The organism is Hymenobacter bucti (assembly GCF_042681145.1).
Taxonomy (GTDB): domain Bacteria; phylum Bacteroidota; class Bacteroidia; order Cytophagales; family Hymenobacteraceae; genus Hymenobacter; species Hymenobacter bucti.
The window spans coordinates 330,202-387,872 of sequence record NZ_JBHUFD010000002.1; the positions used below are offsets into that span (position 1 = coordinate 330,202).

The 57,671-nt window shown below is 56.4% G+C and carries 45 protein-coding genes (2 of these 45 only partly in view); 4 read left to right on the forward strand and 41 right to left on the reverse strand.

What is annotated here, in order from left to right:
• From dnaJ to ACFSDX_RS07400, 9 genes are all read right to left on the reverse strand, one after another.
• Nucleotides 1-1,146, reverse strand: partial view of a molecular chaperone DnaJ gene (gene dnaJ / locus ACFSDX_RS07360; RefSeq protein ID WP_382312629.1) — the 5' portion only. Its footprint begins 3 nt before the window's first position; only the first 1,146 of its 1,149 coding nucleotides appear in the window; the start codon lies at nt 1,144-1,146; its stop codon lies off the left edge, out of view.
• Nucleotides 1,147-1,270: 124 nt separating this feature from the next.
• On the reverse strand, nt 1,271-1,840 hold the full coding sequence (locus ACFSDX_RS07365) for a nucleotide exchange factor GrpE (RefSeq protein ID WP_382312630.1): 570 nt from the start codon (nt 1,838-1,840) through the stop codon (nt 1,271-1,273).
• 120 nt (nt 1,841-1,960) lie between these two features.
• Nucleotides 1,961-2,956 carry a GTPase ObgE gene (gene obgE, locus ACFSDX_RS07370; RefSeq protein ID WP_382312631.1) on the reverse strand — a complete coding sequence of 332 codons (996 nt, stop codon included), beginning with the start codon at nt 2,954-2,956 and terminating at the stop codon, nt 1,961-1,963.
• 145 nt (nt 2,957-3,101) lie between these two features.
• Nucleotides 3,102-3,725: an adenylate kinase gene (locus ACFSDX_RS07375; RefSeq protein WP_382312632.1), complete on the reverse strand. Its 624-nt coding sequence runs from the start codon at nt 3,723-3,725 to the stop codon at nt 3,102-3,104.
• A 65-nt stretch (nt 3,726-3,790) separates the two neighbouring features.
• Nucleotides 3,791-4,330 (reverse strand): phosphoribosyltransferase, encoded by a 540-nt coding sequence (locus tag ACFSDX_RS07380; protein WP_382312633.1) that lies wholly within the window; start codon nt 4,328-4,330, stop codon nt 3,791-3,793.
• A 308-nt stretch (nt 4,331-4,638) separates the two neighbouring features.
• Nucleotides 4,639-6,735 (reverse strand): sodium-translocating pyrophosphatase, encoded by a 2,097-nt coding sequence (locus tag ACFSDX_RS07385; protein ID WP_382312634.1) that lies wholly within the window; start codon nt 6,733-6,735, stop codon nt 4,639-4,641.
• Nucleotides 6,736-6,835: 100 nt separating this feature from the next.
• The gene (locus ACFSDX_RS07390; RefSeq protein WP_382312635.1) at nt 6,836-8,341 is read right to left on the reverse strand and encodes a glycosyltransferase family 39 protein; all 1,506 of its coding nucleotides are present in this window, start codon (nt 8,339-8,341) and stop codon (nt 6,836-6,838) included.
• Between the two features lie 2 nt (nt 8,342-8,343).
• Nucleotides 8,344-9,300, reverse strand: a complete 957-nt coding sequence (locus tag ACFSDX_RS07395; RefSeq protein WP_382312636.1) for a glycosyltransferase family 2 protein — start codon at nt 9,298-9,300, stop codon at nt 8,344-8,346.
• A gap of 149 nt (nt 9,301-9,449) precedes the next feature.
• On the reverse strand, nt 9,450-10,367 hold the full coding sequence (locus ACFSDX_RS07400) for a M20/M25/M40 family metallo-hydrolase (RefSeq protein WP_382312710.1): 918 nt from the start codon (nt 10,365-10,367) through the stop codon (nt 9,450-9,452).
• Between the two features lie 115 nt (nt 10,368-10,482).
• Here ACFSDX_RS07400 and ACFSDX_RS07405 point away from each other — a divergent pair, with 115 nt between their 5' ends.
• Both ACFSDX_RS07405 and ACFSDX_RS07410 read left to right on the forward strand, forming a co-directional pair.
• Nucleotides 10,483-11,763, forward strand: coding sequence for a tetratricopeptide repeat protein (locus ACFSDX_RS07405; RefSeq protein WP_382312637.1), 1,281 nt, complete (start codon nt 10,483-10,485; stop codon nt 11,761-11,763).
• Nucleotides 11,764-11,769: 6 nt separating this feature from the next.
• Nucleotides 11,770-13,113 carry a hypothetical protein gene (locus ACFSDX_RS07410; protein ID WP_382312638.1) on the forward strand — a complete coding sequence of 448 codons (1,344 nt, stop codon included), beginning with the start codon at nt 11,770-11,772 and terminating at the stop codon, nt 13,111-13,113.
• Between the two features lie 60 nt (nt 13,114-13,173).
• Here the strand turns inward: ACFSDX_RS07410 and ACFSDX_RS07415 are convergent, their stop codons facing one another.
• From ACFSDX_RS07415 to ACFSDX_RS07465, 11 genes are all read right to left on the reverse strand, one after another.
• A complete protein-coding gene (locus ACFSDX_RS07415) occupies nt 13,174-14,247 on the reverse strand; it encodes a glycosyltransferase family 4 protein (RefSeq protein ID WP_382312639.1) in 1,074 nt (357 codons plus the stop codon).
• A complete protein-coding gene (locus tag ACFSDX_RS07420) occupies nt 14,244-15,470 on the reverse strand; it encodes a glycosyltransferase (RefSeq protein ID WP_382312640.1) in 1,227 nt (408 codons plus the stop codon). Before ACFSDX_RS07420 ends, ACFSDX_RS07415 begins: the two co-directional genes overlap by 4 nt.
• A 29-nt stretch (nt 15,471-15,499) precedes the next feature.
• Entirely contained in the window at nt 15,500-16,420 is a 921-nt protein-coding gene (locus tag ACFSDX_RS07425; RefSeq protein WP_382312641.1) for a glycosyltransferase family 2 protein, read from the reverse strand.
• Nucleotides 16,421-16,519: 99 nt separating this feature from the next.
• Nucleotides 16,520-17,632: a GDP-mannose 4,6-dehydratase gene (gmd, locus tag ACFSDX_RS07430; protein ID WP_382312642.1), complete on the reverse strand. Its 1,113-nt coding sequence runs from the start codon at nt 17,630-17,632 to the stop codon at nt 16,520-16,522.
• Between the two features lie 99 nt (nt 17,633-17,731).
• Nucleotides 17,732-18,790, reverse strand: a complete 1,059-nt coding sequence (locus ACFSDX_RS07435; RefSeq protein ID WP_382312643.1) for a glycosyltransferase family 2 protein — start codon at nt 18,788-18,790, stop codon at nt 17,732-17,734.
• Between the two features lie 50 nt (nt 18,791-18,840).
• Nucleotides 18,841-20,112, reverse strand: coding sequence for an acyltransferase family protein (locus ACFSDX_RS07440; protein ID WP_382312644.1), 1,272 nt, complete (start codon nt 20,110-20,112; stop codon nt 18,841-18,843).
• A 92-nt stretch (nt 20,113-20,204) separates the two neighbouring features.
• Nucleotides 20,205-21,296: an acyltransferase family protein gene (locus ACFSDX_RS07445; RefSeq protein WP_382312645.1), complete on the reverse strand. Its 1,092-nt coding sequence runs from the start codon at nt 21,294-21,296 to the stop codon at nt 20,205-20,207.
• Between the two features lie 61 nt (nt 21,297-21,357).
• The gene (locus ACFSDX_RS07450) at nt 21,358-22,287 is read right to left on the reverse strand and encodes a glycosyltransferase family 2 protein (protein WP_382312646.1); all 930 of its coding nucleotides are present in this window, start codon (nt 22,285-22,287) and stop codon (nt 21,358-21,360) included.
• Nucleotides 22,288-22,371: 84 nt separating this feature from the next.
• Entirely contained in the window at nt 22,372-23,388 is a 1,017-nt protein-coding gene (locus ACFSDX_RS07455; RefSeq protein ID WP_382312647.1) for a glycosyltransferase family 2 protein, read from the reverse strand.
• 19 nt (nt 23,389-23,407) lie between these two features.
• Nucleotides 23,408-24,361 carry an NAD-dependent epimerase/dehydratase family protein gene (locus ACFSDX_RS07460; protein ID WP_382312648.1) on the reverse strand — a complete coding sequence of 318 codons (954 nt, stop codon included), beginning with the start codon at nt 24,359-24,361 and terminating at the stop codon, nt 23,408-23,410.
• Between the two features lie 66 nt (nt 24,362-24,427).
• The gene (locus ACFSDX_RS07465; RefSeq protein WP_382312649.1) at nt 24,428-25,585 is read right to left on the reverse strand and encodes a glycosyltransferase family 4 protein; all 1,158 of its coding nucleotides are present in this window, start codon (nt 25,583-25,585) and stop codon (nt 24,428-24,430) included.
• Nucleotides 25,586-25,670: 85 nt separating this feature from the next.
• Between ACFSDX_RS07465 and ACFSDX_RS07470 the strand changes: the two genes are divergently transcribed.
• Nucleotides 25,671-26,570, forward strand: coding sequence for an alpha-1,2-fucosyltransferase (locus tag ACFSDX_RS07470; protein WP_382312650.1), 900 nt, complete (start codon nt 25,671-25,673; stop codon nt 26,568-26,570).
• On the opposite strand, the gene ACFSDX_RS07475 is transcribed toward ACFSDX_RS07470, so the two are convergent.
• The 11 genes from ACFSDX_RS07475 to asnB all read right to left on the reverse strand — a co-directional run bounded on the left by ACFSDX_RS07475 (nt 26,565) and on the right by asnB (nt 39,008).
• The gene (locus ACFSDX_RS07475; protein ID WP_382312651.1) at nt 26,565-27,197 is read right to left on the reverse strand and encodes an acyltransferase; all 633 of its coding nucleotides are present in this window, start codon (nt 27,195-27,197) and stop codon (nt 26,565-26,567) included. The genes ACFSDX_RS07470 and ACFSDX_RS07475 overlap by 6 nt on opposite strands.
• Before the next feature lie 7 nt (nt 27,198-27,204).
• Complete coding sequence (locus ACFSDX_RS07480; protein WP_382312652.1) at nt 27,205-28,479, reverse strand: ABC transporter ATP-binding protein; 1,275 nt, start codon at nt 28,477-28,479, stop codon at nt 27,205-27,207.
• Between the two features lie 69 nt (nt 28,480-28,548).
• Nucleotides 28,549-29,448, reverse strand: coding sequence for an ABC transporter permease (locus ACFSDX_RS07485; RefSeq protein ID WP_382312653.1), 900 nt, complete (start codon nt 29,446-29,448; stop codon nt 28,549-28,551).
• A 195-nt stretch (nt 29,449-29,643) separates the two neighbouring features.
• Nucleotides 29,644-30,591: a GDP-L-fucose synthase family protein gene (locus tag ACFSDX_RS07490; protein WP_382312654.1), complete on the reverse strand. Its 948-nt coding sequence runs from the start codon at nt 30,589-30,591 to the stop codon at nt 29,644-29,646.
• Nucleotides 30,592-30,685: 94 nt separating this feature from the next.
• Nucleotides 30,686-31,654: a glycosyltransferase gene (locus ACFSDX_RS07495; protein WP_382312655.1), complete on the reverse strand. Its 969-nt coding sequence runs from the start codon at nt 31,652-31,654 to the stop codon at nt 30,686-30,688.
• Nucleotides 31,655-31,663: 9 nt separating this feature from the next.
• The gene (locus tag ACFSDX_RS07500) at nt 31,664-32,662 is read right to left on the reverse strand and encodes an STELLO glycosyltransferase family protein (RefSeq protein WP_382312656.1); all 999 of its coding nucleotides are present in this window, start codon (nt 32,660-32,662) and stop codon (nt 31,664-31,666) included.
• A 206-nt stretch (nt 32,663-32,868) separates the two neighbouring features.
• A complete protein-coding gene (locus ACFSDX_RS07505) occupies nt 32,869-33,984 on the reverse strand; it encodes a DegT/DnrJ/EryC1/StrS family aminotransferase (protein ID WP_382312657.1) in 1,116 nt (371 codons plus the stop codon).
• A gap of 105 nt (nt 33,985-34,089) precedes the next feature.
• Nucleotides 34,090-34,503: a sugar 3,4-ketoisomerase gene (locus tag ACFSDX_RS07510; RefSeq protein WP_382312658.1), complete on the reverse strand. Its 414-nt coding sequence runs from the start codon at nt 34,501-34,503 to the stop codon at nt 34,090-34,092.
• A gap of 60 nt (nt 34,504-34,563) precedes the next feature.
• A complete protein-coding gene (locus ACFSDX_RS07515; RefSeq protein ID WP_382312659.1) occupies nt 34,564-35,517 on the reverse strand; it encodes a UDP-glucuronic acid decarboxylase family protein in 954 nt (317 codons plus the stop codon).
• A 127-nt stretch (nt 35,518-35,644) separates the two neighbouring features.
• Nucleotides 35,645-36,985, reverse strand: a complete 1,341-nt coding sequence (locus ACFSDX_RS07520; protein ID WP_382312660.1) for a UDP-glucose dehydrogenase family protein — start codon at nt 36,983-36,985, stop codon at nt 35,645-35,647.
• A gap of 118 nt (nt 36,986-37,103) precedes the next feature.
• Nucleotides 37,104-39,008 carry an asparagine synthase (glutamine-hydrolyzing) gene (asnB, locus tag ACFSDX_RS07525; protein ID WP_382312661.1) on the reverse strand — a complete coding sequence of 635 codons (1,905 nt, stop codon included), beginning with the start codon at nt 39,006-39,008 and terminating at the stop codon, nt 37,104-37,106.
• Between the two features lie 238 nt (nt 39,009-39,246).
• On the opposite strand from asnB, the gene ACFSDX_RS07530 reads away from it, so the two are divergent.
• Nucleotides 39,247-39,747 (forward strand): acyl-CoA-binding protein, encoded by a 501-nt coding sequence (locus ACFSDX_RS07530; protein WP_382312662.1) that lies wholly within the window; start codon nt 39,247-39,249, stop codon nt 39,745-39,747.
• A 70-nt stretch (nt 39,748-39,817) separates the two neighbouring features.
• Here the strand turns inward: ACFSDX_RS07530 and ACFSDX_RS07535 are convergent, their stop codons facing one another.
• The 10 genes from ACFSDX_RS07535 to pheT all read right to left on the reverse strand — a co-directional run.
• Nucleotides 39,818-40,672, reverse strand: coding sequence for an N-acetylmuramoyl-L-alanine amidase (locus ACFSDX_RS07535; RefSeq protein ID WP_382312663.1), 855 nt, complete (start codon nt 40,670-40,672; stop codon nt 39,818-39,820).
• A 141-nt stretch (nt 40,673-40,813) separates the two neighbouring features.
• Entirely contained in the window at nt 40,814-42,514 is a 1,701-nt protein-coding gene (gene rny / locus ACFSDX_RS07540; RefSeq protein WP_382312664.1) for a ribonuclease Y, read from the reverse strand.
• A 126-nt stretch (nt 42,515-42,640) separates the two neighbouring features.
• The gene (locus tag ACFSDX_RS07545) at nt 42,641-42,934 is read right to left on the reverse strand and encodes a cell division protein ZapA (RefSeq protein ID WP_382312665.1); all 294 of its coding nucleotides are present in this window, start codon (nt 42,932-42,934) and stop codon (nt 42,641-42,643) included.
• Nucleotides 42,935-42,971: 37 nt separating this feature from the next.
• Complete coding sequence (locus ACFSDX_RS07550; RefSeq protein ID WP_144850866.1) at nt 42,972-43,271, reverse strand: hypothetical protein; 300 nt, start codon at nt 43,269-43,271, stop codon at nt 42,972-42,974.
• Between the two features lie 227 nt (nt 43,272-43,498).
• Entirely contained in the window at nt 43,499-45,169 is a 1,671-nt protein-coding gene (locus ACFSDX_RS07555) for a peptidase dimerization domain-containing protein (protein WP_382312666.1), read from the reverse strand.
• Between the two features lie 239 nt (nt 45,170-45,408).
• Nucleotides 45,409-47,955, reverse strand: coding sequence for a zinc-dependent metalloprotease (locus tag ACFSDX_RS07560; RefSeq protein WP_382312667.1), 2,547 nt, complete (start codon nt 47,953-47,955; stop codon nt 45,409-45,411).
• 49 nt (nt 47,956-48,004) lie between these two features.
• Nucleotides 48,005-49,447, reverse strand: coding sequence for a RagB/SusD family nutrient uptake outer membrane protein (locus ACFSDX_RS07565; protein WP_382312668.1), 1,443 nt, complete (start codon nt 49,445-49,447; stop codon nt 48,005-48,007).
• A gap of 48 nt (nt 49,448-49,495) precedes the next feature.
• Nucleotides 49,496-52,651: a SusC/RagA family TonB-linked outer membrane protein gene (locus ACFSDX_RS07570; protein ID WP_382312669.1), complete on the reverse strand. Its 3,156-nt coding sequence runs from the start codon at nt 52,649-52,651 to the stop codon at nt 49,496-49,498.
• A gap of 828 nt (nt 52,652-53,479) precedes the next feature.
• Nucleotides 53,480-56,536, reverse strand: a complete 3,057-nt coding sequence (locus ACFSDX_RS07575) for a M16 family metallopeptidase (RefSeq protein WP_382312670.1) — start codon at nt 56,534-56,536, stop codon at nt 53,480-53,482.
• A 245-nt stretch (nt 56,537-56,781) separates the two neighbouring features.
• On the reverse strand, nt 56,782-57,671 hold the final stretch of the coding sequence (gene pheT, locus ACFSDX_RS07580) for a phenylalanine--tRNA ligase subunit beta (protein WP_382312672.1). Its footprint extends 1,528 nt past the window's final position; only the last 890 of its 2,418 coding nucleotides appear in the window; its start codon lies beyond the right edge, outside the window; the stop codon is at nt 56,782-56,784.

Genomic DNA, 57,671 nt, shown 5'->3' on the forward strand with positions numbered 1-57,671 from the left:
TGCGAAGTACTCTTTTACCTTCTCGAAGAAGCCCTTCTCGTTCTTGCCAGGGTGGGGCGTGAAGTTGTCCGAATCGCGCAGCTTTTCCAGCAGCTCGCGCTCCTGGTTGCTCACGTTTTTGGGCGTCCACACGTTTAGGTGAATGAGTTGGTCGCCGCGGCCGTAACCGTTCAGGTCCTTAATGCCCTTGCCGCGCAGGCGCAAAATCTTGCCGGGCTGAGTGCCGGCATCCACCTTGATTTTCACCTTGCCCTCAATGGTGGGCACCTCCAGGTTGGTACCTAGGGCCGCGTCCACGAAGCTGATGTACTGCTCAAACATGATGTTGTTGCCATCACGCTTGAGGAATTCGTGCGGCTCCTCCTCAATCTGAATGAGCAGGTCGCCGGGCACGCCGCCACGCTCCGGGAAGTTGCCTTTACCGCTCATGCTCAGCTGCATATCGTTGGCTACGCCGGCTGGAATGTTAATCGGAATCACTTCCTCATTCAACTGGCGGCCTTCGCCTTTACACACGTCGCAGGTAGCCGAAATGGTTTTGCCTTCGCCGTGGCAGGTGGGGCAAGTGCTGGCGCTCACCATCTGGCCGAGCATGGTATTCACCACTTTCTTGGTCTGGCCCTGGCCCTGGCAGGTGGGGCAGGTTTTGAGCTCGGTGCCGTTTTTAGCGCCGGTGCCGCTGCACGGCGGGCACGCCACATAGCGCTTCACCTTGATTTTTTTCTCCACGCCGTTAGCCACTTCCTCCAGGTCCAGCTTGAGCTTGATGCGCAGATTGGAGCCCTTCTTCACGCGGCGACCACCGCGCTGCCCGCCCCCGAAGAAGCCATCGAAGCCCCCGCCGCCGCCGCCGAAAATATCGCCGAACTGCGAGAAAATGTCCTCCATATTGGGCCCACCGCCGCTGGCGCCGCCGCCCACGCCCTGGTGGCCAAACCGGTCGTAGCGGGCGCGTTTGTCCGCGTCCGAAAGCACCTCGTAGGCTTCGGCGGCTTCCTTAAACTTGTCCTCGGCCGATGGGTCGTCGGGGTTTTTATCGGGGTGATATTTAATAGCCATCTTGCGGTAGGCCGACTTAATTACGTCGCCCTCCGCATTTTTCGCTATTCCTAATACTTCGTAATAATCGCGCTTTACCGTTGCCATTGCTGTATCAAAAAGCGTCTGTCATGCTGAGCGAAGCGAAGCATCTTGGCTGGTTCGGTGGATTACTAACCTCACCGAACCAGCCAGGATGCTTCGCTTCGCTCAGCATGACAAACTAAATAATTTACTGACCTAAAATCACTTTGGCGTGGCGAACCACTTTATCGCCAAGATAATAACCTTTCTCAATCTCCTCAACAATCTTGCCGCGCAAATCGTCGCTCGGCGCCGGAATTTGGGTGATGGCCTCGTGCAGCTCAGCGTCGAAGTCGCCACCCTTGGCGTTCATCGGGGCTAGGCCCTTCTGCTCCAGAGTTTTGGTGAGCTTATTATACGTAATATCGAGCGCATTTTGCAGCGCGGCCGGGTCGGCGGTGCCTTGCGTATGCTGACGCGCCCGGTCAAAGTCGTCGATAACCGGCAGCAGGGCCACCATCAGCTCCTGATTGGCGGTTTTAAATAGGTCGGAACGCTCCTTGGCGGTGCGGCGCTTGTAGTTTTCAAACTCAGCCGCTAGGCGCAAGTACTTGTCCTTGAGGTCAGCCAGCTCAGCTTCAGCGCGGCTAGCACCTTGCGAAGCACCAGCTTCGGGCGTGGCGGCGTCGGTGGCAAAGTCTTGCTCGCCAGCGGCGTGCTCGGCGGGGCTGTCAGTAAGGGGCTGGTCGTCGGGATTCATATGTTTATCGTCGGTCATTTTCTGGAAAAAATGGCGGAATCGGCTAGAGAAGGGAGTTGCCATAGGGCCAGCCGGTCAGGCGCAAGGAGTTTGCCAAAGCTAGGAAGGGTGACAAGTTGGCACAAAGCACCCAGTCGGCTACTCGTGCAACGCATTCCAAATCATGTCCTTCAGCGGCTGAATATTCTTATTCGTGAGGCTGGAAATGAAGATGGTGGGCGGCAAATCGGCAGGGAAAGACGCCAGCAGGTCAGCTTCCAACTCCTCGTCCAGCATGTCGGCTTTGGTGATGGCGAGCAGGCGCTTTTTGTCCAGCAGCTCGGGGTTGTACTGCTCCAGCTCGCCCAGCAAGATGGCGTACTCGGCGGCGATGTCCTTGCTGTCGCAGCTCACCATAAAGAGCAGCATAGAGTTGCGCTCGATGTGGCGCAGGAAACGGGTACCTAGGCCGCGTCCTTCGGCCGCGCCCTCGATGATGCCGGGGATGTCGGCCATCACAAACGACCTATAATCGCGGTACGCTACCACGCCTAGGTTCGGCACCAGCGTCGTAAAGGCGTAGTCCGCAATCTTGGGCTTGGCGGCCGAAACTACTGACAGCAAGGTGCTTTTGCCCGCGTTAGGGAAGCCCACCAGGCCCACATCGGCCAGCAGCTTCAGCTCCAGAATCACCTGCTCCTCAATGGCGGGCTCGCCGGGCTGGGCGTACTGCGGGGCCTGGTTGGTGGAGGTTTTGAAGTGGTCGTTGCCCAGCCCGCCGCGCCCGCCGGGCGTGAGGATGAGACGCTGGCCGTCCTCGGTAATTTCGAGCTTGACCTCGCCAGTTTCGGCATCGCGAGCCACGGTACCTAGGGGCACCTGAATCACGATATCCTCGCCCTGCGCACCAAAGCGCAGGTTGGGGCCGCCGCCCTCGCCGTCCTGGGCGAAGAGGTGCTTACGGTATTGCAGGTGCAGTAGCGTCCAGAGCTGCGAACTGCCTTCCAGAATAATGTGGCCGCCGCGGCCGCCGTCGCCGCCATCGGGGCCGCCGTTGGGCAGGCCCTTAGCCCGGAAGAAATGGTGCGAACCCGCGCCACCCTTGCCCGAGCGGCAGGTGATTTTGACGTAGTCGATGAAGTTGTTATTAGCCACTTGGTTGAGTTAAAAGTTATGAGTTAAAAGCTATGAGTTGGCAGCATTCGCGTACAAGCCGCTTAAAGCAAATGAGTTATGAGCCTCAGGCTATGCGCCCGAAACTCATAACTCATACCTTCTAACTCATAGCTGGCGCTAGCCTTTACGCTTTCACCTCGCGGATAGCCGCGGCGGGCGATTCGGTTTTGGCCGGCTGGTGCTGGTCAATAATGCCGCAGATTTGCGTGTAAATCTGCTCAATCTCGCCAATGCCGTTGAGCGAGTGAAATTTCTTTTGGGTGTCGTAGTAGCCAGCTACTTGCGCGGTCTCGGTGTTGTAAACCGTTACGCGGCGGCGGATTTTGGTTTCGTCCTGGTCATCGATGCGGCCGCTGGTTTTGCCGCGCTCAAGCAGGCGCTTCACGAGCTCCTCCTCCCCTACTTCGAGGGCTATCATGCAGGCCACGCTGGTGTTGTGCTGAGTTAGCAACTGGTCGAGGCTTTCGGCCTGGGCCACGGTGCGCGGAAAGCCATCGAAGATGAAGCCCGCGGCTTGCTGGTTTTTGCTCAGGGCATAGCCAATCATGCCGATTACTACTTCATCGGGCACGAGCAGGCCCTCGTCCATCAGCTTTTTGGCGGTCAGGCCGAGTTCGGTGCCTTCAGCAATTTGGGCCCGGAGCAGGTCGCCGGTGCTCAGGTGCACGAGGTGATACTGAGCGATGAGCTTTTGGCTTTGCGTGCCCTTGCCCGCGCCGGGAGGACCGAATAAAACGATGTTGAGCATACAGAACAAGAGTGAGGCTGGAGGCCGGGCGGGAAAAAAGTAAGGTTGGCTACGTAAAAATACGGCTACGCCGCCACGTACACATCAGGCAGGTTGCGCCCTAGGCCATCGTAGTCGAGGCCGTAGCCCACCACGAAGTCGTTGGGAATTTCCATGGCCATATAGTTTAGCGCCAAAGGATAGCGTAAGCTCGCGGGCTTGTAGAACATGGCTGCTATCTCGATAGAAGCCGGCTTGTTGGCTTGCAGCGTGGGCAACAAGTGGTGCAGCGTGGTGCCGGTGTCCACGATATCCTCGACCAGAATGATGTCGCGGCCCTGCACATCTTCGCGCAGGCCCAGAATTTCCTGGATTTTGCCGGTGCTTTCGGTGCCTTCGTAAGACGCGACGCGGATGAACACAATCTCGCACTCGCCGGTGAAGCGCTTCAGCAGGTCGGTGGCAAACATGAACCCGCCGGTGAGCACCACCACAAACAGCGGGCGGCGGCCGGCGTAGTCGGCGTTGAGGCGAGCGGCTACTTGGTCGATAGCCACGCCAATTTTGGCGGCCGATAGGTAAGGCCGGAAAGCCTTGTCGTGAAGGGTAATAAGGGATTGACCCATGCGCTAAGAAGCGGCCCGAGCGGCCGTTTGGGGTGCAAAGGTAATCGCAGATTTAGCGGATTTAACGGATTGCGCAGATACGCCCGCCTGCGGCGGGCTGACTAGGCGGGCGCAGGCGGCCTGCGGCTCGCTTGTTTGAGGATGTTACTTGACTTTAAAACCCGAAAAAATAAAGCAAGAGAAGGCAAGCAGCGGACAAGGCAAGTAACATCCTCAAACAAGCGAGCCGCAGGCCGCCTGCGCCCGCCTAGTCAGCCCGCCGCAGGCGGGCGTATCTGCGCAATCCGTTAAATCCGCTAAATCTGCGATTATAGGTGGGGGGCGATGACTAGTGATACGATGCTCATGAGCTTAATGAGGATGTTCATGCTCGGGCCGCTGGTGTCTTTGAAAGGGTCGCCCACGGTGTCGCCGGTTACGGAGGCTTTGTGAGCGTCGGAGCCTTTAAATTGCATCTTGCCATCGACCATTGCGCCTTTTTCGAACGACTTTTTGGCATTGTCCCAGGCGCCACCGGCGTTGCTCTGAAACAAGGCCATAAGCACACCGCTAACCGTGACGCCGGCCAGGGTTCCCCCTAGGACCTCGGGCCCGAAGGCAAAGCCCACGGCAATGGGTGTGAGCAGCGCAATGGCGCCCGGCAGCACCATTTCCCGGATGGCAGCCTGCGTGCTGATGGCCACGCACTTCTCGTACTCGGGCCGCCCGGTGCCTTCCATGATACCCGGAATCTCGCGAAACTGCCGCCGCACTTCCTGCACCATCGCCATGGCGGCCCGGCCTACCGCCGAAATAGCCAGCGCCGAGAAGATGAAGGGTATCATGGCCCCCACAAATAAGCCGGCCAGCACCCGCGCATTCGAAATATCGATGGTGTCGATGTGCGCCGTGCCCATGAAGGCCGCGAACAGCGCCAGCGAGGTAAGCGCCGCCGACGCAATGGCGAAGCCTTTACCCGTGGCCGCCGTGGTGTTGCCCACCGCGTCGAGAATGTCGGTGCGCTCGCGCACTTCCTTGGGTAGCTCGCTCATTTCGGCAATGCCGCCGGCGTTGTCAGCAATGGGGCCAAAGGCGTCGATGGCGAGCTGCATGGCGGTGGTGGCCATCATGCCGGCCGCCGCAATGGCCACGCCGTAGAGGCCAGCAGCCGCGTGGCTCAGCACGATGCCCGCCGCTAGCACCAGGATGGGCAGCATCGTACTTTCCATGCCCACGGCCAACCCGCCTATCACGGTGGTGGCGTGGCCCGTGCTGCTTTGTTGCACAATACTGAGTACCGGCCGCTTGCCCATGGCGGTGTAGTACTCGGTGATGATGCTCATGAGCGTGCCCACCGCCAGCCCCACCAGCACGGCGTAGAACACGTGGTTGGCATCGAAGGTGAAGCCCCGCATGGTAATGTCGCCGGCCGGCAACAGCCACTTTATCAAGAGATAAGAAAACAGCGCCGACACGACCACCGACACGTAATTACCGAAGTTTAGCGCCGCCTGCACGTTGCCGCCCTCCCTCACCCGCACCAGCAAGATGCCCGCCAGCGAGGCCACGATGCCGAGGCCCGCCACCGCCATCGGCAGCAAGATGGGTGAGAGCCCGCCAACCTCGTCGGGGTTACTTAGGTGCACCTCGCGCCCTAGTACCATCGTGGCCAGGATGGTGGCTACGTAGGAGCCAAACAAGTCGGCGCCCATGCCGGCCACATCGCCCACGTTGTCGCCCACGTTATCGGCAATAGTGGCCGGGTTGCGGGGGTCGTCTTCCGGAATGCCGGCTTCGACCTTGCCCACGAGGTCGGCGCCCACGTCGGCCGCCTTGGTGTAGATGCCGCCGCCCACGCGGGCAAACAGGGCGATGCTCTCGGCACCTAGGGAAAAGCCGGTGAGCACTTCCAGCGCCTTTTCCATCTCGGGGCCCGTGGCTAGCCCACTGGGCACGAACAGCTTATAAAAAACGATAAACAAGGACCCTAGGCCCAGTACGGCGAGGCCCGCCACGCCCATGCCCATCACAGAGCCGCCCGCGAAGGACACGCGCAGTGCCTGGCTCAGCGAGCTGCGCGCTGCCTGGGCGGTGCGCACGTTGGCCTTGGTCGCGATTTTCATGCCGATGAAGCCCGCCGTGGCGGAAAACACCGCCCCGAGCAGAAACGCCAGCACGATGACTGGGCTGGATTTTTCGCCCGTGACGCCGAGGTACCCCAGAAAGACCGAGGCAATGAGCGCGAATAAGGCCAGCACTTTGTACTCGGCCCGCAGAAAGGCAATGGCCCCGTCGGCAATGTAGCCGGCGATGGTTTGCATCTGGGCATTGCCAGCCTCCTGGCGGGCCACCCAGCCCGCGCGCAGCCAGGTATACACGAGTGCCAGCAGGCCCAGCGCGGGCACGGCGTAGAAGATGGCGGGCATAAGCTGAACGTTTGAGTGGGAAGAAGTTAGGGCGGTAAATGTAAGCGGCTTTGCTGCTGTAGCAAGTACGCGCGCATTTACCGCCCTACTCTTCTCCCACTCAACTCGCTCGGCTTATGCCCAGGCGCCGAGCGCTCACCAAGCGGCTTAGCCACTGGCCGAGCAGCAGCCCGGCCGGCGGCAGCAATAGCACATCGGCTTGCAGCAGGTAACGCATTTCCAACTGCCGGAAATACCAGCACATAAACACCACAATGAATACCCAGAAAATCAGGATAGGCTGAATACCCGCCTTTTTACGATATACTAGTAGTCCGATTACACCCAGTATGAGCAGCAGGGTGCGGTACCCAAATACGACCCCCAATAGCAGCTGCTTCTTCGTAGCCCCATCGCTTCCTTGGGTACCACTCTTAAAAAACACCTTTCGTAGGTTAGCCAGCGGCACTCGGGTATAGTACACTAGTGGGTTGCGCTGCTTGAACGATTGGCGGAGCTGCTCGAAGCCCTGACTTACCTGCTCATTGCAGTTGCCGGCGCTTAGTTGGTACTTGCCCGGGGTGGCATAAACCGGGGCGGGCGCCCCAGCACGATAGACGAAAAAACTAGAGCCGCACTCATTGGCCTGCTGCACTAGTGCCTGGGCCCGGGCCTGCTCCTGGGGCGAGGCAAATACATCGGCTGGGAAGGCGGGGTGCGGGTTGGTCAGTACCTGCTGTAGCCAATAGCTCGACTCGTTGCTCCAGCCGTGCACCCAGTCGAGGAAACTCACCATATCGGGCTTGTAATTTGGAAAACCGGCCCGCTCGGGCTTCACCAGCATCACGCGGTGCTGCGTCACGTAGTTACGGGCAGGCCACCAGATGTAGAGCGCCCCAAACCCTAGGCCTACCAACACGCAGTGGCGCACGCCTATCGGCCAGCCAATACGCCGTGAAAAAAGCAGGTATATGCACGTGATAGGCAATAAGATACCCATAAACTCGCGCACGTAGAACAACAGCGCTAGCTCGATACCTAGCAGCACGTAGCCAGCCCAGCGGTTACTGACGCTCAGTAGTGTATAAAGCCACAGCAACGTCAAGAATGTGGCCAGCAGTTCGGTCCCGATGATGGTAGTCCAGACGATGATAAATGGATATACCGCGTAGAGGGCCGCTGCCACGTAAGCGCCTAGGTAGTTGCTCGGGGCCAGCCGGCGAGCAATCAAAAACACCAACCCTATCGCTACGCAGTCGAGCAGCGCCTGGGTCCAGGCAATAGCCTGAATGGCATGTTGCACCCCGAACAGGTAGTAATGAATGCCGTAGAAGAAAGGGTAGCCGGGCAGCCGGCCAAAAGCGGCGTCTGGCTCGGCAAAATTAAACGTGTAGGTACCGTGCTCGACCAAGTTGCGAAAACTCATCATATAAGAGTCCGAATCGCCGTTGGTAAACATCAGGGCCGGACCGTAGTAGAGCTTGGCGCCGACAAGTACGAAGACTAGGCGCAGGAGTAACCCTACCAGTAGGATGGCTAGAAACAGCTTATCGTGCCGTAGCGTCACAAAGCCTTCCTGGGTCAATGCACGTTGCTCCCGATTGACCGTAGATATGCTAGTTGCCATGCTTATTCTTGAATATTGGTATCAGCAATGAGATAGAGCGGGCGCTGGCGCACGTTGGTCGAAAGGCGCCCGATATACTCGCCAATAATACCAATTGCAATTAGCTGCACGCCTCCCAGGAAGAGAATGCTTATCATAAGCGACGCCCAGCCCGGCTGGTAGTTGTGCGTGATAAAGCGCGAGTACAAGGTGTAGAGCATCACCAGGAAGGCAATACCCGATACCACAAATCCACTGAGCGAAGCCAGCTTAAGCGGAAAATCGGAAAAGGCCGTGATGCCATCGATTGCAAGCCGCAGCATTTTGCTGTACGTATAGCCCGTTTCGCCACCGGCGCGCTGGGCACGGTCGTACTCCACGAAGGTTTGACGAAAGCCAATCCACGAAATCTGTCCCCGCAAAAATTTATTTTGCTCGGGCATCAGCTTCAGCGCTTCTACCACTTTGCGCGATATGATGCGAAAATCGCCGGTGTCTACCGGAATTGACACGTTGGTAATAGAAGCCAAAATGCGATAGAACAATTTGGCTGTCATTAGCTTAGCTACGTTTTCACCCGGCCGCGACAACCGCTTGGCATACACTACTTCATACCCGGTTTGGAGCTTCTCATATAGCGGAGCAATCAGTTCTGGCGGGTCTTGCAAGTCGGCATCGATGATGACCACGGCATCGCCTACCGTGTGGTCAAGGCCTGCCGTAACGGCTATTTGGTGGCCAAAATTTCGACTCAGGTCGATGTAACGTACGTGACTATCCTGGCGGCTGAGTTCCTGAACCAAGGCCAGGGTGCGGTCGCGCGAGCCATCATTAACGAAGACAAACTCGTAGCTTACACCCATCTTATCTACTACCGCTTTAAGACGCTGATAGAGTGTTTCTACGTTAGCTTCTTCGTTATAAAGCGGCACTACTATAGATAAAGCGATGCGTTTAGGTGAGGTATTAACTGGTGTCACTAGGCTACTTTAATGTTAACTGATTAATTGACTTTTGAATCTGGAAGCGTTGGATACTACGAAAGTAAATCAACCTTGCCCAAGCTTCTGTTTTTATCCTGCACGCCGGCTCCCCAGTGCCCTTTCCACTGGCGGCACCTCTCCTGGCCCTAGAGCTCCCGCAATAATACTTGGTATAGCTGGAGCATGCTGGCGATATCATGCTTGTCAATCAGCTCGTTGGGCGAGTGCACCCCGTCCTCGGGAGCGCCCACGAAGCACCAGTCCCAGGGCATGTCGCTGCGCTGCAAGTCCTTCGCATCGGAGCCGCCTTCGCCCTCTACTTCAAGCTGATGCGGCACGCCGCTGGCCTCGGCAATACGTCGGATGCGCTCGACGTAGCCGCGCCGCGGAATGAGCGAATCGCGCAGCGAGATAACGCAGCCCGCCCCGAGCTGCACGCCTTCGGTGACCCAGGTGATGTCCGAAATCAGGGCCTGCCGCACGCCATACGTGTCGTAGATGTAGCGGGCCAGGTAGGGCACCGAGCCGCCGCCGTGCTCTTCCCAGCATGAAAAAGCAATAATGCCGTGCTCGAGCGTTTCGGCCAGGCGCAAGGCATTCCACACCCCTAGGCGATTGTCGAGGTAGCAGCTCTGCACGGTGGTCTCGGTTTCGCGGAATTCGCAGGCAAACGTGAGGCTGGTACCGCGCTCGATGTCGCGGCTGAACTCATACCCTAGGGCCTCGGTTTCTTCATTCACCGTCAGCGTACACGCTATGTCCCCCTGCGAATCGCATCCAACCAGCCGATACCCCGTTTCCGTTTCCGGCCCGCCAATGGGCACTAGCTCGCGCCCGTAGCGCACCGTGAAGCCGATGCTGTCGAGGTGGGCAAAAACCGCCGTGCGCGGCTGCCCAAACACCAGCAGCACGCAGTCCTGAAACCGGGCCTCGTCGTGCACCACTAGCGGCGGCTGCCGCCACGCCGGGCCGTGCTGCCGCACGTAGTCGAGGATGAAGCGGGTAAGCGCGGCTTCCTCGCCCGAGGGCGCTGGTATCCGGCAAAGTGTTTGCAGTAATTGCATCGGCATGTATAACCCTAAAAACCAATCAAAGCTAGGTTCGCCGCCGTACTTTCGCCTAGCCGGAGCCTTCCTTCCACCCGTGGCCCGGCGGCCTTCCGCCGCTTCTCCTGTTTCTATGCCTGCTCTGTTTCGGCTTCTGCGCCTGCTTTCGTTGCTGCTTCTGCTTAGCCCGGTTTTACCAAGCCATGCCCAGCAAACGCCTGCCGATACTACCCGGCGGCGGGCGGGCGGGCAAACTCCGGCGATGCGCAACGTGGAGCTTGGCAACGTAGACGTGCTGCCCAACACCGATACCAAGGGCTGGCTACTGCTCGACAAAGACATTCAGCTGGAGCTCGACGGGGCCGTGCAGAACCTCTATAATTTTAAGTACGACAAGGCCGAGAAGCAGTTTCGCTCGCTGCGCCGCCGCTACCCCCACCACCCCATGCCCTACTTCTTACTGGGCCTGAGCACGTGGTGGAAAATCATGCCGACCAACTTTCAGACCAAGCAGTACGACAAGATATTCTACGCGTACATGGACACGGCCAACACCTACAGCGAGGCGCTAGCCAAGGCCGACCCCCAAAACTACGAGGCATACTTTTTCCTATCAGCCGCTAACGGCTTCGATGCCCGCCTCAACGCCGAGCGCCACAACTGGCGCAAAGCCACCGTCAGCAGCAAGCGCTCGCTCAACTACTTGCAGAAGAGCCGCGAAGCTAACGGCCTGAGCCCGGAATTTCTATTTGGCGAGGCGCTCTTCAACTACTACGCCGTCTGGATTCCCGAAAACTACCCGCTGCTCAAGCCGGTGCTGCTCTTCTTCCCTAAGGGCGACAAAAAGCTGGGTTTGGACCAGTTGCGCAACGTGGCCACTAATGGCTTCTACACCAGCGTCGAAGCCAAGGTGTTTCTCATGCGCATCCTGCACAACGAGGAGCACCAGACGCCAGCCGCCATGCCCATTGCCCAGGGCCTGGCTCGCAAGTATCCCGATAATGGCTATTTCGAGCGCTTCTACGCCTATCTGTGCTTCGACCAAGCCCAGTTTACCGAGTGCGAGCGCGTAAGCCGCGATATTCTCGAAAAGATAAATACTGGGATGCCCGGCTACGAAGCCTCCAGCGGCCGCTACGCCAGCTACTTCCTGGGCTACCTCATGCAGTTCAAGTACAAGGACTTGGCCAAGGCTAAGGATTTTTACCAGCGCTGCATCGTTTTTGCCGAGAGCAACGGCGAAACGGAAGGCGGCTTCTACCTCTTCGCCAATGCCAGCCTGGCCAAGCTCGCCGACCAGGCCAGCGATGCCGAAGCCGCCCGGCGCTATTATACCGTGGTAGCCGACAAAGCCGACCACAAGTCAGCGCAGTACAAGGAAGCCAAAACCTGGCTTAAAAAGCATAAATCTTAATTATTTATGGAATTATCCGATTTATTCTGGGGTCCGCTTTATCTAGCAGTATTCTATGGTATTGCCTATGCAGTGCGGCCCTCAGTTACTAACATCTATACAAAACAGTTCTTTATTCCAGCCCTGACGCTCAAGTTCGTAGGCGCCATCGGCCTAGGGTTAGTTTATCAATTTTATTACGGTGGGGGCGACACGTTTAATTATCTCTACCACGTCAAAGTAATTGGCGACGCTTTCAGTCACTCTTTTTCGCTCGGTATGCAGCTGCTGCTGGGCAATGACCACGCCCAGGGCGCTTTGCCGTACACGGCACGCATGTTTTGGCACGCCGATTCTACGGAGTACCGCATTGTGAGCCTGTCAGCGTTTCTTGGCTTGTTTTGTTTTAATAACTACACGGCCATCGCGCTATTTTTTGCCGTCATCAGCTTCAGCGGTATGTGGGCGCTGTACATGACGATGGCTAAGATTCGGCCGCAAGTTTATAAAGAGTTGGGCTGGACGATGTTCTATGTCCCTTCCTTGTTTTTCTGGGGCTCCGGGGTGCTCAAAGACTCTATCTGTATCGGGGCGCTAGGATGGCTCTTCTACGGCTTTTACCGCGGAACTATTGAAAAGCGCAGCATTGGGAAAAGCTTATTGATTGGGCTGCTGGCGGCCTATACGTTGTTTCGCATCAAGGTATATATTCTGCTGTGCTTTTTACCAGCAGCGCTGCTCTGGGTTTTCAACGAAAACAGCGCACGCATCAAAAATGCAACCTTGCGAACCATCACTAAGCCTCTTTTCTTTGCTGTTGGGGGTGCCATCGCCTTTTATGCGGCCACTAACCTTACGAAAGATGATGACCGGTTTGCCGTGGATAAAATCGGGGAGCGCAGCAAGATTACGGCCGACTACCTTTATGAAACCAGCGTAAAGCAGGAAGGCTCAGGCTACTACCTCGGCAAGCAGGATGGCACCATCAGCGGTATGGCCAAGCTGGCCCCGCAGGCAGTAGTGGTATCGTTGTTTCGACCCTTTTTGTGGGAAGCTCGCAATCCGGTGATGCTGCTATCGGCCATAGAAGCAACGTTCTTCCTGATTTTTACTCTGCGCATCTTCTGGCGCACGGGCATAGGGGTCACGTTATCCTTGATTGGAAATACCCCCGTGCTGCTAATGAACTTTATTTTTGTACTCATCTTCGCGGCTTCAGTGGGCATCACCAGCTCCAACTTTGGCACCCTGGTGCGCTATAAGATTCCGCTCATACCCTTCTATTTGGGAGGGCTGTACATCTTGCAAAGTATTGCCAACGAAAAGCGCCGCTCGCCCAAACGCTCCGCTGTAGCAGCTGGGCAACGGTAATTCGCTTAGCTCTTTGACCTACGTGTTGGCTCCGCGAGCCGCGCTTACGTGGCTCAAGCACTAGCTAAACAAACTCAGAAAATTAGCCGTATTAGCCAGCACTGAATACCGCTCTACTACTGTGGCCCGCGCCGCCAGCCCTAGGTGCTGCCGCAAGCCCGGGTTAGCGAGCAGCTGGCGCAGGCGAGCCTCCCAGTCGGCAGCCGTGGCACACACGTAGCCGTTGTAATCGTTTTGCACCACTTCGGTGTTCATGCCCACCGGCGACACCAGGGCGGGGATACCTAGGGCCATGTATTGCAGCGCCTTGAAGGCGCATTTACCTTTCGCCCACGGGTCATCCTCCAAGGGCATCAGCCCCACGTGGAAGCCCAACAAGTCGGCAATTTCCGTATCCTTGCGCCAGGGCACAAACACTAGGGAGCGCAGCGGCAACGCGGGGGGCTGGTTCGATATCACCCGAAACTCAAAGTCCAGGCCCTCCGCTTCCAGGTGGGCCAGCACCGGCACCAGCTGGTCGAGGTACTTGAGGGTAGAGTGCGTGCCGGTCCAGCCGATGACCAGCTTACCGGGCGCGGCCTGGTCGCGCACCTGGTTGTGGAGGTGCTCGGTGTCGATAGTGGTCGGGTTCACCAGCGAATGGGCATTATACTGCCGGGCGTAAGCCGCCAGGTAAGCATTGCCGCAGCTGTTTTTGTAGGCCCACCCACAAATGCTGGCCACCTTCTGGTGCCACTTTAGGCCGGCCGCCACGCGGTTGGCCTCCGAGGTGTTGGCCAGCCAGATGGCATCGTCAAAGTCGTAGATAATTCGCTTGCGCAAGACCTTCGCAATCAGCCACTCCAGCACCGGTGGCCCCAGGGGCGCGGCTTCGCGGTGAATGAATACGAAGTCGAACGCGGGCACCCGGGCCAGCAGTCCCAGCCGCCGCCCGAAGCCCGCAACGATGCCCCAGGCCTTGGCAAGCGCCATACCCGGCTTATACAGGATGGCCCACGTGTGCTGCGATAAAAACGAAGCCAGCTCGTAGGTGTGGCCCGCCGCCGCGAGCGACCCTAGGTACTGCTCGAAGCGAAACCGCTGCGAAGGAGCCTGCCCGTGCGGGTAGGGCGTCAGAAAAAGTATCTTGCTCATACTTGATAGCCAGCTGGGTTTTGCTCCTTGACTGCTGGCAGCAGGGCATCATACGCTTCGCGCGCGCGCTCTACCGAGCGGTGCCGCGCCGCCAGCGCCCGAATGGCCTGCCGGTGCCCGGGGTCGGCCAACTGGGCCCGGATACCCTCCAGGGCTTGCCCCACGCTGCCGGGCTGGGTAAGGTCGAATATGGCACCGCCACCTTCGGCGGCAATAATGCCGGAGTCGTCGCCCACACCGGTAGTTAGCAGCACCGGCAAGCCATTGGCCCAGTACTCGCCCACCTTGATGGGCGACACGTAGGGCGTGGGCCGGTGCAGGCCGTAGGCAAAATCGGCGGCCGACAGATACAGTGGCACTTCCGCAAACGGCACCCGGGTCACAATGGCCCGCGCGGGGTCGAAGCCCGCGGCCGCCAGTTTGGCTTGCACCTCGGCCGGAGCCTGGGGCGTTAGCAGCAACAGCCGGAAGTTAGGCCCAAAGAAATCGGCCGTTTGCTTGAATAGCTGGAAGGCTTCGTCGTCGTAGTAGATACCGCCAAACTTGCCCACGTACGTGCCCACCAGGGCATTGGGCGGCAGCGCCAGCTGCTGGCGCATCCGGCGCCGAGCATCGGCATCAAACGCGAAATCGCTGAGGCTCACCGAGCACGGCACTGTAATGATGCGGGCGGCGGGCACCCCCTCGGCTATCAGCTTGCGGCGGTAGTTTTCGGCCACGGGCATTAGGCCGGCGGCCCGGCGCTTCTGCTGGTTTTCCCAATACTGCTGAAAAATATAGCGCGGGTCGTACCAGCGCCATACCCCCGACTTGCGCATGTACTCGGCGTGCGGCTCAAACGACTCGACGTAGAATGGCAAGCCCGTTTGCCGCTGCACCAGGTAAGCCAGCGCGCCGGCCGGTGCCCCCCTGGCCAGAATAAAATCGGCCCCAAAAGCACGGGCCTGCGCGGCCAGCTCGCGCGGAAAGCGCCGGAAGTCATTCGTCTTTGTCACCAGCACCCCCTGGCCCGGCGGCGAAAGCAACGGCTCAAAGCTGATTTTCTGGTTGTCGAAGGGTAGTTGCAGCACCGGCGCTTGCAAGGCATCGGAGCCGCGCTCTACCGTTACCAGCCGAATGGCGGCCACTTCGGGCCGGGCTTGCAGCAGACGCAAATGCGGCAGCACAGTGGCTGTAGTCAGGGGGTCCGTAAATCCCCAGTAGCTTAAAAATAGAATACGCATAAGTAGACGCTCGCACGGGTAGCAAGTACCTAGCGGCCCAGTAGCCGCTTGGCCCACTGCACCAAGCTGGGCGGAGTGGCGCACCGCAGCAATAGGGCGACCCCGCCCTTGCCTGGTAACCCCGGCGCTGACCGCCACGCAAATTGCATAGCCTGGGCCTGGTAGCCGTCGATGTGCGCGTGAATGGCGCAAAGATAATACAACCGCCCTAGCAGGGTCCGGCGCTGGGGGGGGGTTAGCGTCAGGTGCTGCTGCATCCAGCCCGCCGCTAACTGCAACCGCCGAATAAGCCCCTGGTTATCAGCTCGCATCGACCGCTGGTCGTGGTCGTTCATAGTCAGCGTCAGGGCATCCACGAGTTGAACTACGTCGCCGTGCTGGGTATTTTCGAGCAAAAACATCCAGTCTTCGATAGCCGCATAGCGGCGGTCTTCTTCAAAGCGAAAGAGCTGCGGATTCTGGCGCCGCACGCAAATATTACAAGCCAAGGCATTACCCTGCAAAAAAGTCTCGAGCCGCAGTGGCCCGGCCGGTAGCGCGGCCAGGTCGCTGGGGCGCCGCTCGCCGGCGCGGTCGAAGTCGTACTTCGTCGCAATAAAATTGGGCCTAGGCTGCATGCTATTGATGGCAGCGTGCAGAGTAGCCAGGTGCTCGGGGTGAAACAGGTCGTCGGAGTCCAGAAAAATGACGTACTCGCCCCTAGCGCGGTCGAGGCCGTAGTTGCGGGCCGCACCCCGCTCGCCATTGGCCTTGGGCAGGTACTGAAAGCGGGCGTCGGTGAGGAAGGGCCGCACTACTTCGGCCGTGGCATCCTGGCTGCCATCGTCTACCACCAGCACCTCAAAGCCCGCAAACTGCTGGGTTTGCACCGAGCGCAACGTAGCCGCAATCAAGTCTGCCCGGTTATAAGTCGGAATAATAACGCTAAAAAAAGGGCTAGTCAAATTCATACTGGGGGGTAAGGCAGGCCAAAATAACGCACAAAAAAAGGGACCGGCTGGCCAGCCGGTCCCTTTTTGGTACCACGTGCGTGGGCTGATAGCCGCGGCTTACTCGTGGTAGTTGTATACTTTGTGACCGCCCTTCAGCAGGTACGCATCGCGGCGGAAGAGCGCCACGTCGGCCGTCATCATGTCCTTCACCAGCGAAGCCAGGTCGTGCTTAGGCTCCCAGCCCAGCTGCGTTTTGGCCTTGGTGGGGTCACCGATGAGCAGCTCTACTTCGGTGGGGCGGAAATAGCGCGGGTCGATTTCTACCACCACGTCGCCTACCTGCACCTTGCTGTCGGGGTTGTTTACGCTTACTACGTGGCCTTTTTCTTCCACGCCTTCGCCCGTAAAGGCTACTTCGATACCAACTTCAGCAAACGCCATCTTCACGAAGTCGCGCACGGTGGTCGTTACACCGGTAGCAATAACGAAGTCCTCGGGCTCATCCTGCTGCAAAATGCGCCACATGGCATCTACGTAGTCCTGGGCATGGCCCCAGTCGCGCTTCGAGTCGATGTTGCCTAGGAAGATTTTGCCTTGCAGGCCCAATGCGATACGCGCCACGCCGCGGGTGATTTTGCGGGTTACGAAGGTTTCGCCGCGCAGTGGGCTTTCGTGGTTGAACAGGATACCGTTGCAGGCAAACATGCCGTAGGCCTCACGGTAGTTCACCGTAATCCAGTAGGCATACATTTTTGCCACTGCGTAGGGCGAGCGGGGGTAGAAGGGCGTGGTTTCGCTCTGCGGCACGGCCTGCACTAGGCCGTACAGCTCCGAAGTCGAAGCCTGGTAGATGCGGGTTTTCTTGGTCAGGCCCAGGATACGAATGGCTTCCAGCAGACGCAGCGTACCGATACCGTCGGCATTGGCCGTGTACTCAGGCGTGTCAAACGACACCTTCACGTGCGACATAGCCCCGAGGTTATAAATCTCGTCGGGCTGTATCTCCTGCACAATGCGGATGAGGTTGGTCGAATCGTTCAGATCGCCATAATGCAGCGTAAGGCGTACATTGGTTTCGTGCGGGTCCTGATAAAGATGGTCAATGCGATCGGTGTTGAACAGCGACGAGCGGCGCTTGAGGCCGTGTACTTCGTAGCCTTTGCTAAGGAGCAGTTCGGCTAAGTACGCGCCATCCTGGCCCGTAATACCTGTAATTAGAGCAACTTTCATGCAGTTGTTAGTAAAGAGTTGTTTTTAAGGAAAGCAGTGACTGGGTGAATAAACAAATATAGAGCCTTGGACGCATAAAGGATGACTGCCAAAATAAGACTAATCGGCAATCTTCCAGCGAATCAAACATTTCATTAGGAGCTTTGTGACCAACATTATCGGCAAGTGATTGCACATTGGCTGGCGAAGAATGAAAGGCACAAGCGCTGGTCGAAACTGCCGGGCAGCCCCCAGAATACGGCCCCATTGCTGGGCCATCACCCGATTTACTACATCGGTGGCGATAACTAAGTGCTGGGCCTGCGCACCTAAGTCATCGAGTAAAGTAGCTATTTCCCTGTAGTCAGTCGGTTCTAGGTCGCGCCAACCATCATCAATAGTTAAGAGCCCAAATGCTCCCTCCTGCTCGGGACGCAGGTGAATGTGCAACCGGTTCATTTGCTCCTTACGAATCTGAGCGCTCACCTGTTGTTGACTCAAACTTTGCCGGCGGCTAATCTGGTGCGGATGAATACGATAATTTAGCAAAGGCTCCGGCAGATTATGTACTTGCGTCACGGCGCACATATCTGACCATAGCTTATAGTCTTCCGCAAACTCGTACCGCACATCATAGCGCAGGCGGCTTTCGAGCAGTACACTGGTACGGATAATCACCGACGGCTGGTAAAAGGAGTTTTGCAGCCACATCGTATGCTGGATAGTATCGTTATTCTCTGGCATTTGAATAAGGGCATTGCTGGCCCCGAAATAACGCACAGCACTACCACATAATCCTATTTCGGGATGCGCTTCCATGTACGCTACCTGTTTGGCCAGCCGCTCAGGGTCTGCGATATCGTCGCCATCCATGCGCACAATGTAGCGCCCCTGCGCCCGCTCGATACCCTCATTCATGTTGGGCGATACGCTGCGGTTGATGGGATTGTCGAAAAAGAAAATACGAGGGTCGGTATAGCTGCGTACTATCTCGGCGGTGGCATCCGTAGAGCCATCATTATAAATCAAAAATTCAAAATTCGTAAAGGTTTGATTAATAATACTATCAATGGCTTCACGAAGATAAGTAGCTGCATTATATACACCCATCAGTACCGTTACCAATGGCTGAGAAGAAATGGGAGTAGTGTTTACCATCATGTCAGGCTTGTTGAGCAATTATACAAATAACTTGAAATTAGGAGAATAATTTAATTTAATAAGCCCATTTAATATAATTTCATTTTTATCCAAGGTTGGAATCTTTTCTCCAGCATGAAAGCGGCCCAAGCAGAAAGTACCAAGAAGCAGAGCATCCTTATAGCATACGTGAAAGGAGTACCTGAAAAAACCGATACTTGGCTCATAAGAAACAGTATAGGGCAATGCACAATGTATAAACCATATGAAATACTACCCGTTTTCTCAAGCTTTTTAATCAAAAACTCCGCGCCTACTTCCACTCGTCCAGCAAATGCAAAGCAACTAAATGCTAATGCATAGGCAGTAGTCGGCAGCAGAATAGATGACAAATTACTAATCAACAAATGCTCGTAATAGTACCAAAATGTAAAAATGGGCAATACTATAAATAGTAATAATGTTAGTTTAGTATACGCAAGTTTCTTGTCTGTGAAAATCACCAGAATAAGCAGACAGTAAGGCAGATATGCTAAATCACGAAAAGAAATTATGCCGATGTTATAGTTTGACAGAACTGACAAATCCTTCCCAAATAGCAGAATACCTATTCTGTGAAAAAGTGTGAAAGGTGCATCAAGCTTATCAATTGCCACAAACAAGAAGAGACAGCTTAGCAAATAAGAATATGGAATAGGGCTTCCCTTTGTCGAAAAAGTTCTTGACAACACTAAGCCACTTAGCCAGAATACAAACCCAAAAGCATAGCTGGGTAATATGGGCGAGCCATATGAATGCGCGAAATAAGCGTTGACGCATCCAATTACAATAGACAATAAGGCAACGTAGAGAGGATTCAGCCTAAAGATGGAAATGGGGATAAAAAGAACATAAAATATAATTTCGTACACCAACGACCAAGATGGGCTAATAGCTGAGATAATTGGCGTAGATATCCCTTGGGTCATTGTTACGTGGCCAGCTATAGTAGCGAGTGATGGGAAATCATAATTACTAGCTACTAAAGCTAGCAAAAGGCACATGAAATAAATAGGGTATATTCTAATGAGCCGCTTCTTTACATAATCACCAATAGTATATTTTGTAAGTGCCAATGGATGAGCTAAGCCAATAACATAGCCCGACAATACAAAGAATACTAGAACACTTAAATGTCCTGTGCCTGTGTGAAACCAATTATCTACCGGAGAATATGCAGGATCAAGCATATTATTGTTCAGGGTCGCATGGCCCCAGATAACTAGAATAGAAGCCGCTCCCCTTAACGCCTCAAGTTTATAGTTAAATACTTTAACTAGAGGAGGCTTTTCGTACAATTTTATTTCCATTAGATTCACCATATACAGAACAACTAATTCTTATTACAGAGCACACAGCACACTATAGATTAGCAACACATGTTGTTTGTAACATATCCTATTCAGTCTCTAAGCTATAAAGAACTCAGCAATTTATCAAGCTGCTTACCAAGATTATTACTGATTTTTCTTTCAACAAAGAAATTCAACAAATAAGCCATTAATAACATAAATCCGATAATAATTACTAATAATACATACTTATTAAGATATGCACCCGTTCTCTGCAAAATAATATAACCGATATTACTATGCAGCAGATACAATGGATACGTAATACTTCCCAGCCAACCTAGCCAAGAAAAGCGCTGCATATTTATCTTGCGCTTTATTATCAACCAAAAAACCATGAAAATAGCAGCCACTACTAATAAAACGATAGTTGCTGAATAATATTGATGAAATACCTGAGTATGAACTTTTGCTTCAACCCAAGCACTACGTAGGCATAACAGAAATGTCAAGAATAACAAACTATAAACCTTTTTGAGTGGCATTATGCTATTCTGAAGCAAATAGAAGAGCATTCCAGCGATAAAGAAGGCGCTATACTTTGGAATAAATAAGTAATGAAAAGGTGTTTTTACAGCAACTGTCAAATGGGTGGCAGCTGTATAAAGCAGCCACAAAGCTAAAAATACACCAAGGTGCTTAAATAATCCATAAGACAATAATAAGCTAATTAAAAAGTAGAAGCTAATTTCGGTAGTAAGTGTCCAGTACGCCTCATCAATATCATTGTAGCCCAGAAATCCTTGGAGCATGGTCATGTTTACAATGTACTGTACGTTGGTCAGATGCATATTCTCTGACCAAGCCAAGCTTTGTCGGCTTGGGCCAAACATAAGAACAACTATAAACGTAAGGGTACAAGCCACCCAGAATGCCGGATACAAACGAATTACGCGTGATATGAAGAATTGTTTAAGTGTTTTATTATACGCCGACATCAAAACGACATACCCAGATATAACAAAAAACAGCTCTACTCCTAAATAAAAATATTTAGTGACTGGCTCTAGATATTCGTATCTCACTGGACTTAGATGAGACAGGTTGTACCCAATAAATGTGTAATGGTAAATCACCACTAGAATTGCTGCAAGGAATCGCAGAAAGTCTATTTCATAAAAACGAACAGGAGACTTTTTTGCTTCTGGTTCCATTATAAATACTCAATTACTTAGATAAGTTGGCAGTCATATGCTACTACCCTGGCAACGCCCCTCACTGTTTCGTTGAAAATAGGCGATGCAACAGTACCTTGGCATAGCTGCGCTTGCCCATTAACTGGTATGTGCGGGTGCTAAATAGTTGATTGCCCAAGTCGGCATGGTACAGAGCACTTATTTCTTTTCTATATAGCTCCTCGACCCGATTGTCCCACAGCAGCTCGTTGAATTTTAGAATCAGCAGCCGCACCCGCTCCTCGTCGCTGATAATGGCGTGGTCTTGGACAGTGCGCATAATCCGCAGGTACTCGCGGTAGGCCTGGCCGTTCTTTAGTGAGGGGCTTGTTACGTCTTTGTCGTGCTTGCGGAAGTAGTTCAGGTATTTGCCCGCAATGTATACTTCGCCGTGCTGGGCTACCAGCATCCAAAATAGATAGTCGCCAGAGAACTTGTAGGTGGTAAAGCTCTTGTCAATCTTGTAGTACACCTCCTTGCGGAAGATAGCCTGGCTGGCATTGGAAATGGCCGTGATGCGCAGCATCCTTTCGCGCACAAAGTCCAGCCCACGCAGAGTTTGGTGCAGGAACTTGCTCTGATTCACGTACAGGATATCGTTGCCTTTGATGGCCACCGACATGCAAAAGGCAATGCACGTAGCCGGTGTGATGCCCGCTATCAGGGTTTCGAGCAGTGTTGGCTCGCACCAATCGTCGCTCTCAGCCAGCCATATCCACTCGTACTGGGCCAACTCGATGCCCTTGGCCCACTGCTTGAATGTAGTGCCGCTGTTCTCGGTGTTAAAGACCACTTGGTTCACCCTAGGGTGGTGGCGATAGCGCTCCAGTACAGCGCGGCTATCGTCGGTCGAGCAGTCGTCGAGCAATATCAACTCAAACTGCTGGTGCGTCTGGGCCAGTATAGAGTCGATGCGCTCGGCCAAGTAGGGTGCATGGTTGTAGTTGGGTACGATAATGGAAACAAACATTGCACTTAGTATTTGGCAGGCCGTCGGCTAATCTTCGATAAACAGGTGTTTGGCGCCTATATATCATTACGCCACTATTTTCTACTAAAGAGCACCAGGTTTTTTTCGGCCTAACAAAGGATAAATAAGCCGGTCGCCTAGCAGGATACGCAGGCCACTAGCATTTTTAAAAAATTTTCGCCCGAACGTACTAGTTATCATCCGCCTAAATTGAGGGTCAACGGCCACTAGGTTGCGGTAGATTGCCTTGTGGCGGCTCCAAGGCACACGGTGATACATAGTAGCCTGATACCATATTTCCAGCAGAAGTGCAATGGCTTTTTGCCGAGAAGTCGGGTCGGTATCGCCGTAGCTATGAATAATTTGCAACACCCGGCTTGCTTCCTCGATACTCAGCCCATTTTCATAATTTTTGCTACGGGCAGTATTGCGGTGTGAGCGGAAATAATTGAGCGGCCTAGATACATAGGCCACTTTACCATGCGCGAGCAGGCGCGCCCACATTAGCCAATCACCCGTAACGCGATAGTCCTCAGGAGCAGGCCCGATTGCGCGCAGGGCACTGGCCCGGATAAGCACCGCGCTGGCATTCGGAATAATATTACGGTATGCCATAAACCGCCGCACCAGCGCAAGCCCGTCAGTCACAAAATCATGCGTCCACATAGGGTCAAGCTCGGTAAGGAATTCCTCCCACGTGCCCTCCGTCACGGTGCCGTTCTCGTCAATATCTACTGAGTTAGCATAGGCCAGCACTATTTCTTCGTCGCTTTCCAGTCGGGCCAGTAAAGTTTCTAAAAAATCGGGCGCGGCAAAGTCATCACTTTCGGCCAACCAAACATACTCGCCCTTAGCCAACGCAATTCCCTTATTCCACTGCTTGAAAGTACTACCGCTGTTCTTCTCATTAAATACTGTCTGGATGCGGGCATCCTGAGCGGCATACTGCTTGATAATTTCCCGGCTGTTATCGGGTGAGCAGTCATCCAGCAATAACAACTCAAAATCGGCAAAGCTCTGCGTGAGTATTGATTCAATCCGCTGCGGCAAAAACCGAGCGTGGTTGTAGTTCGGCAGAATAACGGAAACTTTGGAAGGCATATAACTTATAGTTAAGTGTTTATTTAATCGTGCGCTGTCTATACCAATCCCAAGTTTGCTGTAAAGCAGTAGCAAAGCTGGTTTTACTTCCCCACCCCGTTAAATCTTGCAATTTACTACTGTCTAAAATATTGACAGGTACATCAAACGGCCGAGGAGGTAGCACTTCCGTTTTTACTTTCAAACCTATCTGGGCTGCTAAGGGTGCTATTGCTTCCAATACTTGCTTGTTAGTCAGGCCAATGCCGCTTCCAATATTGTATACCTCACCAGGTATGCCAGCCAGCAGAGCCGCTACAATACCCTCGGCCATATCTACCACGTATAGATAATCCCGAACAGTGCCGTGCTCTCCAAAAATATTGACTGTGCGTCCGTCAAGTATAGAGGCCATAGCGGTTGCTATAAACCCTTGTCCCACATAGGGCCGCTGACCAGCCCCAAACGCATTAGACGGCCGCACACTGACAGCAGGCAAGCCTCGATTATCAAAGTACATGTGTGCGTACTTCTCAATGGCTAGCTTGGTGATACCGTAAGGGGAAAGCGGAAGCGTAGGGTGTTCTTCCGTAAGCGGGGAGATGGATGCACGGCCATACACCGTGCCACCCGACGATACTACCAAGAACTTGCGAATAGGTAGCGCTGCTGCCATCTCAAACAGTTGTACTGCTTCCGGCAGGTTCAGCACAATGTCATCAACAGGATGCTGGAAGCTAGTTTGAGGAATGGTAGCATATGCCAGATTGATAACTTCATCAGCTCGGCTTAGGGCTTCTCGCAATGAACTGTTCTTATTATCTGCGTTGCTCACAATATATTCCACCCCGTCGGGCAAAGGCGTAAGCAAGGGCGTACGCCCGACTACAATGACACTACGCCGCTGAGTTAGCAGCGCATTGACTACTGCCCGACCAATAAACCCATTTCCCCCGATAACGCAGGTTGTAGCAACTAAATCAGACTGACGCACCAAAATCGTTGTTAATAAAGTGAGTAATCCCCCCTGACAGGTGATTTATATATGATAAAGACATCTTCACCACGATACGGGTAATGTCATTAAGCGCGCTATCCGAGCGGCCACCTGTGGCGTATTGTAGTCCTGCTGCACCGTTGCACGCGCATTAGCACCTTTTTGCTGGCGGGTCGAGTGATTGCTGAGCAAGGTGGCAACTGCGCTACTCATTGCCGTAATATCGCCGTAGGGCACGACCTCGCCATTAGTAGTACCGACAAAATCAGGGGTGCCGCCCGCTTCTGCGAAGCAAACCACCGGCTTGCCAGCAGCAGCGGCTTCCAGCACTACCAATGGAAAAGGGTCTTCGCGGGAAGGCAGAACAAATACATCAGCAGAGGCTATGTATTTTAGATACTCCGATGTGACGGGGACCAAATGGAACCGCCCTTCCAGCTTATAATGCTGAATTTCATAGCTCATTCGCAAGTGTTCTATTGTGCCCGGCGACACTCCTACCCAGGCAAAATGAACATGCGGCTGATTTAAAGCTACCTGCGCGGCCATTTGCATAAATAAGTCATTGCCTTTACGCCAATCGGCAGTACCAACTGCTACAACTAGTTGCTCATGTACAGCTAGCTTTAGCGCAAACCTCACACTATCAGTCTCAATAGCTGCTAAATCTTCAGCTATTGACGCCACCGGAATACTGGAAGGTACTACCTGTACTCGCTCAGGAGCTACATTCATGCTTATTAACTGGCGTTGGACAGCTGTTGACCCAGCCAGAAATAAGCTGGTTTGCTGCAGGGTCTTCTGAATGATTGCGGGGTCAAAGGTTTGAATAATGTATGCTAGCTCATGCACATACGTGATGACGCGAGCCTGGCAGACACTACGTATCTTATCAACTAGCTCACCATTGACGATGGTATTAGAAAATATTACTTCTACGTCCTTAAAGGCAAAAGCTTTCTGATACTGGCTCTTATTATATCGGTCTAGCACACCTAGCCGCTGTAGGCCCCCAGCAAAGTGCCCGGAGGCCAAGAGCGCCGGATATGTTACCACTTGTGCGACTTGCTCAAACTGAGGCCGAATAGGCCCGTCCTTACCTAGTACTACTACAAAATCGTAAGATAACTGTTCGCGCAAATGCCTCAGAATGTTTAATAACAAGATAGGCGCACCGGTACGAGTTGCTTCGTGTGAAACAAATACAATCTTTTTTCTCATGCGCTAATTGGGTTGGCATATAGAGGCGTTTGAGCGGGAGAAGTAATTTTGTCGCTCTACCGCTTGCATAAGCCAATACATTTTCATGGTAATCATCCGACTAACTGGTGGCCTGGGCAATCAAATGTTCCAGTATGCTGCTGGCCGCGCTGCCGCATTACGCCACAACACGAAGCTGGTACTTAGTACTGTTTTTTTTGAGGAAACTCTTAGTAAGCAGGCACACGAGCAGGAAGTACACATCGAATTATTCCCAGCAGTTATGGCCCAGCAGTTGTCCAGAATATCAGGTAGTAAGCTACGCAAGCTAGAAGACAATAGCCGTGGGTTCATCCGGCGAAATTACGACAAGGTGCGTGTCTCGCTTGGATTACCGACATCTTTTAAAACTGTAGCAGAAACTAGTCTACTGCAGTACCAATCAGATTTTAAAACTCATCAGGCCACAGTGCTCAGCTTGGCAAGCGATTGGCAGAATGAAAAGTATTTCATTGATTATGAGTCTACTATTCGCAAAGATTTCAGCTTCCCGGCATTACCAGCCGATTCGCCTAATGTGCCCTTACTGGTCCTAATGCAAGCTACGCAGTCGGTAGCCGTACATGTGCGCCGGGGCGATTATCTGACTTCTACTACGCACCGGCCGCTTGCCGTGGATTTTTATTTGCGGGCAATTTCCCTAGTAAAGGCAAAAGTGATGAATCCAACATTCTTTATTTTCTCCGATGATATTTCTTGGTGCCAGCAACAGTTTAACTTGCCCGATGCGCACTATATCACGCACAACACTGGTTTAAACAGTTACCGCGATATGCAACTAATGAGTAGCTGCCAGCATAATATTATTGCCAACAGTTCCTTCAGCTGGTGGGGAGCTTGGCTGAATAATAATCCGAATAAAATCATTATCGCTCCAGAAATCTGGCTCGAAAAATATGCTATCAAGACTAGCAATATTGCGCCAAAAAACTGGTTACTACTATAGCATATTATCTGGTAGTGGTAATTCCAATTGCTTAATTACTTTACAAGGATTTCCTCCAGCCAAAACATTTGCTGGAATGCTCTTCGTTACTACACTTCCAGCAGCAATTATTGCATTTTTACCAATATGAACACCTTTCAATATGATACTACCTGCGCCAATGAATGCATAGTCATCTATTTTTATTGGAGCAGTCTTAACATCATTATCAATTCCACTTGTTCTTATCAGCGGATTCAATGAATGGAAGTTAGTATCCCATATTTTCACACTACCACCTATCATTACGTGGTTTCCTATTTCTATTCTATTCCAAGCTAGAATAGTCGAATTTGATATACCAACGTTATCACCAATAACAATTTTTGCCTCCTCAGTGAAAGTAATTAATCTCAGTATAGTATCGCCACCAATAGTGTTAAAATCGACACCAGAATTAGCCTGAAAGGTGTGCCCAATAATTATTGAGCCTTTGTTTTCTACGTAAATTTTACCGTTAATAAAAAGTCCTCCGGCAAATTTTACTCCTTTAGCACGAAACTCCTTTGCATTTATATTCTCCTCTGAAACACCTAGTATGTGCTTTTTTATATTTCGTTTAAGAAATTTGGCGCCGCGTTTAATCATAATTAACTTAGTTGTTAACTGGATATGTAGTCATTTGTAGTTGATTCAACACTAAACCTGTCGCAGCATCATAGCTCACAATAGTTTCATCTGCTTGCTTCACTACGGGTATAATGTTAAAGCTAACAACATCTTCTAAGAATTGAATATTTTGCGTGCCACCAATAGTTAGTGCTACAAATATTCTGTATTTGCCAGCTGCAAACTGAACATCATTCTGTTTAAATTCAGTGGAATAAATACCAGGCGCAAAGTTCATAGGTCGCTGCCAAGATGTACATATCGAAACATCAGCTGGACTTACTATTCCAATTGAAGAAACCATTTCTTTGACAGCACGCTCTATTTGGAAGGTAACTTTTATTATCCATTTTTTACCTATCGCCACTTCGTACACAGCTTCTCCAGCTTCGTCAAGCACTTCAACCCGAATAACACTAGCAACTTGATTCTGCTTAGCTTCTAATACTACCTCATTTCTATTAAGGTAGTTATTGGCTAAATACCTATCTACAATAGAATCAATGCTGTCATCAGCTAATACCATTCCATTTTGCAAGAATAACCCAGTAGAACAGAGCTTTTGCATTGCTGCCATATTATGGCTCACAAATAGTACCGTGCGCCCGTCGTTTACGCTTACATCCTTCATGCGGCCCATGCATTTCTTTTGAAACTCCGCGTCGCCTACGGCTAGCACTTCGTCAACAATCAAAATTTCCGGCTCTAGGAAAGCAGCTACTGCAAAGGCTAGGCGTACGTACATACCGCTACTGTAACGCTTCACGGGCGTGTCGATGTAGCGCTCGACGCCGGAGAAATCCACAATCTCATCAAACTTGCTGCGAATTTCGGCTTTGGTCATACCCAAAATAGCCCCGTTCAAGAAGATGTTTTCGCGGCCAGTTAGCTCGGGGTGAAATCCAGTACCTACTTCGAGTAGCGAAGCAATGCGGCCGTTTACCTTGATATTGCCAGTAGTCGGAGTCGTTACCTTCGACAGTATTTTGAGCAGCGTGGACTTGCCGGCCCCGTTGCGGCCAACGATGCCTAACACCTCGCCTTTCTTTACCTCAAAGTCAATATCCCGCAGCGACCACACATAGTTACTATCGCCTTTGCGCGTGCGGTCGTTAACATCACCTACTTTGGCAAAGGGGTCTTCCTTGCCCCGCAGCTGCGCCCACCAGCGGTTGAGGTCGTGGCTAATAGTGCCCGTACCGATTTCGCCCAAGCGATACTGTTTACCTAATCCTTCGACTTTAATTGCAATGTCGCTCATATACTTATACTTAATTGCTACAGAACTGGCAGCGAGTGGCTTCTTACTATTGTTACCAGCCTAATAATCTTATACTGTATCGGTGAAGCTCTTTTCTACTCTATTGAAAATAATTGTGCCTGCCAGCAGAATAACCAGAGTGGCCAGAGTACTATATCCCAAGTACATCCAGCTAAAAGTACCCCTACCCAAAAATCCTAAGCGAAAGACTTCAGCAATCGTGCTCATAGGGTTTGCCAAGACAAGCCAGCGCCACTTCTGTGATACCGTAGAAAGTGGGTAGATAATTGGCGTGGCGTACAGCGCCAGTTGAATACCAAAGGTGAGCAGCATAGCCAAGTCGCGGTACTTGGTAGTGAGGGCACTAAAAATCATACCTAGGCCTAATGAAAGTAGACCCATCAGCACCACTAGCACTGGAGTAAGCAGGGCATAAATAGTAGGGTGCACAAGCGGGTTGGTGACTAGATAGTAAGCCCACACTACCAGGAATAGCCCGAACTGAATACCAAACCGCACCAAGTTGGAAATAACAATGGACAGCGGCATGGTCAGGCGAGGAAAGTACACCTTGCTGAACATGGCCGAATTAGCAGTGAATACAGTAGATACTGACGTGAGGCTTTGAGAGAAGTAGCCCCAAACTGTGTTACCAGCCAGGTAAAATATGAATGATGGTAGACCATCGGTTCCCAGCTTTCCGCCAGCCACTCGCCCGAAGATGATGTAGAACATGGCGGTGGTGAGCAGCGGCTGGATGAAAAACCATAGCGGCCCTAGAATGGTCTGCTTGTAATTCGAGACGAAATCGCGCCGCACGAACAGCATCACTAGGTCGCGGTAGCGCCACACGTCGCCGAGACGTAGGTCGAGCAGACTGGTGCGCGGCTCAATAACCTCCGTCCACTGCTCCTGGTCGAAACCAACTGTTTCAGGGGACGTTGATTTCAATACTTCGGTAGTTTGCACAAGGAAATAGAATAGGTAAAGTAAATTGGAAGTATTCGGAAAGCCCGCGCAGCGAGCTTTCCCTGCCTAATCGGAATAAGGGAGATTGTACCTGCCTCGGCTGCCTCAGCGAATTGCTTGGCAAAACTCGGCTTAGGGTCTACTTTACTTATTAGCAGACACCAAAGCTGGCTTGCGGGTAAGCCGCATTAGCTACTACGCGGCGGTAGCATTCTTTTGCTCGTGCTGAACAAAGTCAGCGTACACTGCCTGCACCCCGTTTTCCAGCTCCGTAGAGTAGCGCCAGCCAGCATCAGCCAGTTTGCTTACATCCATTAGCTTGCGGGGGGTGCCGTCGGGGTAGTCGGTGTTGAAGCGAATAGTACCCTCGTGCCCTACCGTGCGCTGCACTAGCTCGGCAAGCTCGCGGATGCTGAGGTCAACGCCAGTACCAATGTTCACCAGACCGGGCTCGTTGTAGTTTTCGAGCAGCCAGTAGCAGGCATCGGCTAGGTCGTCGGCGTGCAGAAACTCGCGGCGCGGGGTACCCGTGCCCCACACTTCTACCTCGGGCGCGCCGGCTTCCTTGGCTTCGTGAAACTTACGGATGAGGGCCGGCAGCACGTGCGAGTTCTTCAAATCGTAGTTGTCGTGCGGGCCGTAGAGGTTGGTAGGCATGGCCGAGATGTAGTTGCAGCCATACTGGCTGCGGTAAGCATCACACATCTTGATGCCCGCAATCTTGGCAATGGCGTAGGGCTCGTTGGTACTTTCCAGCTCGCCGGTGAGCAGCGCGTTTTCCTGCAAGGGCTGGGGCGCCATTTTGGGGTAGATGCACGACGAGCCCAGGAACAACAGCTTCTTCACCCCATTGAGGTAGGACGAGTGAATCACGTTGTTCTGAATCATCAGGTTCTCGTACAAAAACGCGCCCCGGTAGATGTTATTGGCGTTAATGCCCCCCACCTTAGCCGCGGCCAGCACCACGTAGTCGGGCTTTTCCTGGGCGAAGAAATCGCTCACCGCTTGCTGGTTGCGCAGGTCGAGCTCGCTGGAAGTGCGGGTTACGAAGTTGGAGAAGCCAGCTTGCTGCAAGCGGCGAAGCATGGCCGAGCCCACCATTCCACGGTGGCCAGCGATATAGATTTTGGCGTCTTTTTCCATAAGGTCGTGCAAAGCGCGAAGATAGTCAAGTATAAATTTACCGGGTTTTGGTCCTAGGTAGCGGCGGACCGGGTCAGGGGTGACCTAGGGCCGGCTAGTGCTGCCACCAGTTCAGGTTGAGTTCGGCAGCCTTGGCAGGCACGGGCTGCATGGCGCGCAGCAGCCCCCCCGGAATAAGCTTTTTCAGCATGGGGTTGATGCTGGCACCCAGTATCATGCGGCGGGTGCGGGGGCTGTAGCTGAGCAGGTCGGGCAGCTTGGCAAAGGCAATGGGGCGGGCCAGCTGCATGTCGCGCTTGCCCGTCCAGTTGATTTCCCAGTAGGTGTACAGGTTGCGGCGCTCCTCGTCGGTGAGGCGAAACTTACTCCCGTACCGCGGTTCCTGCTCGCAGAGTTCCACCATCTTCATCAGATTGGGGTACCATTTGTCGCTGGTAACGGTGCGCTGGTCGGGGTGCAGCTGGTACACGGCCACCATCTCGGGGATGTAGTGGCCCGGTGCCAGGTGCGATACCCGGTACCACTGGTCGATGTCGGCGCACATGTCGACCTCGCGGCGCATGCCGCCGGTTTCCTCAAAAAACCGCCGCCGCACGAACGTCGCGTGCTGAGGTGGCACCGTCTGGAACAGAATGGTGCGCGGAGTAATCTCACCGACCGGGTTGCTACTGCCCATCACGTTGCCCGCCAGGTCGATGGAATATTCGCCCCCCGAAATGAAGCCAGCCTCCGGGTACTGCTGAAACCCCTGGGCCATTGCCCGAAACGCCCCCGGCAGGTAGTAGTCGTCAGAGCTTTGCACTGCCAGAATTTCGCCCGTTGCACGCGCCACGCCCTTCGTCACCGCATCCACGAAGCCCTGGTCGCGGGCCGACCACCAAATAAGGCGGTCGCCGTAGCTCTTGAGCACGTCCACGGTTTCGTCGGTCGAGCCGCCGTCCGACACGATAATCTCGATGGAGCCGGGATAATCCTGCTTCAAAATACTATCGAGCGTGCGGCCGATGAATCGCCCCTGATTCCAGGACGGGATAACGACCGAAACGGAAGGAAATTCCTGCATTGCGATGTACTACTTAGTAAGAGCCGCTACGTCGGCCAGCCAGAGGTCGAGCAGCTCGATTTCCTGGGCGGTCACAATGTTCTCCTTCGCCAGTTCGGCGTAGGCGAGGCGCAGGTTCTCCCCTACCGTATTGGCGGGGCTGATGGCGCGCTGCACGGCCGCAATCACGCGGTTGGGGTGCAGGTAGCACGGAATCTCCGACTCAAAGTCCTTCACGTAATCGTGCGGGTTGCGTACCTGAATCACCGTGGCTTCGGTGAAGCCCAGGCGGTAGCCGTGCGCCCACATAATGGGCTGGGCCACCAGGCCGCGCAGAATATCGGTGAAGCGGAACGTAACGTAGGCCGGCAGGTAGAGCAGCGCGAATAGTTCGCTACGCACGGCCGTATTCTGCGAGTTGAAGGGGCACAGCGTGCCTTCGGCCAGCACGATAGGCGCGCGCTTGTCGAAGAAAATCTCCGTGTTATCAATCAGGCGGTAGATGGCGTCGACATCGGGGTCGCTGTCGGCCAGACCCTGCCAGATACCAATTTTGGCAGTTTCCTGGGTTAGCTCCTCCTCCTTGAGGTTGTGGTCCTTGTTGAGGATGAGGTCGAGCGGGTAGCCGCGGGGCCAGATGTGGTGGCTGGTGAAGTTCTTGTAGATATTCACGAAGCCTTTGCCAGCCGGCGAAGTAGCAAACGTGCCCTCCGTAGCTGGAAATTCCCAGCCCTCGTAAGGAATGTTATCGTCGTCGGTATCAATAATTACCTGCGCGCCACCTTTAATAGCGTGCAGGTAGCCCATCATCTTGCGGCCGTAGTGGTTGAAGGGCAGCTTCGCGCTCAGGCGAAAGCCGGCAGCTTCCTGGTCGGCTACCGAGAGATACGTTACGTTAGGTTCGCTCCAATCGGCCGGCGACTTTTTATCGCCCGCTACTACTAACTGGTAGTCAGGCAATTTGGCAAATTTCGCAACGGCCTCGGTAGGGGCAAAGATGGACGTAATAACGATACTCGATTGTGCCATAAAAAGTAAGAATGATAGTAGTAGCTATTGTAAAGCGCCACGGGCAGATTGTTTGCCAGTGCAAAGGTACACTTTTTTGAATCAGTAGTAGACCCACCGATTGCCCACTCCCAAACAACCCGCTCCGCTCTGCGACCGGCGCGGCCACCCGCCACGGGGCTTACCAAACTGATAATTCGCCAGTTTTGGCCGCCGCTCGCCGCTCTTTAGCTTGCGTAAAAGGCCCGGATTGCCCGCCCTACCGTCGCGACCATTGCCTCGGTCATACCCGGCCACAGCGGCAGGCTCAGGCAGGTAGCCGCTAGGCTTTCCGCAATGGGCAGCGCCCCGGCCGGCAGCCCTAGGTGCGCATAAGCCGGCTGCAAGTGCGGGGGCACGGGGTAATGCACTAGCGTACCGATGCCCTGCGCGGCCAGGTGCTGCTGCAGGGCCGCCCGCCGAGCCGTGTGCACCACGTAGAGGTGCCATACTGGCTCGGCGCCCGCCGCTGGGGCCGGCAGTCGCAGGCCAGGCAAACCGGCGAGGTGCGCGGTATACCAGGCCGCTAGCTGCCGGCGCTGACGGGTCCAGATACATAGGTGGCGCAGCTTCACGAGCAGGAGGGCCGCTTGCAACTCATCGAGGCGCGAATTATAACCTAGGAGCTCGTGCTGGTTTTTTTGCGCTGAGCCGTAGCTGCGCAGCAAGCGTAGCTGCTGCGCCAAGTCGGCATCATTGGTCGTGATGGCGCCGGCGTCGCCTAGGGCGCCCAGGTTTTTGGTGGGGTAAAAGCTAGTGGCGCCGGCGTCGCCGAAGCTGCCCGTCAGCTGCCCATTGAAAGTCGCGCCCTGCGCCTGGGCATTATCCTCCACTACCAGCAGGCCGTGCTGCCGGGCAAAAGCCAGTATCTCCGGCATTTGGCAGGGCTGCCCATACAGGTGCACCGGCATAATGGCGCGGGTGCGGGGCGTGAGGGCGGCGGCCAGGTTGGCCGGGTCGAGGTTACTGGTGGCGGGGTCGGGCTCCACGGGCACGGGGGTGGCGCCGGCATGCGTCACGGCCAGCCAGGTGGCGATGTAGGTGTTGGAGGGCACCAGCACTTCATAGCCAGGGCCGATACCCAGGGCGCGCAGGGCCAGCGTAAGTGCTTCCAGCCCACTGCCTACCCCTACGGTGTGGGCTACGTGATTAAACTCGCAGTATACACGCTCGAACTCAGTCACCTCTGGCCCCAGAACGTACCACTGCGAGTCGTAGACCCGGCGCATGGCTTCCAGGGCTTCTTCCCGCATGGCCGTGTGCATGGGCTGCGACGAAAAAAACGGGATAGTAGGATTATTCACGATAAACGCCCATAGGTAGGCTGGTTGGCAAAAGCAGCGGCCGCGCTGCGCAAGTGGAGCTTGGCGGCGCGCCTGGCAGCCACCTAGGCGCACGCTTGCTGGTTGCTACCCCCACACTTCCCGAAACTCCGGATACTCCCGAATGTAATCGTCTTCCGCAAAGGGCCGCGAGGCCAGGGCCAGCTGCACCGCGCCCGGCGAGTACTGCATGGTGTGCCACACGTGGGGCGGCACGTAGAGGCCAACGTGGGGGCTTTCCAGGCTGAATATTTCCAGCCGGCCGCTGGCGTGCTCCAGCGTTACTACGATGCGGCCCGCCACGGCCAGCAGCACGTGCTCGGTGGCGCGGTGCGCGTGGCGGCCCCGCAGGATGTTGTCGGGGGTGTAGTAGGTCCAGAACACCCGCTGCACGGCAAAAGGCAGGGGCGGCTCTGCACTTTCCGACACCGACAGATACCCAATGTCAGCCTCACCAATTTGCGAAAACGTCAGTAAATGCGGAGCAGGATAAGCAGTCATCACAAAAAAAGCGGAGCTGGCCCGTAGCCAACTCCGCTTCTAAGGTAGCAAGCCCTAGGCTTACTTCACGTGCTCTTTGAAGTACTCCAGCGTGCGGCGCAGGCCTTCGGCGCGGTCCACCTTGGGCTCCCAGCCCAATATTTCCTTGGCCTTGGTGATGTCGGGCCGGCGCTTCATGGGGTCGTTTTCGGGCAGGGCCTGGTAAGTTGGCTTAAACTCGACGCCTGTGAGCTTGGCGATTTCTTCGCCAAACTGCTTGATGGTGATTTCCGCCGGGTTACCAATATTCACCGGCATGTGGTAGTCGCTGAGCAGCAGGCGGTAGATACCATCCACTAGGTCGTCGACGTAGCAGAACGAGCGCGTTTGTGAGCCGTCGCCGAACACAGTCAGGTTCTCGCCTTTCAGCGCCTGCGAGAGGAAAGCGGGCAGCACGCGGCCATCGTCGAGGCGCATGCGCGGGCCGTAGGTGTTGAAGATGCGGATAATGCGCGTTTCGAGGCCGTGGTGGTTATGGTAGGCCATCGTGATGGCTTCCTGAAAGCGTTTGGCCTCGTCGTAGCAGCCGCGCGGGCCCACTGGGTTCACGTTGCCCCAGTACTCTTCTACCTGCGGGTGCACTTCGGGATCGCCGTAGACCTCCGAGGTGCTGGCAATCAGCATGCGGGCACCCTTCACGCGGGCCAAGCCCAGCAGATTGTGGGTACCCAAGGAGCCGACTTTCAGGGTCTGAATCGGAATCTTGAGGTAGTCGATGGGCGATGCGGGCGATGCGAAGTGCAGAATATAGTCGAGCTTACCCGGCACGAACACAAACTTGCTGACGTCGTGGTGGTGAAACTCAAAATCCTCGCGCTTGAACAGGTGCTCGATGTTGGCGAGGTTACCCGTAATGAGGTTGTCCATCGCAATCACGTGGTACCCCTCGGCCAGAAAACGGTCGCAGAGGTGCGAGCCCAAGAACCCGGCCCCGCCGGTAATGAGTACGCGCTTTTTTTCGGAAGTGTCAGCCATGTCAGGTTGATTATATCGTTGTCATGCAGAGCGCAGCGAAGCATCTCGCGTGGCGTAGTAAACTAGTCTGTCATTTATTACTGCGCTACGCGAGATGCTTCGCCGCGCTCTGCATGACAAATAATACTTAGGCTACCGGCTCCTTGTGGTCGGTTCGCACCCCAATGCAATGGTAGGCAAAACCCAGCTCCTTGAGCTCGGCGGGGTCGTAGATGTTGCGGCCGTCGAAGATGACTTTTTGCTTGAGCAGGCGGCCCACTACCTCAAAGGAGGGCGACCGGAACTCGGGCCACTCCGTCACCACCAGCAGCGCGTCGGCGTCTACTAGGGCCTCAAACTGGTCTTTGGCGTAGTTAATAGTGTCGCCTAGGGTGTGCTTGGCTTCCTTCACGGCCACCGGGTCGTAGGCTGATACCGTGGCGCCTTCGGCCAGCAGCTTCTCGATGATAACGAGCGAGGGTGCCTCGCGCATATCATCCGTTTTGGGCTTGAACGACAGGCCCCAAACTGCGAACTTCTTTCCTCGCAAATCGCCGCCGAAGTGCTTCTTCACCTTGTTGAACAGCACCTCTTTCTGGGCTTCGTTCACGCCTTCCACGGCTTGCAGCACCTGCATCTGATAGCCGTTTTCCTGCGCCGTTTTTATCAGGGCTTTCACATCTTTTGGGAAGCAGGAGCCGCCGTAGCCGATGCCGGGATAAATGAACTTGGTGCCAATGCGAGCATCGGAGCCGATGCCCTGGCGCACCTTGTTCACGTCGGCGCCCATGATTTCGCACAGGTTGGCGATATCGTTCATGAACGAGATTTTGGTGGCCAGCATTGAGTTGGCGGCGTACTTGGTCATCTCGGCCGACGGAATATCCATGAAGATAATCGGGTGGCCGTTGAGCAGGAAGGGCTTGTACAGCCGGCGCATAGCTTCCTCGGCCCGCTCGGAGCTAATGCCGACCACGATGCGGTCGGGCTTGAGGAAGTCATCAATCGCCGCCCCTTCCTTCAGAAACTCGGGGTTAGACGCTACGTCGAACTCTACGGCGGCTCCGCGCTTACCTAGGGCGCCTTCTACTTCGGCGCGCACCTTGGCTGCCGTGCCCACGGGCACCGTGCTTTTGGTAACGACTACGCAGTAGTTATCTATGTTTTCGCCGATGCCGCGGGCCACGGCCAGCACATACTTTAGGTCGGCCGAGCCGTCTTCGCCGGGCGGGGTGCCCACGGCAATAAACGCAATGTCGGCGCCCTTAATGCTGTCGGCCAAAGAGGTAGAGAATTGCAGGCGCCCCGCTTTAACGTTGCGCGCTACCATCTCCTCCAAGCCCGGCTCGTAGATGGGCAGGATGCCGTTGTGCAGGTTGTCGATTTTCTTTTGGTCGATGTCAATGCACGTAACGTCGATGCCAACCTCGGCAAAGCACGTACCGGTCACCAATCCGACATACCCAGTGCCTACTACTGCTATTTTCATCTGAAAGTCAAGCTTTTATCAAGGTTTTGCTTAGTTCGTGGCTAACACGAATCACTCAAAGGTATCTATCCAATCGATTCAGATAGCTAATGTAAGCCTCCGCAGCAAGCTTTATAGCCTAAGCCATATATTTTTTCCACCAGTATTGAAATACCAGCAGCGCCCAAATGCGGGCGTGCGCATCGCCGGGGTTATTCGAAAAAAGCTGCTTTTTCAGCTGCTGCACGCCGGCCACGTCGAAAATCCCTTGGCTGGCCACAAAATCGTCAGCCAGCAAGTCTTTTTCGATGAGGGGGCGCAGCTCGCCGCGCATCCATTTTAGCAGCGGCACTTCGAAGCCGTGCTTGGGCCGGTCGTATAGCTCAGGCGGCAGCATGGGCCGGAAGGCGTCCTGCACGATTTTCTTTTTCATCGTGCCATCGACCTTGCTGCTCACGGGCAGCGAAAAGGCGAAATCAACGACCTTATAATCGAGAAACGGTGTGCGGACTTCCAGCGAGTTGGCCATGCTCATCAGGTCAACCTTGGTGAGCATGTCGTAGGGCAGCACCAGCTGCATATCAGTGAGCAGCACCTCGTTGAGGTCACCGTCGGCGTGGATATTCTCCAGAATATCCTTGCGGCGCTTGGCCGCCAGCTTCTTACCCACTTTGCGGCGGCTGGCGGGGCTGAGCAGGCTGCTAGCTTCTTTTTCGGAAGCGAAGCTGGCCCAGTCCCAGTACCGGTCTTTGGGCCCGCTGAGCATACCGCGCGAGAAGCGCTGAAACTGCCGGATTTTATTGCCAAAGTACGAGTTGCGCGACTTGGGTAGGATGTCCCAGAGCAGGTTCAGGCCGGTGACGGCTTCGGCCTTGAAGCCGCCCTGGCGCACCTTAAAGTCGCCCATGTGCTTGTTGTAGCCGCCAAAAATCTCGTCGGCGCCGTCGCCGCTCAGCGCCACGGTCACGTGCTGGCGGGTGCGCTGGCTGAGCACATGCACGGCCAGGGCCGACGAGTCGGCAAACGGCTCGTCGAGGTAGTCCAGCATCTGAAACAAATGCTCGTACAAGTCATTGTTGCTCAGCGAGAACACCGTGTGGTTGGTGTTGTGCATCTTCGCCACCAGATTGGCGTACTTGGTTTCGTCGAAGAAGGGCTCATCGCGGAAGCCGATGCTGAACGTGTTGAGGTGAGGCGTGTGGCGGGTAGCCAAGGCCGTGACCACGCTCGAGTCGATACCACCGCTCAGGAAGGAACCTAGGGGCACATCGGCCACGAGGCGGCGCTCCACGGCCTCGTCCATCAGGGTCACCAGCTTTTTCTGCTGCTGCTCGTAGGTGAGCTTGTTTTTGGCGACCTTCTTAGGGTCGTAGGGAATCTTGTACCAGCGCTTGCGCACCACCTTATCGCCCTGGATAAAGAGGTAGTGGCCGGGCAGCAGCTTCTTGACGCCCTTAAAAATGGTAGCCGGCCCCGGAATATAGTTGAGCTGCAAATACTGGCTCAGGGCCACGTAGTCGAGCTTGCGCGGCACGCCTAGGGCCAGCAGCGACTTCAGCTCGGAGCCAAACAACAGCTGGTCCTCGTCACGGTACACGTGCATGGGCTTCACGCCATAGCGGTCGCGGGCGATGAAGAGCGAGTTTTCCTCCTTATCGTAGATGGCGAGGCCAAAAAAGCCGTTCAGCTTTTTGATAAACCCACGCCCCTCGCTGATGTACAGGTTCAGAATAACCTCGGTATCAGTTTGCGAATGAAAGCGATAGCCTTTCTTCAGCAGCTTCTCACGCAGCTCGCGGTAGTTGAAGATTTCACCGTTGAAGATGATGGTGTAGCGGCCCGACTCATCGGTCATGGGCTGGTTGCCATCGGCCGAGAGGTCGAGAATGGCCAGCCGGCGAAAGCCTAGCCCGACGCAGTCGTAGACGAAGTGTCCCTGCGAGTCGGGCCCGCGACGCTCAATGGCGTCGGTAGCAGCTTGCAGACGGGTCAGGGCCGAGCGGCCCAAATCGGAGAAGGCGTAAACGCCGGTTATTCCACACATAATATAGCTAGTAAGCAAAGATACACGGAGGCGGGGAGTTGGGGGAAAAGTGAGTTGAGGAAGGAGTGAATGTTTGGGTAATTGAATTAGCGAACGAGTAAATGACGCTGGTTTCATTCACTCTCTCCTTTTACTTCCTCCCCAGCTCGCCCTTGGCGCAACCCCCGGCCCGCTGGCGTAGTACAGCCTTTGGTCGGCATCCAGCCGGCGCACTTTTGATTTTCCCCGCCCCCACCCCATGGAGCTACAACAGCAATTTGAAGCTGCCGCGCAGCAAGTAAATGCCTTATCCGATGCCGACGCCGCCCAGCACATGACCGAGCTTTACGGCCTGTACAAGCAAGCCACCGAAGGCGACGTGAACATGAAATCTGGCGAAGTCAACGCCGAGGAGGCCGACCAAGCCAGCGGCCCCGCCGGCCTCTCGCAGGCCCAGTGGGAGTCGTGGGACAAGTTTAAGGGCGTGTCCGAGGAGGAAGCCAAGCGCCGCTATGTAGCCAAGGTAGCCGAAATCACCGGCGACCAGGCCAACGGCGGCACCGACGCGACCGCCGTGCCCACCGACGCCCTCACCAATGCCCCGATGGCGCCCGACGCGCCATTAGTAACTGAAAAAGGGAATGATACCACAGCTCCGCAGCCCGGCTTTGGGCCTGGCCAAAGTACTGGGGGCCTGCGCGGCGACATCACGGCGGGCGCGCCCTACGGTGGCGAAGACAAGTTGAAGGGCGCCCAGTAAGCTCTATGCTGAAGCAATGGCCTGCTTCGTCTGCCCTAGGTACCTAGGGCAGACGAAGCAGGCCATTGCCTTACAGGTTTTTTCGGTAAAGATTAAATAATATGCGGCGGTCACGCTCCGTCAGCTCCGCACTGGCATCAGCGGGCACAAAGTGTCGCTTGAAGGCTCGGATAGCGGTGGGCATATCCTGCGTGTCGTAGCCGATGATGCGCAGGGCTTCGCGGGGCGTAATGCCCGGCAAGGGCAGCCCGAGCGAGTCGGTGGCGAAGGGCGCGGCCGTGGTATCGCTCAGCACCGCCTCATCGTACCAGAGGCCGAAGCCACGCGCCGCCAGCCGCTGCCACGGAAACAGCGCGCTAGGGTCGCTTTTACGGGTCGGCGCAATATCTCCGTGCCCGATGAAGTTGGCCGCCGGGATGTTATAGGTGCGCTTCAGGCTACCTAGGACTTTTAACAAACTTGTTAATTGCGCTTCCTGGAAGGGCTCGGTGCCGTCGTTATCCAGCTCAATACCGATTGATACCGAATTAATATCCGTGACGTTGCCCCAGCGGGCGGCGCCGCCGTGCCAGGCCCGCAGGTAGTCGCTGAGCATGTGGAAGGTCTGGCCATCGCGCCCAATTACGTAGTGGGCGCTCACCTGCGTTTTGGTCAGCGTAAAGGTCTTGAGCGTCTGCTCGGTACTGTGCTGCGCCGTATGGTGAATGATGACGTAGTTGGGCTTGCGCAGATTGAAATTGACGGTGCCGGCCCAGTAGAGCGCGGGCGGCAGGCTGTCGCCCGCCAGCGTAGGCTGCGCCCGCAGTTGGTGGGCTAGGTCGCGGGCTTGGCGCTTGTAAACTTTGTTAGTGGCAGCGTAGGGATTGCGCACGCAGCCAGCGGCGGCGAGTAGCGCGAGGGCACCTAGGATGGCTTGTATTTTCATAGCTGCTGGCAAACATAAAGCCCCGGCAACCGTGGTTGCCGGGGCTCTTGGTGTAGCGCGGACTCTGTGAGTTCGCACATAAGATAGTCTGACGTGAAATGCTCCGTGCCATTCGCGGACTCGCAGAGTCCGCGCTACGGCTTACTTAGCATATGCCACCGAGCGCATTTCGCGGATTACGGTCACTTTAATCTGGCCAGGATACTGCATTTCCTTCTCGATTTTCTGCGAAATCTCGAAGCTCAGCTCGCCAGCGCGCTCATCGCTCACGTTCTCGGCATCCACTATTACGCGCAACTCACGGCCGGCCTGGATGGCGTAGGTCTGGTTCACGCCTTTGAAAGCGCCGGCCGTTTCTTCGAGTTGGCGCAGGCGCTTGATGTAGCTCTCCATCATTTCGCGGCGGGCGCCGGGGCGCGAGCCTGAGATGGCGTCGCAGGCTTGCACGATGGGCGAAATCAGGGCCGTCATTTCCATCTCGTCGTGGTGGGCACCGATGGCGTTCACCACGTCGGGGTGCTCCTTGTATTTCTTGGCCATTTCCATCCCTAGGATGGCGTGGGGCAGCTCAGGCTCCTCGGTGCTCACTTTACCGATGTCGTGGAGCAGGCCGGCGCGGCGGGCGTGCTTCACGTTGAGGCCCAGTTCGGCGGCCATTGTGGCGCAAAGGTTAGCTACTTCGCGGCTGTGTTGCAACAGGTTCTGGCCATAGCTGGAGCGGAAGCGCATGCGGCCTACCATCCGAATCAGTTCGGGGTGCAGGCCGTGGATGCCGAGGTCGATAACCGTACGCTCGCCGATTTCGATGATTTCTTCCTCGATTTTCTTGGTCGTTTTAGCCACAATTTCCTCCACGCGGGCGGGGTGAATGCGGCCGTCTTTCACCAGCAAGTGCAGCGAGAGGCGGGCAATTTCGCGGCGCACCGGGTCGAAACCCGAGATGATGATGGCCTCCGGCGTGTCGTCCACAATCACTTCCACACCCGTCGCCGCTTCCAGCGCCCGGATGTTGCGGCCCTCGCGGCCAATGATTTTACCTTTCACATCGTCGCTCTCGATGTTGAACACCGACACGCAGTTCTCAATGGCGTGCTCCGAAGCCGTGCGCTGAATGGTTTCCAGCACCACTTTTTTGGCGTCTTTGGTGGCCGTGAGCTTGGCTTGCGCCACGGTGTCCTTAATATAGGAGCTGGCTTGCAACTGCGCCTCATTGCGCAGACTTTCCACGAGTTGCTCGCGGGCTTCGGCGGCGGTGAGGCCGGCTACTTTTTCGAGTTGGCTCTGCACCTCGTGCACAATGGCTTCGGCTTCTTGCTGCTTGGCTTGCAGCTCGGCTACGGCGGTTTCGTGCTTGGCCTGGCGCTTCTCCTCCTGCTGCTCGAAGCGGGTGCGCTGGTGCTCGGCATCAGCCTGCACTTTCTCGCGGGTGATTTCTAGCTCTTTTTCCTTGTGCTGGATTACTTCGAGCTGCTTCTGAGTGGTGTCGGTGAGGTGCTTGATGCTCTGCTCCTGGGCTAGCACGCCCTGGCGGCGCTCGGTCAGCTCCTGCTCTAGGGCAGCTTTCAGGCGCTGGCTCTCGGTGTCAAACTCGCGGCGCACGCGCTTTTGCTCCTGCTCGTACTCGTTCTTGAGGTTGCGAAACTTATCCTTCGACTGCTGAATACGCTCGTCGCGGGTGCGGTTGGCCTGAAGTTCGGCCTCTTCTAAGAGTTGGCGGGCTTTGGCTTGCGCCTCGCCTTCGTGGTCTTGGCGGGCTTTGCCGGCCAGCTGGCGGCCGATGAGCAGTCCGCCAATCAAGGCAATGACGGCCGTCAGCACGCAGTATAAAAGGATGGATGACATGAAGTTATGGAACTGAAGTGAATCAAAACCATAGCCATGCGTAGGTTACCAGGCCGGGAGTAGCTAGGGCCGCTTGCCCTGGCTGGCCCGGCCGGGCCAACGAAATACGGGTGCTACCCGGCCGCCCTAGGCCGCCAGCACCACGCCAGAAAGCAGCTCGTCGAGGCGCGCTAGGCGCTCGGTGAGGTCTGCATCGGTTCCATCCTTTTCTTTGCTAACTTTCAGGGAGTCAGCCATTGTGGCGAGGGCTACCATCGCCAGTAGGTCTTGTTTATCCTGAATGCCATACTTTTCTCGGTACTCGCGCAGCTGTTCGCTGAGCTGCCGGCCGGCTAGGCGCAGGCGCTCTTCGTCGGCCACGGCTACCCGCATGGGGTAATCGCGGTCGGCAATGCGAATCTTGATGGCTAAGTCACTCATAGAAAGGTAGTAGACAGTTCAAATAGGTGAAGGTTCTTTATTCCCTCAAGTAGGCAAGGCACTTATCTATTTCGCGGATGTATTCGTTGAGGCGTTGTTTCAGCTCGTTGGCCTGGGTGGGTTCTCCGCCGGCTATAGTCTGGACAAGTTTAACAATGTTTTCTTGGTTTTGGTACTCTCGCAATTGCTTTTCCCGTTCGCGCCCGTCGGCCCGCAGGTGCTCGATGGTGGTGCGAGCGTCGGCCAGCTCCTCGCGCACCTGCTGATAAGCAGCCACTAACGTAGTCACCTGTCGCTCTAAGCGGTCGAGTTGCGCGTGTTGTTGGGACGATGCCACGAGAAAATAGTAATTGCTCCGCGCAAGTTAGCGCCTAGGTTGCAAGAAACGGCTCAGCTTCACGCTAAGCCCACTTTTGGTCGGCGCGCCTAGGTTCGCTGGGCCAGGCCGTTGGCCCTAGGTGTTTCCAAAAAAAGCCGGCCGCTCTCTCGAACGACCGACTTTCACCTGGCGCTAACCGCTTGGTCGGGTGGCACCGAGCTGCCAGCGCCAAGACCCTACCCTACTTAGTTGGTACCGCTGACCTTGGCAGGCGCTGCCCCAGCGGCCGGCCGCACCGTGGGGTAGGCAATGCCCAACTGGTCGAGGTAGCTTTTATACTTGGCGGGGTTATAGTAATATTTCTTCATCTCGGGCCGGTACTGCGCCATAATGCCCTGGTTGAGGGTAATGGCGGGCTTGTCAGTGGCCGAAATCAAGGGCGTGTATTTGGTATCTTTGGTTTGCACGTCGTTGAAGTAAGTCCAGGCATTTTTGATGACCTCGGGCTTCACCAGCATGTCGAGCAAGGTCAGGGCCTCGGCTTTGGCGCCAGCCGTCACACCTTTGTGGGCGATAGGCGTGGCCATGGCAATGGCATTGGACCAATGGTGGCCGGGCAGGCCCGGAATGTTGGCCGGGTAGCGGAGTACCACCGTGGGCACGTTCCAGGAAATGTCGGCGATGTCGTCGGAGCCGCCGCCGATGGAGAACGCCTCGGGCGCGGTGAGCGAATCGAGCTTGGTGGCCAGCCCGTCGATGGGACGGTTGCGGCGGTCGGTTTTGGGGGCTTTCATCTCGACCTGGGCGGCGCGGGCCAGCACCTGGTCGTCGGCGCTCCACTGGGGTAGACCTACTATTCTAATATTCTGGTACATGGCCTCGGCGATGGGCTTGCTCATGTGGCCCGGCCAGGCGCTACCTAGGACTTCGTGCGTGACGGTGGTTTTGGTCATGAGCGTGGCGCCCTCGGCCATCTTCTGCGCATCGGCATACATCTCCATGATTTTGGGGTAGGTACGCTCGCGGAAGTAGTACCACACCGACGCCTTGGAAGGCACTACGTTGGGCTGGTCGCCGCCGTCGGGGATGACGTAGTGCGAGCGCTGGGTGACCTCCATGTGCTCACGGTGGAAGTTCCAGCCGATATCCATGAGCTCCACGGCATCCAAGGCGCTGCGGCCGCGCCAGGGCGCGCCGGCCGAGTGCGCGGCTTGCCCGTCGAAATTGAATTTCACGGATATCATCCCGTTGCCTCCCCCATCGCCGTACGACACCCCTAGGTTGTCGCCGACGTGGGTGAAGATGCAGGCATCGACGTTCTTAAAGTAGCCGTCGCGCACGAAGTAGGCTTTGGCGCCGAGCTGCTCTTCGGCCACGCCGGGCCACAGCATGAGCGTGCCGGGCAGGTGTTCGCGCTCCATTATCTTCTTGAGGGCCAGCACCGCCGTGATATTCAGCGGCACGCCCGAGTTGTGGCCCTCGCCGTGGCCCGGCGCCCCCTCAATGATGGGGTCGTGGTAGGCCACACCGGGTTTCTGCGACGCCTTGGGAATACAGTCGATGTCGCTACCAATGGCAATCACCGGCTTGCCCGAGCCCCAGGTGGCCATCCAGGCCGTGGGCACGCCCGCAATGCCCTGCTGCACCTTAAATCCGTTTTTTTGCAGAATACCGGTGAGGTAGCGCGAGGTTTCAGTTTCCTGAAATCCCAGCTCGCCGAAGCTGAACACCATATCTACCATCTGCTGGGTAGCTTTCTGCTGCTTGTCAATTTCAGTCAACAGCTCCTTTTTGAGGGCTTCGAGCTTGACCGGCGGCATGGCGGCAGTTTGGGCCTGGGCGGTACCTAGGGCCAGCAAGGCTAGGCCTATGGTTGCCAGCGGACGCTTAAGGGAGGCGGTAAAGGGCTTTTTCATTCGGTGAGGTATTGAGTGAAAAAATGGGCGTAGCTGCACATGGGGTTTAGGCTGAATAGCGTGGGCGCCTCACCCCCCGGCCCCTTCTCCGAAGAGGAGAAGGGGAGCCGACCACAAGCAGAAGGCAGGGGTCATTATAATCGTCAGACTCCCCCTCTCCTTTTCGGAGAGGGGGCCGGGGGGTGAGGCGCCACGGCTGGGCCGAATACTCACGGACTCGCAGAGTCCACGATACGCGTTTAGTACGCCACGTCGTCCCCCAAAAAGTCCATCCCCGGCATCCCGATGGGCGCGCCGGGCGGCAAGTCCAAGGCGGGCGCGGGCGTGAATTTGTTAGGGTCTTCCTCGAACTTGCCAATCTGAGCCAGACCGAACATAATATTCGCTTTTTGGCGGGGTTCGGCGCTGGCCAGGCGGCTGGTCATCCACTGCTTAAGGCCGGCTACTTCGAGCAGACTCTCGCCGCGCACGCTCTCGGCGATGTCGGGGCTGGCGGCGAGCTGGAGCAGCGACTTCAGCGTGAGGTTATTAACTACTACCTGAATTTCGCCGGGGTAGCCGGCGGCCAGGGGCGTCTTCCAGGTTTGAGCCAGCATTTTATCAACCACGGGCATAAAGCCGGGCTGCTGAGCGTCGCGGGCGTGGTACTCGACCAGGCGGGCGGCGCGGGCGGGGTCAAGGATGGACGTGATGCTGGGCGCGGCTGCCGACTCGGCGGCCGCAATGGGGTCAAACGTGGGGCCGGTGTGGCCCGAGAAGGTTTCGAGGCTGCTGGGGTAGCCCGAGGGCCGCGGCGGAATCTGCTGAATCAGCTTTTCGGGCAAGGCCAGCGCGGTGGGCGTCACGGTGGCCATGAGGGCGTCGAAGGCGCGCCACTGCTCGGCGGGCTCCACCATTTTGGTGATGGTTTGGCCATCGCCCTTCACGGCGTGCGTGAAGTAGAGGCCCCCTAGGGACTTGGCGGCGGCCTCTACCTGGTAGCGATGCAGCAGGTAGATGGGCACCAGCACTTCTTCGAGCGTGGCCATCGGTGCGCCGGCCGGAATGGCATTCGCCGAAAACGTATCGAGCACGTGCCGGCGCACGGTCATCAGCTTCGTGAGCTGGGCCACGGCATTGTCGCCATCGTCCCACTGGTTGGCCGTGGGGTGCACGTAGCCGCCGATGTCGGGGATGAAAATGTGGCCTTCTTTCAGCGTTTGCTGCATGATGGCGGCCAGGCCCTTGCTCTCGTCGGTACCCCGGCCAAAGTCCTGGTAGCCCCACAGGATGGCACGCTTATCCCAGCTGCCGATGCCGGTGGCGTAGGCCTGCGACACGTCGATGGTGCCATCGGCCTTCAGCGAGAAACGCGGGAAGGGGTAGTCCATCACCGAGCCGCGGCCGTGGGTGCTGGAGGTGAAATTATGGTACAGCCCCAGCGTGTGCCCAATTTCGTGGGCCGACAACTGCCGGATGCGGGCCAGCGCCAGCTCCTCCATCTGCTTGGGCACCCGCTGGTCGTCCTTATAAGGCTGCAACAGGCCCTCGGCAATGAGGTAGTCCTGGCGGTGGCGGTCAGAACCCAGGGTCACCACGCCCTTGATAATCTCGCCGGTGCGCGGGTCGATGTACGACGAGCCGTAGGAAAACGCCCTAGGGTTGCCGGCGCGGTCGACCCAGTTCACCACGTTGTAGCGAATATCCATTGGGTCGGCGCCTTCGGGTAGTTCCTTGGCAATAAATGCATTGCGATAGCCAGCGGCTTCAAAGGCCTGGTTCCACCAGCTGGCACCTTCGATAAGGGCGCGCTTGACATCGGGCGGCGCGCCACGGTCGATGTAGTACACGATGGGCTTCACCGGGTCGCTGAGCTTGGCGCCGGGGTTCTTCTTTTCGAGGCGGTGGCGGCGGCTGTAGCGACGCACCTGCGGCTCGTCCATCGGCGCCGAAAAATCCTGGTAGGTGAACTGGTTGAAGCCCGAGCGTGGGTCAAACTCGCGGGGCTTGTACTTGTCGTCGGGCAGCTCCACAAACGACTGGTGCATGCGCACGGTCACCGCGTTGGGGTCGGGCGCAATGCCAGGGCCGCCCATGCCAAAGTCGCGGGCGCCGCCGCTAGGCCCACCCACGAAGGTCACGATGGCCTCAAACTCGCTGTTCTTCGGGAAATTCTTGGTATTATCAAGGTACACCGCCGAGCGCGTTTCGTCGAAGCGGTAGGGCGCGGGCGCCGGGCCAGCGGCCGCGCCGCGCAGCCCCGCAAAGCTGCGGCGGCCGAGCTGGTCGGTCAGCTTCTGGCTATCGCGCACCAAAAAGGGCGTCAGGTCAATCAGCGTTTTGTTGCCCTCTACCGCCACCGGCGAGAAACCCCAAATGATGGACTTGGCAAAGGCGCTTTCCACGGCGCGCTGCTCATCGGGGTTTTTGCCCGTGGCGCGGTAAGCTAGGTTGGGCTCTATCAGAAAAACCTTGGGGCCAATTTTACTGAACTTGGCGAGGTTGGAAGACGCCGCGCCGCGCTCGGGGCCACCCAGGCCTACTCCGTTGGTGAGCGAGCTGAAGTACAGAAAGTCCTGGTCAAATTTCTCGATTTCGAGGTAGACCTTGCCAGTCTTCTCATCGTAGTAAAACGGAAAGTACCCGTCGAACTTCTTCAGGCCCTGCGTAATGGCGCCGAGGCTGGTGGCCGCCGGGCGGGCATCAGCGCGGGGCGCAGGGGTGGTAGTGCCGGGCGCCGTAGCCTGGGCCGCGGCAAAGTGACTGGCGGCTAGCAGACTAGCCAAGAGCATAGAAGTACGCTTCATTCAGAGGGGATAATAGGGTTAACAGCCGCAGTATAGCAGCCAAACCAGATTATAGTAGCTTATTAGAGGAAATCTCGGCGTTCGGAATCGGGAAAATGTACTCTGGCTGGCTCGATGTGATAGCTGGTGACGTGCCCTTGGCCGGAATCGTCAACATATTACGCAGCAGGTCATTAGACCGAAACCCCTCCCCTAGCAGCTCGATGCGCCGCTCGGCCCACACCGTGCTGGTGAGCGCCGAGGCCGTAGTCACTGCCGCGGCTGGAAACACGTAGCTGGCATCGGAGCGCTGGCGCACAGCCGTGAGCACGGCCGTGGCCGTGGCCAGGTCGGGAGTGTTCTGCCGGGCCAGCGCCTCAGCGTAATTCAGCAGCACCTCCGCGTAGCGGATAACCGGCACATAGTCGAGGTAGGGGTTGGCTAGGCGGAATTTGGTGAGGTAGTACGTGGTGCCCGACACGCGCAGTAAGCTGCGGCGGGCATCGGCAGTACGCCAGGTGGCGTTGCCCAGAATGCCGGTTGGGTTCAGATGATACTCCTGGTTGAACGTATATTCGTACGCCAGTGAACTCTGGCCGCTCACGTTATCGAGCGTCGTCATCGGCATCGACAAAATGGACTCGGTCGTGGTGTAGTCGCTGTTGAAAATGGTGCTGATGTTGGCTTGCAGCTGGTTCGCCACCCCCGTCGAAGCCCGGTAAGGCGCGGCGGCCGACACGATTTTGCGGGCCTCCGTTACCACGTCGGCGTAGCGGCCCATCGTCAGGTATACCCTGGTTTTGAGGGCGATGGCCGTGTTGCGGTGCGCCCGCGCGGTATTGAGCAGGGCGCTCGAATACGTGAGGGGCAAGGCCGCCTCGGCCTCATTCAAATCTTTCAGAATCTGCGTGTACACAGCCGCCACGGTGCTGCGGGCCATGTCGTTATTGGCGGTAGTGGTTTCGCCAGTCAGGCGCAGCGGCACGGCCAGCGAGGCGCCGCTGTCTTTTAGATATGGCTGCCCATAAAGCGAAACCAGCGCGGAGTAGCTGAGCGCCCGTACCACCTTGGCCTCGCCCACGTACTGCGCCGCCGTGGCGGCGGGCACCACATTCGGGTTAGCCGCCAGGCCGTCAATCACCAGATTGGCCGAGTTGATGGCCGCATAGGCGCTGCTCCAGGTCGTGAGCGCGTCGTTGGAGCCCGAGTTGATGGTGTGGTTCCAGGCGTCGTAGCCAGTGAATACGTTCTGGAGGCGGTTGATAAATTCCTCGCCCCGGATGTCGCTTAGCATCAGGTAGCGCCCGCCGTAGAAGTTGCCGTTTTTGAGGCCGGCGTACATGCCATTCACCTGGCCCAGCACGCGGTCGGGGGTGTTGAAGAGCAGGCTGCCTTGCAGCGACGTTTTCGGGATAGGGTTGAGAAGTTCGTTCTCTTTGCAAGCCGTGGTACCTAGGCTCAGGGCCAAGCCGAGGCCGGCTAAGAAGCGGGCAGAAAATACGCGTAGCAACATATAAAGAGGAGCTAGAATTACTGAATTAATTGGCTATCCTGGGCTATTCTAGAACCCCACGTTCACGCCCAGCGTGAACGTGCGCCCCTGCGGCACCGAGTTTTTATCCACGCCCGGCGTGATGTTGTTGTTGCCGTTGGACGAGATGTCCGGGTCAGTGCCGGTGTACTTGGTCACCAGGAACGCGTTGAAAACCTGCGCATACACGCGCACCGAACTGATGCCCGTGTGCCCCAGCCAGTCGAGCGGGAAGCGGTAGCCGGCGCCGGCCGTTTGCAAGCGCAGGAAGTCACCCTTTTCCAGATTAGCCGAAATCGGGAACGAGGAGCCGTTGGAGAGCAGGTCGCCAATTACCACCCGCGGAATGTCGGTAACCTGGCCGGGGGTCGTCCAGCGGTCGAGCACTTCGGTCGAGTTGTTCCAGAAGCGCTGGTCGCGCCAGGTGGCTTTCGAGCCATTCATCACGTAGTTGCCGCCCGAGTAGGTGAAATTCACCGTCAGGTCGAAGTTTCCGTACTTGAAGGTGTTGTTGAAGCCGCCGTACCAGGTTGGTAGGGCGTTGCCCAGCAGCTGGTAATCCGACACGCTGATGGCGGCCGCAGTGCTGCCGTCGAGGTAGGTCCAGCGGCTTTGGCCCGAGGGCACGGCGTGGTTGTACTGCACCTGCTCGCCCCGGCCGTTGATGAAAATGCGGCGGCCGTTGTCGGGGTTCACGCCGTTGGTGCGGGCGCCAAACAGGCTGCCCACTGAGTAGCCCACGCGGGTGATGTTGGTGGTTTCGGAACTGGTGCTGGTGGTGCCCACTATCTCGCTCCCCTGCCCGTACAGCTCAGTCACGCGGTTCTGATTGGTGGTGTAGTTGAGGTTCGACGTCCAGCTAAACTTGCTCGTATTAACCAAGTTAGCCGTGATACCCGCCTCAAACCCGCGGTTGTACATGGCGCCCACATTCTGCAGAATCGCGTTGTTCGGAATGCCTTTAGAGGGCGACTGCGGCACGTTCAGAATCAGACCGTCTACGTTGTTGCGGTAGTAAGTCAGGTCGAGCTGCACCCGGTCGTTGAACAGGCCGATGTCGGCGCCCACGTTAGTTTGCTTGCTGGTTTCCCACCCTAGGTCGGGGTTGCCACCTTGCCCAAATACCCAGGTGGCGTAGGGCCCGTACAGCGCTGAATTGTAAAGCGATAAGGAGCCGTAGGCATTGGGCAAATTAGCATTGCCGATTTTGCCCCAGCTCGCGCGCAGCTTCACGTTGGTAATAATTTCGGCGAGCGACGAGTTCTTGTAGAACTCTTCCTGGCTCAGCGACCAGCCGCCCGATACGCCGCCAAACACGCCGTATTTCTTGCCCGAACCCAGCGCCGACAGGCCGTCGCGCCGCGCATTCACAGTGAGGAAATACCGCTGGTCGTAGTTGTAAGTCAGGCGCGCAAACGTCGAGGCAATCGCCCGCTCGCTCAGCCCCGGCGTCACGGGCGCAATGTTGGAGTAGCTGCCCTCAAACGTATCGAAAAACGGGTCCGACACCTGCGAGCGCGTGGCGCCCCACAGCGAGTTATTGAACTTCTGCACGTCGTAGCCCACCAGCAGGCTCAGCGCGTGCTTGGCACCTAGGGTGCGCTGGTAAGCCAGGGTGTTGGTTACGTTCCAGTTGTCGGCCAGCACGCTGCTGTTGGTAGCAGTGCCGCTGCCGAAGCCCGGCCCGTGCACGGCGCTCTGGAAGTTGGCGTTCTCAATCTTGAGGCGGTCGATGCCGTAGTTCAAGCGGTATTCAAAACCTTTAAACGGCGTCACGCCCATCGAGAACGTGCTAATAATCCGGTCGTTTTCCGACGTGTATTTATTCAAATCCAGCAGCGGCACGATGTTGTAGAAGTTGCTGGCCACCGTGTTGTTGCCCATGCCAATCGTGTTGGCGCCGCTCAGGTTATAGCTTCCATCAGGGTTGAAGGGACCCACGTTGGGCGCTGATATCCAGGCCAATCGCGCCGAGCCCACAATCCCAAAGGCGTTGCCTTCGAGCGAGCCCGTATTGGGCGAGGTATTCAGCGTGTTGTTGTAGTTGGCCGTGGCCGACAGGTTTATCCACGGCGTCAGCTGGTGGCTCAGATTGAAGCGGACGCCCTTGCGAGTGAACTCATTGGTTTTCAGTATTCCCTTCTGGTCCGAGTAGTTCGTGGAGAGGTAGTACTTGGTCGCGTCCGAGCCGCCCGACACGCTCAGGCTGTGGTTTTGCGACACGCCAGTCTGGTACACGTAGTCGTACCAGTTGGTGTCGACCAGCGAGCCATCGGCGTTGTAGTTCGGGAAAAATGAAGCCCCCGCCACGCCCGCGTTCCCCTCGTTGCCCGACGATATTTTGGCGTTCAGCACCGCCTCATTCTTGATGAGCATGTACTGCTCGGCATTCAGCAGCGTGGGTAAGCGCGCGGCGCGCGTCGCGCCCGCCCAGCCCTCATATGTCACGCGGGCCTTGCCATTCTTGCCGCTTTTGGTAGTTATCAGAATCACGCCGCCCGCCGCCCGCGAGCCGTAGATGGCCGTCGAAGCCGCGTCCTTCAGCACGTCAATCGAGGCAATGTCGGCCGGGTTGATGTCGCCTAGGGGGTTGTTGGCCACCGTTGTGTTGCCCGACGCGTTGCCCGTATTAATCGGAATGCCATCGACCACAATCAGCGGGTACGAGCTGAGGGAGATGGAGTTAACGCCCCGAATACGAATAACCGGCGCGTTATTAAGCACCCCGTTGGGCTGCCCGATGCTCACGCCCGTGGCCTTGCCCGCCAGGCCCTGGTCGAAGCTCTGCACCGGCAGGTCCTTCACCGCATCGCCCGAGACGCGGGCCGCCGCCCCCGTAAATTCGGCCTTGGTTTGGGTGCCGTAGCCCACCACCACCACGTCGTCAAGCTGCTTGCTATCAGTGGCTAGCGTAACATTTACAGTCGGGCGGCCATTCAGCGCCACTTCCTGCGCCACGTACCCTAGGAAGGAGAAAACCAGCCGGCTATCCGGCGCGCAGCTTATTTTAAAAACGCCGTTTACATCGGTGGCGGCACCCTGGCCCGTGCCCTTCACCAGCACCGTCACGCCGGGGATTTCGGCGCCGGCTTTGTCGGTTACTTTACCCGTCACGGCCACCCTAGTTTGGGCCAGCGCCGCCGCTGCCCACAGCCCCGCCAGTAGTATCAGTAGTAATTTTCTCATGTGCATAGGGGTAAGTAAGAAAAGAGGACGCGGAGGTAAAGCCACACCAAGCAGAGCGGCTCCTGGCGGGCTACTTGAGAATCGACCAGTAATGCTTGCCGGCCGCCTTTTTGCACTTTAGGCAGGACAGTGGACACGCGCAGCCCATCCGGGCCTACGCAGCAGGCGGTTTAGGGAAGAAGGTGCGCCGCAAAGCGCACGAAGAACCGGCCCTAGTGGAACACTAGGTTTTTTGAGAATTGCGGGGGATATAGGGCCCAGCGGCCGTAGCGCTACGTAGCGTAGCTCTTACAGCTTCTAACTGAGGCAGAGGCAAGTATGCGGCCGACTATTGGGCGGGAAGCTAGTCGGTAGGCAGCGGAACCATCAGCCGAGGGTGGGACTTAGGCGGCAGCTTTCGCGGTAGAAACCGCTACTAGCTAGGCTGGCTGATGCAGAGTGCAGGATAAGAGCAGCAAATGGCAGGCAAATCCTTACTTGACGAATAAAATCAAACGTGCTTTTATAATTGCACTATTTGATTTTCGAACCAAGTTTACGCACCCATTCCAGTAAATGCAAATTTCTTCATAAAAAATATATAATTTAATAATGCTTCTTTCCTAAAGTCGCCAGCCGACGCCTGGCTCCCGCCAAGCGGATAACCTCACGCAGCGCCCTAGGTAGGCGTTTGACTAACTGCGTACTACCAACCAGGCCAGGCAGCCCCAAGCTGCTACTGGATAACCGCCACAGTAGTAGCCTTAGCCTCAGCAGCCTAGCGCACAAAAAAAGCCCGCCGCATGTAGCGGCGGGCTCTTGAGTGGCCAACTTAGGAAAGGGCGGTACCTAGGCGCCTTTCTTCTTCGTCTTTACCTTCTTACCGTTTTCTTCGGTTTTGGTCTTGCCATCGGGCATGTCGGCGGAGGTAGCGCTGGCCGGGGTAGCCGGAGCTGCGGCGGCAGTGGGCGCTGCCGAGGCCACGGGCTGGCCGTTCACGTCCAGTTCCTGCACCTCGTAGCCGAGCTCCGAGAGGCCGGGGAAGGCCTTGGCGCGGTCGCCCACCACTACGATGTACATCTTATCGCCGGGCAGGTATTTCTGCACCGAAGCCGACACGTCTTCCTTCTTCAGGGCCTTTAGCAGGTCGGCCTGCTGGGTCACGTAGTCGGGCTTGAGGTCGTACTCCACAAGGCGCGATAAGAAGCCGGCTTTCTGCTGGCCAGTTTCGTAGCGCAGGGCATCGCTCTGGCCCACTGAGCTTTGCAGGAAGGCCAATTCCTCATCCGAAATGCCGGTGCGGTAGTTGTTGATTTCCTTCATAAACTCCTTCACCGAGGCGGCCGTGGCATCGGCGCGCACGCCGGCCTGGGCCGTAAACGGCCCGGCAAAGCGCGTGCTGCGGTAGCCCGAATTAGCGCCGTAGGTGTAGCCCTTGTCCTCGCGCAGGTTCAGGTTGATGCGCGAGTTAAAGGCGCCACCCAGGAGGTAGTTGCTCAGATAAGCGCGGTAGTAGTCACCGGTGGCGTCGTAGGGCAGGGCCGTGAGGTAACCCACCCGGATTTCGGACTGCGCCGCGCCGTCCTTGTTGATAAAGTAAATCTTGGTCTTGTCGGGCTGGGCCTGAGCCACCGGGGCGGTGGGCAAGGTCACATTTTTCTGCGGCCACGCTTTCAAAAAGGCCAACGGCTGCTCAGCGGCGGCCTGGTCGAGGTCACCCACCACGGTGAGGTAGCTCACGTTGGGCGCGTAGTTAGCGGCGTAAAACTGCTTCACGTCGTCGAGCGTGATGCTCGTGACGCTGGCCGTGGTGCCGCTATTAGGCACGCCCATGATGTCATTCTGGCCATAAAGCAGCTTCGAATAAGCATTGTTAGCAATCACGGTTGGCTGCGTCACTTGGTTGGCAATGCCTTGCAGGGTCTGCTTCTTCAAGCGGTCGAAGTCGGCCGCGTCGAAGCGCGGGTGCAGCAGGCGCTGCTCGAGCAGGGCCGCCGTGGCGGGCAGGTTTTTGGTAAGCGTCTGCACGTACACCGTCGTGTTATCATCGCCGCTAAACACCTGAATGGCACTACCTAGGCGGTCGAGCGCCGCGGCAAACTGCTCACCCGTATACTTCTCCGAACCTTCGTTCAGCATTTGGGCCGTGAGGGCCGCAATGCCTGCCTTGCCCGGCATTGTTTGCTCGAGCCGATGCCCACCTTTGATGGTGAGCTGCATCGTAGCCGTCGGAATCTCCGCGTTCCGGGTCCCGATTAGCTGCAAGCCGTTGTCAAATTTATCCTGCCAGATAACCGGCACTTTCACCACCGGGTTGGCGCCGCCCTTGGGCTGTTTGCTGCGGTCAAAGGTGTCCACGGCCTTCACGTACTTCAGACCGTCGTAGCCGTAGTTGGGCGCCTTGTAGCCCGCCGTGGAAGCTGTAAAGTTATCCTTGCCAGCTACTTCGGCAGCTTTGCCCTTGGGCACCACGCTCAGAATCACGGCGTGCTTGCCCTGAATGTACTTGGCAAATACGCGCTGCACATCGGCCTTGGTGAGGGCGCGTAGCTCCTGGAGGTCGGTGGGCAGGCGGTTGGGGTTACCGAAGAAGGTCTGGTTGGCCGCGAGCTGGCTCACTTTGCCCTGCACGCTGGCCAGGCCGTTAACAAGCTGGGCCTCAGTGCTGGCCTTGAACTGCGCCACTTGCGCGTCGGTCGGGCCGTTTTTGGCAAACTCAGCCAGTGTTTTGCGGAAGATAACTTCCGCGCTGTCGAGGCGCGTAGTGGGCGCATCCAGCGAAATCAGGGCGAACTCGCCGCTCAGCTCCGAGTTACGCTGGTAGGCCTGGGCCTGCACCGCTTTCTGGGTTTTTACCAGGTTCTTATAAAGCAGCGACGTTTTGCCACCGCCAATGATGTCGGCCAGCGCGTCGAGCGGTGTTTCATCGGGGTGGCCGTGGGGCACCGTCGGAAACACCATTTGCAGCATCGGGAAGCGTATGTTGTCCTCGTAGCTCACGTAGCGGTCGGCGGTGAGCACGGGCGCGGGCAGCTTCTGCACCGGCACGGCCGGCCCACGCTTGATAGGGCCGAAGTACTTCTCAGCGTACTTCAGTACCTGCGCCACGGTTACATCGCCGCCCACGGTCAGGGTCGCATTGTTGGGCCCATACCAGCGCAAAAAGAAGTTCTTAAGGTCGTTGACATTGGAGCGGTCCAGGTCTGCCAAGGACCCAATTACGGACCAAGAGTAAGGGTGCCCGTAGGGATACAGCGTTTTACTCAGGTACTCGCCGGCCTGCCCATAGGGGCGGTTATCCACACTCTGACCGCGCTCGTTTTTCACGGTCGAGCGCTGCACCTCAAACTTTTGCTGCGTCACAGCATCGAGCAAAAAGCCCATGCGGTCGGCTTCGAGCCACATCGCCGTTTCGAGCTGGTTGTTCGGTACAGTTTCGAAGTAGTTGGTGCGGTCCTGGTTGGTCGAGCCGTTGAGCGTGCCGCCAGCGGCCGTCACGAGCTTAAAGTGCTGCTCGTCGCCGACGTGGTCGGAGCCCTGAAACATCATGTGCTCGAAGAAGTGGGCAAAGCCCGACTTGCCAATCTGCTCGCGGGCCGAGCCCACGTGGTAGGTCACGTCTACGTGCACCAGCGGGTCGGAGTGGTCTTCAGCCACCACGACCGTCAGGCCGTTAGGCAGCACGTACTTTTCGTAGGGAATAACCAGCTCGCCGGGCTTCTTGGTCACTTTCTCGACCAACCGGGCACCGGTAGCGCCCGTGGGTGCCTTCACCGTGGGCGGTTTGGGCGTAGTCGATTTGGCGCCGGCAGGCTTGGCAGCTGGCTTTTGCTGGGCCGAAACCGGCGTAATAGCCAGCGCTAAACCCAGCCCGCAGAGCCAAGGATAAAGAGTAGGTACTTTCATAAGGAGAAAAAGGATGAATACCGGCTAAAAGGGGATAACCGGACTACAATGTTACTCGCCAAGTGGTCTTTAACATTACATCTAATCGCCTTTTTTTACTACTAAACGAAGCACCCCAAACTCCTAGGTCACCCCAATGGCCGAAACGCAGAAAAGCGCGGCACTAGTACTACTGCACGTCAGTTGACGTATGGTAGTACTAGTGCCGCGCTTTTCTGTGTAATGACCCACCTAGGGCGGGGCTGCTACTTCCGAATCAGCGCACCGGCCTGCTTCTCGAACTGCTGAATCAGCTTCTGCATCACCTGGTCGATGGCCTGGTCGGTGAGCGTCTGCGTCGGGTCTTGCAGGGTGAAGCTCACCGAGTACGACTTTTTGCCCGCCTCCAGCCGGTCGCCGGCGTACACGTCGAACACGTTGACCTCGCGCAGCAGCTTCTTCTCGGTGCGCTGCGCGATGGTGCGCAGCTGGTCGAAGGTCACGGCCTGGTCTACCACCAGCGACAAGTCGCGGCGCACCTCGGGGAACTTGGGTAGCTCGCGGGCTACTAGCGTAGCCTTGTACTTCTTGAGCAGCCAGTCCCAGTCCAGCTCGGCAACCCACACGGGCTGGCTCACGTCGAGGCGCTTGAGCACGGCCGGCGACACGGCGCCTAGGTTCGCTACGGGCTGGTTTTGGGCCAGCAGCGTGAGGCCGCCCGCCAGATACGGGTGCTGGGTGGGCTGCGAGCCGGGCTGGGCATGACCTAGGGCCGCCAGCACCTGCTGCACCGCGCCCGCCACGTCGTGGTAAGCGGCTTTTTGGGAGGCGTGCTGCCAAGTTTCGGCGGTGGCGCTGCCGGTTAGGTAAATGGCCAGCACGTTGTTCTCCTTGTACTTGCCATTCTCGGCGAGGTGGTAGGTTTTACCGAACTCGTAGAGCTTCAGGTCGCGCTGGCGGCGGTTGAGGTTGTGGCGCACCACTTCGAGGCCCGAGGTCAGCAGCGTGGGCCGCATGATGTTCAGGTCCTGACTGTTGTAGTTGAGAATCCGCACCAGCGACGCGTCGGGCGCGTCGGCTTTCTCGAAGTACTGCGAGTTGGTGAGCGAGTTGGTCAGAATCTCCGAAAAGCCCTGGCCGCTGAGCAGGTCCGCCA

Coding starts and splice junctions, on each gene's coding strand:
- ACFSDX_RS07405 (WP_382312637.1), top strand. CDS start 10,483: ATGCCTGCTCTGTTTCGGCTTCTGCGCCTGCTTTCGTTGCTGCTTCTG.
- ACFSDX_RS07480 (WP_382312652.1), bottom strand. CDS start 28,479: ATGAGCGACATTGCAATTAAAGTCGAAGGATTAGGTAAACAGTATCGC.
- ACFSDX_RS07495 (WP_382312655.1), bottom strand. CDS start 31,654: ATGCAGGAATTTCCTTCCGTTTCGGTCGTTATCCCGTCCTGGAATCAG.
- ACFSDX_RS07530 (WP_382312662.1), top strand. CDS start 39,247: ATGGAGCTACAACAGCAATTTGAAGCTGCCGCGCAGCAAGTAAATGCC.
- ACFSDX_RS07415 (WP_382312639.1), bottom strand. CDS start 14,247: ATGAGCAAGATACTTTTTCTGACGCCCTACCCGCACGGGCAGGCTCCT.
- ACFSDX_RS07535 (WP_382312663.1), bottom strand. CDS start 40,672: ATGAAAATACAAGCCATCCTAGGTGCCCTCGCGCTACTCGCCGCCGCT.
- rny (WP_382312664.1), bottom strand. CDS start 42,514: ATGTCATCCATCCTTTTATACTGCGTGCTGACGGCCGTCATTGCCTTG.
- ACFSDX_RS07555 (WP_382312666.1), bottom strand. CDS start 45,169: ATGAAAAAGCCCTTTACCGCCTCCCTTAAGCGTCCGCTGGCAACCATA.
- ACFSDX_RS07420 (WP_382312640.1), bottom strand. CDS start 15,470: ATGCGTATTCTATTTTTAAGCTACTGGGGATTTACGGACCCCCTGACT.
- ACFSDX_RS07365 (WP_382312630.1), bottom strand. CDS start 1,840: ATGACCGACGATAAACATATGAATCCCGACGACCAGCCCCTTACTGAC.
- ACFSDX_RS07410 (WP_382312638.1), top strand. CDS start 11,770: ATGGAATTATCCGATTTATTCTGGGGTCCGCTTTATCTAGCAGTATTC.
- ACFSDX_RS07470 (WP_382312650.1), top strand. CDS start 25,671: ATGGTAATCATCCGACTAACTGGTGGCCTGGGCAATCAAATGTTCCAG.
- ACFSDX_RS07520 (WP_382312660.1), bottom strand. CDS start 36,985: ATGAAAATAGCAGTAGTAGGCACTGGGTATGTCGGATTGGTGACCGGT.
- ACFSDX_RS07570 (WP_382312669.1), bottom strand. CDS start 52,651: ATGAGAAAATTACTACTGATACTACTGGCGGGGCTGTGGGCAGCGGCG.
- asnB (WP_382312661.1), bottom strand. CDS start 39,008: ATGTGTGGAATAACCGGCGTTTACGCCTTCTCCGATTTGGGCCGCTCG.
- ACFSDX_RS07425 (WP_382312641.1), bottom strand. CDS start 16,420: ATGAATTTGACTAGCCCTTTTTTTAGCGTTATTATTCCGACTTATAAC.
- ACFSDX_RS07385 (WP_382312634.1), bottom strand. CDS start 6,735: ATGCCCGCCATCTTCTACGCCGTGCCCGCGCTGGGCCTGCTGGCACTC.
- ACFSDX_RS07445 (WP_382312645.1), bottom strand. CDS start 21,296: ATGGAACCAGAAGCAAAAAAGTCTCCTGTTCGTTTTTATGAAATAGAC.
- ACFSDX_RS07380 (WP_382312633.1), bottom strand. CDS start 4,330: ATGGGTCAATCCCTTATTACCCTTCACGACAAGGCTTTCCGGCCTTAC.
- ACFSDX_RS07565 (WP_382312668.1), bottom strand. CDS start 49,447: ATGTTGCTACGCGTATTTTCTGCCCGCTTCTTAGCCGGCCTCGGCTTG.
- ACFSDX_RS07515 (WP_382312659.1), bottom strand. CDS start 35,517: ATGGCTGACACTTCCGAAAAAAAGCGCGTACTCATTACCGGCGGGGCC.
- ACFSDX_RS07465 (WP_382312649.1), bottom strand. CDS start 25,585: ATGAGAAAAAAGATTGTATTTGTTTCACACGAAGCAACTCGTACCGGT.
- ACFSDX_RS07390 (WP_382312635.1), bottom strand. CDS start 8,341: ATGGCAACTAGCATATCTACGGTCAATCGGGAGCAACGTGCATTGACC.
- ACFSDX_RS07560 (WP_382312667.1), bottom strand. CDS start 47,955: ATGAAGCGTACTTCTATGCTCTTGGCTAGTCTGCTAGCCGCCAGTCAC.
- ACFSDX_RS07575 (WP_382312670.1), bottom strand. CDS start 56,536: ATGAAAGTACCTACTCTTTATCCTTGGCTCTGCGGGCTGGGTTTAGCG.
- ACFSDX_RS07510 (WP_382312658.1), bottom strand. CDS start 34,503: ATGACTGCTTATCCTGCTCCGCATTTACTGACGTTTTCGCAAATTGGT.
- ACFSDX_RS07490 (WP_382312654.1), bottom strand. CDS start 30,591: ATGGAAAAAGACGCCAAAATCTATATCGCTGGCCACCGTGGAATGGTG.
- ACFSDX_RS07375 (WP_382312632.1), bottom strand. CDS start 3,725: ATGCTCAACATCGTTTTATTCGGTCCTCCCGGCGCGGGCAAGGGCACG.
- ACFSDX_RS07475 (WP_382312651.1), bottom strand. CDS start 27,197: ATGATTAAACGCGGCGCCAAATTTCTTAAACGAAATATAAAAAAGCAC.
- ACFSDX_RS07440 (WP_382312644.1), bottom strand. CDS start 20,112: ATGGTGAATCTAATGGAAATAAAATTGTACGAAAAGCCTCCTCTAGTT.
- ACFSDX_RS07400 (WP_382312710.1), bottom strand. CDS start 10,367: ATGCAATTACTGCAAACACTTTGCCGGATACCAGCGCCCTCGGGCGAG.
- ACFSDX_RS07545 (WP_382312665.1), bottom strand. CDS start 42,934: ATGAGTGACTTAGCCATCAAGATTCGCATTGCCGACCGCGATTACCCC.
- ACFSDX_RS07450 (WP_382312646.1), bottom strand. CDS start 22,287: ATGTTTGTTTCCATTATCGTACCCAACTACAACCATGCACCCTACTTG.
- gmd (WP_382312642.1), bottom strand. CDS start 17,632: ATGAAAGTTGCTCTAATTACAGGTATTACGGGCCAGGATGGCGCGTAC.
- ACFSDX_RS07455 (WP_382312647.1), bottom strand. CDS start 23,388: ATGCCTTCCAAAGTTTCCGTTATTCTGCCGAACTACAACCACGCTCGG.
- ACFSDX_RS07500 (WP_382312656.1), bottom strand. CDS start 32,662: ATGGCACAATCGAGTATCGTTATTACGTCCATCTTTGCCCCTACCGAG.